The 57,671-nt window shown below is 37.4% G+C and carries 44 protein-coding genes (2 of these 44 cut by a window edge); 38 read left to right on the top strand and 6 right to left on the bottom strand.

Translation table 11 applies throughout. From position 1 onward, the window contains the following. From H4J41_RS10245 to thrC, 5 genes are all read left to right on the top strand, one after another. On the top strand, window positions 1-31 hold the 3' portion of the coding sequence (locus tag H4J41_RS10245) for a YebG family protein (RefSeq protein WP_182138240.1). 374 nt of this gene lie to the left of the window's left edge; 31 of the gene's 405 nt are visible here — the last part of the coding sequence; the start codon falls outside the window, past its left edge; the stop codon is at window positions 29-31. Between the two features lie 204 nt (window positions 32-235). Next, window positions 236-964 (top strand): M48 family metallopeptidase, encoded by a 729-nt coding sequence (locus H4J41_RS10240; RefSeq protein WP_182138241.1) that lies wholly within the window; start codon window positions 236-238, stop codon window positions 962-964. 621 nt (window positions 965-1,585) lie between these two features. Then, a complete protein-coding gene (gene thrA / locus H4J41_RS10235) occupies window positions 1,586-4,042 on the top strand; it encodes a bifunctional aspartate kinase/homoserine dehydrogenase I (protein ID WP_182138242.1) in 2,457 nt (818 codons plus the stop codon). After that, window positions 4,042-5,016, top strand: a complete 975-nt coding sequence (thrB, locus tag H4J41_RS10230) for a homoserine kinase (RefSeq protein WP_182138243.1) — start codon at window positions 4,042-4,044, stop codon at window positions 5,014-5,016. The genes thrA and thrB overlap by 1 nt, the downstream gene beginning before the upstream one ends. Before the next feature lie 58 nt (window positions 5,017-5,074). After that, window positions 5,075-6,361, top strand: coding sequence for a threonine synthase (gene thrC, locus H4J41_RS10225; RefSeq protein WP_182138244.1), 1,287 nt, complete (start codon window positions 5,075-5,077; stop codon window positions 6,359-6,361). 272 nt (window positions 6,362-6,633) lie between these two features. Here the strand turns inward: thrC and serA are convergent, their stop codons facing one another. The 4 genes from serA to H4J41_RS10205 all read right to left on the bottom strand — a co-directional run bounded on the left by serA (window position 6,634) and on the right by H4J41_RS10205 (window position 11,947). Further along, the gene (serA, locus tag H4J41_RS10220; protein WP_182138245.1) at window positions 6,634-7,863 is read right to left on the bottom strand and encodes a phosphoglycerate dehydrogenase; all 1,230 of its coding nucleotides are present in this window, start codon (window positions 7,861-7,863) and stop codon (window positions 6,634-6,636) included. 109 nt (window positions 7,864-7,972) lie between these two features. After that, on the bottom strand, window positions 7,973-8,629 hold the full coding sequence (gene rpiA, locus H4J41_RS10215; protein ID WP_182138246.1) for a ribose-5-phosphate isomerase RpiA: 657 nt from the start codon (window positions 8,627-8,629) through the stop codon (window positions 7,973-7,975). A gap of 260 nt (window positions 8,630-8,889) precedes the next feature. Further along, window positions 8,890-9,528, bottom strand: coding sequence for a 5-formyltetrahydrofolate cyclo-ligase (locus tag H4J41_RS10210; RefSeq protein ID WP_259364523.1), 639 nt, complete (start codon window positions 9,526-9,528; stop codon window positions 8,890-8,892). An 886-nt stretch (window positions 9,529-10,414) separates the two neighbouring features. After that, window positions 10,415-11,947, bottom strand: coding sequence for a peptide MFS transporter (locus H4J41_RS10205; RefSeq protein WP_182138247.1), 1,533 nt, complete (start codon window positions 11,945-11,947; stop codon window positions 10,415-10,417). A gap of 937 nt (window positions 11,948-12,884) precedes the next feature. Between H4J41_RS10205 and H4J41_RS10200 the strand changes: the two genes are divergently transcribed. From H4J41_RS10200 to rfbB, 32 genes are all read left to right on the top strand, one after another. Further along, window positions 12,885-15,605: an SLBB domain-containing protein gene (locus H4J41_RS10200; protein WP_182138248.1), complete on the top strand. Its 2,721-nt coding sequence runs from the start codon at window positions 12,885-12,887 to the stop codon at window positions 15,603-15,605. Between the two features lie 324 nt (window positions 15,606-15,929). After that, window positions 15,930-17,210: a Vi polysaccharide biosynthesis UDP-N-acetylglucosamine C-6 dehydrogenase TviB gene (gene tviB, locus H4J41_RS10195; protein WP_182138249.1), complete on the top strand. Its 1,281-nt coding sequence runs from the start codon at window positions 15,930-15,932 to the stop codon at window positions 17,208-17,210. Between the two features lie 161 nt (window positions 17,211-17,371). After that, entirely contained in the window at window positions 17,372-18,409 is a 1,038-nt protein-coding gene (locus H4J41_RS10190) for an NAD-dependent epimerase/dehydratase family protein (RefSeq protein WP_182138250.1), read from the top strand. A gap of 317 nt (window positions 18,410-18,726) precedes the next feature. After that, window positions 18,727-19,776, top strand: coding sequence for a Wzz/FepE/Etk N-terminal domain-containing protein (locus H4J41_RS10185; protein ID WP_182138382.1), 1,050 nt, complete (start codon window positions 18,727-18,729; stop codon window positions 19,774-19,776). Between the two features lie 11 nt (window positions 19,777-19,787). Next, window positions 19,788-20,816 carry a UDP-N-acetylglucosamine--undecaprenyl-phosphate N-acetylglucosaminephosphotransferase gene (gene wecA / locus H4J41_RS10180; RefSeq protein ID WP_182138251.1) on the top strand — a complete coding sequence of 343 codons (1,029 nt, stop codon included), beginning with the start codon at window positions 19,788-19,790 and terminating at the stop codon, window positions 20,814-20,816. A gap of 85 nt (window positions 20,817-20,901) precedes the next feature. Further along, window positions 20,902-21,381: a GDP-mannose mannosyl hydrolase gene (locus H4J41_RS10175; protein WP_182138252.1), complete on the top strand. Its 480-nt coding sequence runs from the start codon at window positions 20,902-20,904 to the stop codon at window positions 21,379-21,381. A gap of 31 nt (window positions 21,382-21,412) precedes the next feature. Further along, complete coding sequence (locus tag H4J41_RS10170; RefSeq protein WP_182138253.1) at window positions 21,413-22,813, top strand: mannose-1-phosphate guanylyltransferase/mannose-6-phosphate isomerase; 1,401 nt, start codon at window positions 21,413-21,415, stop codon at window positions 22,811-22,813. Window positions 22,814-22,823: 10 nt separating this feature from the next. After that, window positions 22,824-24,245: a phosphomannomutase CpsG gene (locus H4J41_RS10165; RefSeq protein WP_182138254.1), complete on the top strand. Its 1,422-nt coding sequence runs from the start codon at window positions 22,824-22,826 to the stop codon at window positions 24,243-24,245. A gap of 30 nt (window positions 24,246-24,275) precedes the next feature. Next, window positions 24,276-25,400: a GDP-mannose 4,6-dehydratase gene (gene gmd, locus H4J41_RS10160; RefSeq protein ID WP_182138255.1), complete on the top strand. Its 1,125-nt coding sequence runs from the start codon at window positions 24,276-24,278 to the stop codon at window positions 25,398-25,400. An 11-nt stretch (window positions 25,401-25,411) separates the two neighbouring features. Then, on the top strand, window positions 25,412-26,338 hold the full coding sequence (locus H4J41_RS10155; RefSeq protein ID WP_182138256.1) for a GDP-L-fucose synthase: 927 nt from the start codon (window positions 25,412-25,414) through the stop codon (window positions 26,336-26,338). Beyond that, window positions 26,331-27,506: a DegT/DnrJ/EryC1/StrS aminotransferase family protein gene (locus H4J41_RS10150; RefSeq protein WP_182138257.1), complete on the top strand. Its 1,176-nt coding sequence runs from the start codon at window positions 26,331-26,333 to the stop codon at window positions 27,504-27,506. Before H4J41_RS10155 ends, H4J41_RS10150 begins: the two co-directional genes overlap by 8 nt. 1 nt (window position 27,507) lies before the next feature. Continuing rightward, window positions 27,508-28,833, top strand: coding sequence for an oligosaccharide flippase family protein (locus tag H4J41_RS10145; protein ID WP_182138258.1), 1,326 nt, complete (start codon window positions 27,508-27,510; stop codon window positions 28,831-28,833). Continuing rightward, window positions 28,820-29,692: an alpha-1,2-fucosyltransferase gene (locus H4J41_RS10140; protein WP_182138259.1), complete on the top strand. Its 873-nt coding sequence runs from the start codon at window positions 28,820-28,822 to the stop codon at window positions 29,690-29,692. The genes H4J41_RS10145 and H4J41_RS10140 overlap by 14 nt, the downstream gene beginning before the upstream one ends. Before the next feature lie 5 nt (window positions 29,693-29,697). Then, complete coding sequence (locus H4J41_RS10135) at window positions 29,698-30,699, top strand: glycosyltransferase family 2 protein (RefSeq protein ID WP_182138260.1); 1,002 nt, start codon at window positions 29,698-29,700, stop codon at window positions 30,697-30,699. 167 nt (window positions 30,700-30,866) lie between these two features. Beyond that, window positions 30,867-31,886 carry a glycosyltransferase family 4 protein gene (locus tag H4J41_RS10130; protein ID WP_182138261.1) on the top strand — a complete coding sequence of 340 codons (1,020 nt, stop codon included), beginning with the start codon at window positions 30,867-30,869 and terminating at the stop codon, window positions 31,884-31,886. A gap of 115 nt (window positions 31,887-32,001) precedes the next feature. Then, window positions 32,002-33,222: a hypothetical protein gene (locus H4J41_RS10125; RefSeq protein WP_182150453.1), complete on the top strand. Its 1,221-nt coding sequence runs from the start codon at window positions 32,002-32,004 to the stop codon at window positions 33,220-33,222. Window positions 33,223-33,287: 65 nt separating this feature from the next. After that, window positions 33,288-34,466 (top strand): glycosyltransferase, encoded by a 1,179-nt coding sequence (locus tag H4J41_RS10120; protein ID WP_182138263.1) that lies wholly within the window; start codon window positions 33,288-33,290, stop codon window positions 34,464-34,466. Further along, window positions 34,436-35,155, top strand: coding sequence for a WecB/TagA/CpsF family glycosyltransferase (locus H4J41_RS10115; RefSeq protein ID WP_182138264.1), 720 nt, complete (start codon window positions 34,436-34,438; stop codon window positions 35,153-35,155). Before H4J41_RS10120 ends, H4J41_RS10115 begins: the two co-directional genes overlap by 31 nt. Window positions 35,156-35,185: 30 nt before the next feature. Then, window positions 35,186-36,352, top strand: a complete 1,167-nt coding sequence (locus tag H4J41_RS10110) for a nucleotide sugar dehydrogenase (RefSeq protein ID WP_182138265.1) — start codon at window positions 35,186-35,188, stop codon at window positions 36,350-36,352. An 86-nt stretch (window positions 36,353-36,438) separates the two neighbouring features. Then, window positions 36,439-37,473 (top strand): NAD-dependent epimerase/dehydratase family protein, encoded by a 1,035-nt coding sequence (locus H4J41_RS10105; RefSeq protein ID WP_182138266.1) that lies wholly within the window; start codon window positions 36,439-36,441, stop codon window positions 37,471-37,473. Window positions 37,474-37,612: 139 nt separating this feature from the next. Then, on the top strand, window positions 37,613-38,518 hold the full coding sequence (gene galU / locus H4J41_RS10100; protein ID WP_182138267.1) for a UTP--glucose-1-phosphate uridylyltransferase GalU: 906 nt from the start codon (window positions 37,613-37,615) through the stop codon (window positions 38,516-38,518). Between the two features lie 429 nt (window positions 38,519-38,947). Continuing rightward, window positions 38,948-40,597 (top strand): glucose-6-phosphate isomerase, encoded by a 1,650-nt coding sequence (gene pgi, locus H4J41_RS10095; protein WP_182138268.1) that lies wholly within the window; start codon window positions 38,948-38,950, stop codon window positions 40,595-40,597. A 472-nt stretch (window positions 40,598-41,069) separates the two neighbouring features. Then, window positions 41,070-41,969 (top strand): sulfate adenylyltransferase subunit CysD, encoded by a 900-nt coding sequence (gene cysD, locus H4J41_RS10090; protein ID WP_182138269.1) that lies wholly within the window; start codon window positions 41,070-41,072, stop codon window positions 41,967-41,969. A gap of 90 nt (window positions 41,970-42,059) precedes the next feature. After that, window positions 42,060-43,463 carry a sulfate adenylyltransferase subunit CysN gene (cysN, locus tag H4J41_RS10085; RefSeq protein WP_182138270.1) on the top strand — a complete coding sequence of 468 codons (1,404 nt, stop codon included), beginning with the start codon at window positions 42,060-42,062 and terminating at the stop codon, window positions 43,461-43,463. Window positions 43,464-44,088: 625 nt separating this feature from the next. Then, a complete protein-coding gene (locus H4J41_RS10080; protein WP_182138271.1) occupies window positions 44,089-45,816 on the top strand; it encodes an SLC13 family permease in 1,728 nt (575 codons plus the stop codon). 166 nt (window positions 45,817-45,982) lie between these two features. Then, window positions 45,983-46,585: an adenylyl-sulfate kinase gene (cysC, locus tag H4J41_RS10075; protein ID WP_182138272.1), complete on the top strand. Its 603-nt coding sequence runs from the start codon at window positions 45,983-45,985 to the stop codon at window positions 46,583-46,585. Window positions 46,586-47,166: 581 nt separating this feature from the next. Next, window positions 47,167-48,123: a DHHA1 domain-containing protein gene (locus H4J41_RS10070; RefSeq protein WP_182138273.1), complete on the top strand. Its 957-nt coding sequence runs from the start codon at window positions 47,167-47,169 to the stop codon at window positions 48,121-48,123. A gap of 53 nt (window positions 48,124-48,176) precedes the next feature. Further along, window positions 48,177-49,187 carry a UDP-glucose 4-epimerase GalE gene (galE, locus tag H4J41_RS10065; protein WP_182138274.1) on the top strand — a complete coding sequence of 337 codons (1,011 nt, stop codon included), beginning with the start codon at window positions 48,177-48,179 and terminating at the stop codon, window positions 49,185-49,187. Between the two features lie 323 nt (window positions 49,188-49,510). Then, on the top strand, window positions 49,511-50,389 hold the full coding sequence (gene rfbA, locus H4J41_RS10060; RefSeq protein ID WP_182138275.1) for a glucose-1-phosphate thymidylyltransferase RfbA: 879 nt from the start codon (window positions 49,511-49,513) through the stop codon (window positions 50,387-50,389). A 232-nt stretch (window positions 50,390-50,621) separates the two neighbouring features. Beyond that, window positions 50,622-51,194, top strand: coding sequence for a dTDP-4-dehydrorhamnose 3,5-epimerase (gene rfbC / locus H4J41_RS10055; protein WP_182138276.1), 573 nt, complete (start codon window positions 50,622-50,624; stop codon window positions 51,192-51,194). 14 nt (window positions 51,195-51,208) lie between these two features. Next, a complete protein-coding gene (gene rfbD, locus H4J41_RS10050; RefSeq protein ID WP_182138277.1) occupies window positions 51,209-52,084 on the top strand; it encodes a dTDP-4-dehydrorhamnose reductase in 876 nt (291 codons plus the stop codon). Window positions 52,085-52,153: 69 nt separating this feature from the next. After that, window positions 52,154-53,260, top strand: coding sequence for a dTDP-glucose 4,6-dehydratase (gene rfbB / locus H4J41_RS10045; protein WP_182138278.1), 1,107 nt, complete (start codon window positions 52,154-52,156; stop codon window positions 53,258-53,260). 428 nt (window positions 53,261-53,688) lie between these two features. On the opposite strand, the gene H4J41_RS10040 is transcribed toward rfbB, so the two are convergent. Next, window positions 53,689-54,909, bottom strand: a complete 1,221-nt coding sequence (locus H4J41_RS10040; protein WP_182138279.1) for an EAL and HDOD domain-containing protein — start codon at window positions 54,907-54,909, stop codon at window positions 53,689-53,691. Between the two features lie 290 nt (window positions 54,910-55,199). Here H4J41_RS10040 and putP point away from each other — a divergent pair, with 290 nt between their 5' ends. Beyond that, window positions 55,200-56,687, top strand: a complete 1,488-nt coding sequence (gene putP, locus H4J41_RS10035) for a sodium/proline symporter PutP (protein ID WP_182138280.1) — start codon at window positions 55,200-55,202, stop codon at window positions 56,685-56,687. Window positions 56,688-57,368: 681 nt separating this feature from the next. Here putP and H4J41_RS10030 read toward each other — a convergent pair. Continuing rightward, window positions 57,369-57,671, bottom strand: partial view of a DUF3379 family protein gene (locus H4J41_RS10030; RefSeq protein WP_182138281.1) — the 3' end only. 411 nt of this gene lie beyond the right edge of the window; only the last 303 of its 714 coding nucleotides appear in the window; the start codon falls outside the window, past its right edge; it ends in the stop codon at window positions 57,369-57,371.

The following is a 57,671-nucleotide window of genomic DNA, read 5'->3' as shown; positions in this document are numbered from 1 at the left end:
GAGTAGTAAAGCTAAATCTGACTCCGCTTAGCAACGCTTTCAATACCGGTAGGCGTGAAGTAACTTATGAATAACTTTACTCTTCTGAGCTAAAGTTTACTGAGTTATCATATGGGCATCATATGACTGTAATATGACCATAATATGACCATAATATGACAGTGTTGTTTATCGCAAGTTGACTAATAAAGACATCCACTTAACTTGATATAAGTTGATGTCTTAGGGTAGCGTTTTGGAATATCAGCTGATACGTAGTTCGCGCCGAAAGACTATTGCGTTACAAGTCAGTAACGCAAAAGTTATTGTTAGGGCGCCAAGGTTTGTTAAAACAACTTATGTTGAGCAGCTTATACAAGCTAAATTGCCGTGGTTGCAGCAAAAGGTGGCCGAGCAAAAAGAAAGTATAGTGCTGAGCCCTCATTTTACGCTGCAATTTTCTGATGAAACGCTAGGTAAGCATCCAAGCCTATATATTGATGGTTTGCCTCATAGCGTACTGATTGATTTTGGTCAGAAAAATGTTATGCACAATAAGTTAGCACAAAGTTTAACCGTAGTGCTTAACCCTCGCTATAAATCCCAGGCTCTAAACTCAGCTATTGTTAGCACAAAAATAAAATCGCAAATCGAATCTTGGTTTAAAGCCAGTGTTGAAGATTACATTGAGCATAATCTTGTGATTTTTTCACAACAAATGTCGTTGCATGCCTCGTCATTTAAAGTGAGAAAATACAAAGCACGTTGGGGAAGTTGTAATAGCCGCGGCGAATTGAGTTTTAATTATTTATTGAAAATGCTGCCTACTTGGGTGATTGACTACGTTATTATTCATGAATTGTCTCATTTGGAGCACATGAATCACTCGACAAAATTTTGGCAATTAGTGGCCGAGCATTATCCAGAATATCAAAGTGCCAAGCGTTGGGTGCAACAACACCAAGCCTATCTACAGTGGTCGTAGTCGTCGTTTAAATACCGCACTGTAGTGACCATACTGCTTCTCGACTGAGACAAATTTTCATTTTAAAGGCAAGCGGGACAATAGCATGATGTTAATTTTTTACTGTAGGATCCTGCTTTAGTTAGGTTGGCAAAAAATCAAATTATTGTTGAGGGCGTTTTACTGTTTTGCTGAGTAGGGAGAAAATACTTTAAGTGTAAATTACCGCGTGTTGTGCCATTTAAAAGTCAGTTTTTATGTCGCCCGCAAAAACAGTATTGGCACCTTGAAGACTTGATGAGTTGTCTAAGATGACCTTTATTAAGCCCAAAAATGTCAGTGTTAATCACAGCTGCTTAATTAAAAACAGAGCTGTTAGATGAATATTTTATAAAAATATTCAATCCACCTCACTTTTATACATATATTAGTTTTTTTTATTCATAAAAATCAGTTGACAGAAAAACCCATATCAGGCATTTTATAGCCTATGAATATTCTACTTAGCCGAATTATTATTATTATTACTACCACCCTCACCGGAATGGTGGTCATCGGCTGACGTGTAGAATTTGTCAATTTTATAAAGCCCGTGACCTATAAGGTTACGGGCTTTTTTTGTTTTAGGATTTAGGAGTAAAAATGCGTGTATTAAAATTTGGTGGTTCCTCTTTGGCTTCAGCTCAGCGCTTTATTGAAGTGGCAAATATCATCAAAAATAAAAGTAAGTCTTCTAGTCTTGCTATTGTTGTCTCTGCGCCTCAGGGCGTTACTAATCATCTGGTAGCGATGGCAGAGAATATTTCCAATGAAGAAAAGTTGCAAAGTGACTTACTGCATTTTAAACACGCAATTGAAAATATTATTAACGACTTATCGGCAACATTGCCCAGTTTTTGCCCGCTACATAGCGAGCAAGTACTAGCCACTTGGGAACACCAGTTAAGTCGATATTTGCATGGCGCCACATTACTGTCATTTTGTCCTGAACACATACGTGCGCGTATTATCAGTATTGGTGAGCGCTTAAGTGTAGCCTTGTTGCAATCGGTACTGTCAGTTGACGCCATTGAAGTGAGTATTATTGAACCCGAAAAGTTTTTACGCACTAATGATGTGGCTATGAATGCCGTGGCTGACTTGGTGTTATGTAAAGAAAAGTTTCAACATGTATATAACGAACTCAATACCATTGCGCTTATGCCTGGTTTTATTGGTGTTGACAGCCTGGGCAATATAACCACCTTAGGCCGCAATGGCTCAGACTATTCTGCAGCTGTATTAGCGGTTTGTAGTGACGCCGAGTATTGCGAAATTTGGACGGATGTTGACGGCGTTTATAATGCGGATCCTCGCTTAATCAAAGAAGCGCAATTATTAGATTATTTGTCTTACCAAGAAGCGATGGAGCTGTCTTATTTTGGCGCCAGTGTTTTACACCCTAAAACGATTGGACCGATTGCCCAGTATCATATCCCTTGTTTAATTAAAAATACCGGTAATCCTGACGCGCCAGGCACCTTAATTGCTAATGAAAATGATCAGCAAAAGCGGGTTAAAGCGATTTCAAACCTAGATGACTTAACCATGGTGAATGTTTCTGGCCCAGGTATGAAAGGCATGGTAGGTATGGCAAGTCGAGTTTTTGCTACTATGAGTCGTGAAAATGTTTCTTTAATTTTAATTAGTCAATCTTCAAGCGAATATTGTATTAGTTTTTGTATTTACTCGTCTGATGCCGTTAAAGCAGAGCGCAGTCTACAAGAAGAATTTGAATTGGAATTATTAAACGGTTTACTAGAGCCGTTATCATTAACCCCTGAAATGTCGATTGTATCGTTAGTTGGCGATGGTATGAATCATCAGCAAGGTGTGGCGGCAAAATTTTTCGCTTCATTGGCACAAGCCAGAGTCAATGTGGTGGCGATTGCGCAAGACTCGTCAGAGCGTAGTATTTCTGTCGTTATCGAAAGTAGAAAGTGCACTGATGCCATGAAAGTGAGTCATCAAAACTTTTTCTCACACAAAAAATCTATCGATGTATTTCTGGTTGGCTGTGGTGTGGTAGGTAGTGAGTTACTTGCTCAAATAGCGCGCCAACAGGCAAAACTGACCACAGACAATATCTCACTAAGAGTCTATGGTTTGGCTAATAGTAAAGGCATGGTATTTAACAGTGAAGGTATCGATGCGGCAAATTGGCAGGAAAACTTAAGGCAACAACCTGTGGCGGTTAATGTTGAAAACATTAAAGACTTTGTGCGTCAAAATCATTTAATTAACCCTGTATTAGTTGATTGTACATCTAATGAAGCACTCGCGTTGCAATATGTGGATTACTTAGAAGCAGGCTTTAATGTGGTAACGCCCAATAAGAAAGCCAACACAGACTCTTGGCAGTATTATCAAGCACTACGAACAGCAGCACAAAAAACCAACCGTCGATTTTTATATGAAACGACCGTTGGCGCAGGTTTACCTGTAATTGATACCTTACAAAATTTACTGAAAGCCGGTGATGAACTGGTGCGCTTTGAAGGGATATTATCAGGCTCTTTATCCTATATATTTGGTAAACTTGATGAGGGCATGACCTTATCTCAAGCAACTAATTTAGCCAAAGAACAAGGCTTTACTGAACCTGATCCACGCGATGACCTGAGCGGTATGGACGTAGCGCGTAAATTGCTTATTATGGCCAGAGAAGCCGGTATGGCGTTAGAACTAGACGACATTGAAATAGAGCCAGTGTTGGCTAACTCATTTGACGCTAGTGGCGACGTAGCCACCTTTATGAGTAATTTACCTACCTTAGATCAGGCCTTTGCTGAGCGAATTAAGCTCGCAAAAGCGGATGGCAAAGTGCTTAGGTACATGGGTAACATTGTTGAAGGGAAATGTCAGGTGACTATCGAGGCTGTCGGTAAAGAACATCCTTTATATAGTGTTAAAGATGGCGAAAACGCTTTAGCGATTCATAGCCGCTATTATCAGCCATTACCTTTCGTTTTACGGGGTTATGGTGCTGGCGCTGCGGTAACTGCTGCCGGTGTTTTTGGTGATTTATTAAGAACATTAGCATGGGAGCAACAACACTAATGAGCGTTTCAGTATTTGCACCTGCTTCAATTGGCAACGTTAATGTCGGTTTTGATGTTTTAGGTTTAGCGGTTAAACCCATTGATGGCACATTATTGGGTGATGTAGTGACGGTTAGCCCTAGTAATGACGGCGATCAATTAACGGTTACCGGTGATTTTGCACATAAGTTACCCAGTGATGTTAAGCTAAATATTGTTTGGCAGTGTTTACTCTTGTTTAATAAAGAATTATTTGCCAGTAAACAGGCGAGTGTTGAAGTAAAAATAAGCTTAGATAAACGTATGCCAGTGGGCAGCGGATTAGGCTCTAGCGCCTGTTCAGTGGTGGCAGCCATTGCCGGTTTAAATGCTTTTTATGAAAAGTACCATCAGTTTAGCTTTTCAAAGCAAGCGCTGTTAAAAATGATGGGAAAGATGGAAGCACAAATTAGTGGTAGTCTTCACTACGACAATGTTGCACCATGTTTTTTAGGGGGTATGCAGCTAATGGTGCCCGACCACGATATCATTGCCCGTAATTTACCGCCATTTCAAGATTGTTATTTTGTCATGGCATACCCAGGCATTGAAATATCAACCAAAGCAGCAAGAGAGATATTACCAAACACTTATTCTCGTGCTGACTTGATCAGTTTTGGGCAGAATTTCGCCACATTTGTTGATGCTTGTCATCGCGGTGATAAAGCGCAAGCCTTTGCGGTATTAACTGATGTGGTTGCTGAGCCTTATCGAAAATCAATTTTACCTGGCTACAGCGAAGCGGCAAGTTATTTAACACAACAGGGCTGTTTGGCGGTTGGCATTTCTGGCTCAGGCCCAACACTTTTTTGTGTCACAGACGATCTAGCAAAAGCAACAGAATTTGCTGCTTGGTTAAACGACAATTATTTACAAACATCAGCTAACGGCAGCAGTGAAGGATTTGTTCATGTTTGCCAAGCTGATACTCAAGGTGCAGTGAGTTTACCTTAAAGCGCAATGCTATCTGTTGCTTTAAACCTCGAGATTAAACCCTATATAGGAATTGAGTGTGAAATTTTATAATTTAAAAGAAAACGATGAAAGAGTCAGTTTCGCTGGCGCGGTAAAGCAAGGCTTAGGGCGTAATCAGGGCTTGTTTTTTCCAGAAGAAATTCCCCGCTTTGATGATATTGAAGCCTTACTTGCGCTGCCGATGGTTGAGCGTAGCGTTAAAGTACTTTACCCTTTTGTTAGTGAAGATTTAACCGAAGAGCAGTTAACTGAAATTGTTACTGACGCCTTTAATTTTCCAGCGCAAATACAGCCTATTAGTGAACGTAGAGCCATACTAGAATTATTTCATGGACCGACACTGGCGTTTAAAGATTTTGGTGCTCGCTTTATGGCCAAATGTTTACAAGCGTTTGGTGAGGGTAAAAAAGTCACTATTTTAACCGCAACCTCCGGTGATACTGGCGCTGCCGTGGCACATGCTTTTCACGGTATTGACAACATTGATGTCGTGATCTTATATCCGAAAGGAAAAATAAGTTTATTACAGGAAAAAATGTTTACGACCCTAGGCGGTAATATTCGCACTATTGCGGTAGAAGGCACGTTTGACGACTGTCAGACGCTTGTTAAACAGTCTTTTGATGATCAAGAGCTTAAAGAGGCTATTGGCTTAAATTCAGCTAACTCGATTAATATTAGTCGTTTGTTGGCACAAATTTGTTATTACTTTGAAGCGGTTGCACAACTTTATCGTCAAAAAGGCACTGATGCACTTAGCGATATTGTTTTTGCTATTCCCAGTGGTAATTTTGGTAACCTTACCGCCGGACTTTTTGCTAAAGCCTTAGGTTTACCTATTAAGCGTTTTATTGCCGCCACAAATGCCAATGATACCGTGCCTCGCTATTTAAAAACCGGCGAATGGACACCTAATGAAACAGTTGCAACCATTTCTAATGCCATGGATGTGAGTAACCCCAATAATTGGCCACGTATAGAACATATGTTAAAAGCGGGATTAGTTGAGCAAGATTGTGTCACTTCAGTATCAATTGATGAAGAGCAAACACAAATGGCGATGATCCAACTGGCTAAACTTGGCTACATCAGTGAACCTCATGCGGCGGTTGCTTATAGAGCGCTGCAATATAATGCCCTTGATACTGAATTTGGTGTATTTTTGGGGACCGCGCATCCAGCTAAATTTAAAGATATTGTTGAAAGTACCTTAGGACAACCGATAGGCTTGCCAAAAGAGCTTGCCGATTGTGCGAGTGAAACCATTCTATCAACCACAAGTTCAACTGACTTTGCTGAACTTAGAGCTTACTTACTCAATTAGTTACTGCGCTGGTTAGCGTAAGATCAGGCTAGTGTTAAATGGCAGTTTTTACTGCCTTTTATCTGCAGAAAGTATAGCAAGGCTGGGGTTAAGTAGTTGTGAGGCAAGTCGCTGTGAGGTAAGTAAATTTTTACGGTGAGTCATGGTAAATCGGTATTTAGCTTGCCAAGTTAGGCACTTAACATAGTGTGATATAGCGTAAACTGTAGCAGAAATAAAAAAGCCAAAGAAAATATTCTTTGGCTTTTTAGTTCTTCAAATCAGCAGTGATATTAGTTTAATAATCTTACTCTGATTGTTGCATCAATCTGTTTTAATTCTTTTAAGGCTAACTTGCCATTTTCAGCTTCAATATCAATAACTACATAGCCAATTTGGTCAGCGGTTTGTAAATACTGAGCGGCAATATTGATATTAAGTTTGGCAAACATTTGGTTGATTTGCGTTAACACCCCAGGTCTATTGTGGTGAATGTGTAATAAACGACTGGTGCCAAGATGGCCAGGTAAGGATACTTCAGGAAAATTAACGGCAGATAATGTTGAACCATTGTCTGAATATTTAGCCAGTTTACTGGCTACTTCAAGGCCAATATTTTCTTGCGCTTCTTTCGTACTGCCACCAATATGTGGCGTTAAAATCACGTTATCAAAGGCACGTAACGGGCTAAAAAACTCATCGTCATTACTTTTAGGTTCAACTGGGAATACGTCAATTGCTGCACCAGCCACTTTTTTACTGGTTAAGGCCTCGGCTAAGGCGTCAATATCAACAACAGTGCCGCGCGAAGCATTAATAAAGATAACACCCTGTTTCATGACCTCAAATTCTGCCGCACCCATCATATTTTTGGTTTGTGGCGTTTCAGGTACATGCAAACTAATAACATCCGCTTCTTTCAATAATGAAGTCATAGTCGGCGCTTGGCTGGCATTGCCTAAAGGCAGCTTAGTTTCAATATCGAAAAAGCGAACTTTCATCCCTAAAGTTTCGGCTAGTATGCCAAGTTGCATACCAATATGACCATAACCGATAATGCCTAAGGTTTTGCCTCTGGCTTCAACTGAACCCGTAGCTGATTTATTCCAAACACCACGATGTGCTTGGGCACTTTTTTCTGGAATACCACGTAATAATAATAATGTTTCGCCCAATACTAACTCAGCGACAGAGCGGGTATTTGAAAATGGCGCGTTAAATACTGGGATACCAAATGATTGTGCTGCGGCTTTGTCTACTTGATTGGTACCAATACAGAAGCAACCAATAGCAACCAGCTTTTTAGCGTGGCTTAAAACATTTTTATTTAAGTCAGTGCGAGAACGTATACCAACAAAATGCACGTCGGCAATTTTCTTAATTAGCTCTGCTTCTGAAAGTGAGGCTTTAATATATTCAATATTTGAATAGCCTTTATTTTTCAGCTCTTCAAGGGCGCTCTGGTGAACACCTTCTAGAAGTAGTATCTTAATCTTGTCTTTTGCTAATGAATTGTTGCTCATGATAGTTTATCTTCTCTCGATCAAACATTGATGTACTTAAATATATTTCAAATAAGCTTTTAGATGGCTAGATACCTAAAATACCATATAGGGTATAAACTCTAAAGTGTTATTTTATTATTTTTGTACCCTCTGCACTGCCGATAATTAAGACATTTGCTGGACGATTAGCAAACAAGCCATTAGTCACAACACCAGCAATAGCGTTAATGCTATTTTCTAATGCTTTAGGGTCCATTATTTTTAAGTTATGCACATCAAGAATAACATTGCCGTTGTCGGTAATAACCCCTTGGCGATAAACCGGATCACCACCTAATTTCACTAGCTCTCTGGCAACATAACTGCGCGCCATTGGGATCACTTCTACCGGCAATGGAAAACGACCTAGCATAGGTACTTGCTTAGTGTCATCGGCGATACAAATAAAGGTTTTTGCCACCGCAGCAACAATTTTTTCGCGGGTAAGGGCAGCCCCACCACCTTTGATCATATGCAGGTGAGGGCTAATTTCATCAGCGCCATCAACATAAACATCAATGCCGTCAACGTTGTTAAGATCAAACACTTCAATACCATATGATTTTAAACGCTCAGTTGAGCCTTCAGAGCTTGACACTACGCCAATAATTTTATCTTTAATGGTAGCAAGGGCGTCGATAAAATAATTTACCGTTGAGCCAGTACCGACACCAACAATGGTATCTGCTTTGATATAGTCTAGGGCTTTTATTGCTGCCGCTTTTTTCATGTCATCTTGAGTCATAATAGGCCTGTTTTAAATAAATAAATAAATAAATAAAAAAATTAGCGATCAGTTTTAAGCTGTCAGCTGTCAGTAAAATATAGTGATCAGTTAAAAGTAATAAGTATTCAGCAAGAGGTAGTTATAAAGCAAAAGAAGTTTTCGAGCTATATTTTAACTATGTCTTTGTAACTGACTGATAGCTGAGAGCTTAAAACTAACAGCTAGCTCTTAACTATCTATGGTCAGTATTATAACAAGCGTATTGAATTAATCAGATTTTATTTATGGCTATCAAACTTATATTGTCTTGTTGGCGTAATAATTTCAGGTAACGGAATATCCCACAATTGTGCGGGAATAGCGTCTATTAATTGGATGTCATGCGCTAAGCCTATTGGATAAGGCTTTGTTAACTTGCTTGGTGCAACGTTAAGCTCTTGATTCTGATGACGGTATTGTTGATACCATGATGCTAAGGTTCTATCGTAGAATCCCCCGCCCATGCCTAAACGATTACCTAATGGGTCAAACGCAACCAAGGGGGTAAAAATAATATCTATTTCGCCGATAGTTTTAATCAAACGCACGTCAAGTTTAGGTTCTAAAATGCCATAGTTATTTTTTTTCATGACACTGTTTTCATCATAATGGAGAAACAATAACTGCCCATGACTAAAAGGATGAATAACAGGTAAGTAGGTCTTTTTGTTGTTTTTCCAACACCATTTTATAAAGGGCATAGCATCAAGCTCACTGTCATTGGCTAAATAAAGCGCAATGTTTTTTGCCGCTAGCACATCGCTACGAGCGCTGAGTTGAATGAGTAAATCACCGGAGAACTCTTGCTGCTCTACCTCACTAAGGCTTTGGCGCTTAGTCCTAAGTGATTTTCTTATTTCATTTCGTGTAGACATCATCAATAGCGTTTTCTCCTTAGGTTTTAAAAGACAGCGCTGAGTTTGAAGTTTTGAGCTGTCAGATTTAAAAAATAGCTTTCAGTTTATTTGTCTGTTTGGCTTTATGCCACTAGGTTTTGTATTCACTTTAATGTTGTCGGACTAAAGTCCGACCTACAAAACAATCGCTTAAATCTATATTATCACCTTTAGGCTTTATTCAGGCCCGTTGTAGGTTGGACTTTAGTCCATCAGGTTTTAAGAGACAGCGCTCAGTTTTAAGTTTTTAGCTGTCAGGTTTAAAGAAAAATAGTTTTCAGTTTATTTGTCTGCTTGGTTTTATGCCACTAGGTTTTGTATTCGCTGTAAGGTTGACGGACTAAAGTCCGACCTACAAAGCAATCGCTTAAATCTATATTATCACCCGTATGTTCTATGTAGGCTTGATGTAGGTTGGACTTTAGTCCATCAGGTTTTAAAAGACAGCGCTCAGCTTTAAGTTTTGAGCTGTCAGATTTAAAGAAAATAGCTTTCAGTTTATTTGTCTGGTTGGTTTTATGCCACTAGGTTTTGTATTCTCTGTAAGCTTGACGGACTAAAGTCCGACCTACAAAACAATCACCTAAATTTACATTATCACCTGTAGGCTCGATGTAGTTTGGACTTTAGTTCATCAGGTTTTAAGCATTAACTATCTTAATCAGTCCCTTTGACAGACTGAAGTTCGGCCGACAGAACGTTTGCTCAACCATCAACCAAGAACTCTAATATTTTACTGAAAGCTGACAGTTATTTTCTTTTACTGATAGCTTAAACATTTCTTTTATTGACAGCTTAATAAATTTTCATAGACAAAAAAATAGCCAACATCTAGTTGGCTATTTTTACTGTTAATTATTCAAAATAATTATGCAGTAGATGTTGTGCTTTTACCTTTTACTGGCGATGAAGTGTCATCTTCTTCTGTTTCTAGCGCTTCCCAGAATCTAGATTTCAAGCCAATGAGTAAAATAATAATACCAATACCAATACTAAATAGACTGATTTGAATATATAAGGCTGGAATTTGTTCAACGTTGTTTGGATCGTAATTACCTGCAAGCAAACCAGAAATAATATTACCAATTGAATAGGTTAAAACAAATACACCCATCATTTGACCAGCAAATCTTCTCGGTGATAATTTACTTACCGCACTTAAGGCGATAGGACTTAAGCATAACTCACCCACTGTATGTAAAAAGTAAGTGGTAATTAGCCAACCGGGCGCAACTTGTAAGCCACTCGCTGCATATTGTGCGGCAAAAAACATCACGATAAAGCCACTTGCCATAATAATTAAGCCAACAGCACATTTAATGCCGTAGGCAGGTGTGACCATTCTTTGACCTAATTTAATCCAAAATGCGGCGAAAAAAGGTGATAGCAAAACAATAAACATAGCATTAGAGAACTGAAACCATGCTGTTGGAATTTCAAACGAACCTATCATACGGTCAGTGTAATCACGAGCGAATAAGTTTAATGATGAGCCGGCTTGTTCAAAGCCAGACCAGAAAAAAGCTGAGGCAATACAAATTAATAATAGTGCCCAAAGTTTTTTCTTTTCATTGCCAGTTAAGTCACTAAAAAAGTAAATAATGGCATAATAAATAACAAAAATTAAGGTAAATGCTATTGCGACATATTGTGCTGTGGCGATGGGGTCTATCACCACAATGCCTTCAAAGGTTAAAACAGTGACCACTGCAATGGCAACTAGCGAAGCCGCTATAATTATCCAGCTAGTGCGTTGACCTTTTGCTGATAAAGGTGCAACCGGTTTTGCGCCAACACCTTCTAATTTTGGAGTGGTAATTTTATATTGAATAAGGCCTGCTGCCATACCTATTGCGGCGGCACCAAAAGCATAATGCCAACCAAAATCTGAAGCTAAATAACCACAAACTAAATAGCCAATGAAAGAACCTAAGTTAATGCCCATGTAATAAATAGCATAACCACTATCACGGCGCTTATCATTTTCACTATATAATTGGCCAACCATAGCGCCAATATTAGGCTTTAATAAACCCGTACCTAAAATAACTAAGATTAAACCAATAAAGAAAGTTTTGTCATTTGGGATAGCTAAAACTATGTGGCCAAACATGATGATAATGCCGCCATACCAAACCGCTCTTTGCCCACCCAGTAATCTGTCTGCTATCCAACCGCCGGGCAAGCCCATAAAATAGACGGTACCCGTATATAAACCATAAATAGCGGTTGCCGATGCAATAGTTAATGCTAAGCCGCCTTCTTGTAAGGTTGCTGTCATAAAAAGAACAAGCAATGCGCGCATGCCGTAATAACTCATGCGTTCCCACATTTCTGTGACGAAAAGTGTTTTTAATCCGCCTGGATGGCCATAAAAAGCCTCTGAATTTGGGGTACTCATATAAAATCCTCGATAGGTAATACCAAACACGGTTTAAAATTATTATTGTTTCAACATGAATATATATCGGGTTGAACGTGCTCAGATAAATTAAAAGTTTTATTAATCAACCCGCTTTATACCTTTGGTAGCATCGAAAGGCAAGTAAGCGCGGTTAATCTTTATGTTAATGAATGTAAAGTTATATCAAACCAATTGATTTTGCTGCCGACACACTTTAATTAGGAGGTTAATTTCAAGGCACAATAGCATGTTTTTGTAGGTCAGACTTTAGTCCGTCAACTGTATAGCCGGCTATTAACGAAATGGGGTAACAAGCATTTGCAGTTGGCATTTTTTTCGTTCGCATTTATGCGAAAACAGTTAAATTTCATTTAACTTGATGGACTAAAGTCCAACCTACATCGAGCCCACGGGTGATAATGTAGGTTTAGGCGATTGTTTTGTAGGTCGGACTTTAGTCCATCAACTGTATAGGCAGCTATTAACGAAATGGGCCAACAAACATTTGCAGTTGGCATTTTTTGTCGTTCGCATTTATGCGAAAACAGTTAAATTTTATTTAACTTGATGGAATAAAGTCCAACCTACATCGAGTTTACGGGTGATAATCTAGGTTTAAGCGATGGTTTTGTAGGTCGGACTTTAGTCCGTCAGCCGTTTAGTAACACATAGCGTAATGATTAAGAACCAGACAAGTATAATGAAAGCTGTTTCACTTCAAACGGAGAGCTAATAACTTAAGGAGTTGTTTACTCAAAGCTGTTTTTATTTAACTGACAGTTATCGCTTTTGATTATTGTTATTTTAATCATTAATGCAAAATATAAACGGCTAAAAAAGTTACTGTAATCAAAGTACACTTACTGATAAACTCGATGCTGTTTAACTTTATATCTAAGTTATGTCCCCCGTATATAGGAAGAAATACGCGCCAATGATGCATTTTATTCGTCAACTGACAAGCCTTCTCGTCGTTTTTACATTCTCTTTTAGTGCTATCGCGGCGCAAATTAGCCAGCAGCAAATAGAGCAATTTAAAAACTTACCTAAATCTCAGCAGCAGGCATTAGCGCAAAACATGGGTGTTGATCTCGATGCGGTTATGGGGCAAATATCGGGTAGCAACCAACAAACACAATTATCATCTACACCCGTTGTGCCAAGATCTACAGTTGAAAATAATGTGGTAGGGCAAGCAGAGGTTATTGAGTTTGAAAGTGACACTGAATTATTTAAGCCACTAACAAGATTTGGTATCGACGTTTTTTCGAATGCGCCCAGCACCTTTACCCCTACTATGGACATTGCTATTCCTAATCACTATATATTGGGCGTTGGCGACCAATTGTCGATACAAATATATGGTAAAGAAAATGCCGAATACATACTGCCGATAACACGCGAGGGCAATATACTTATTCCGGATGTTGGACCGATAAAAGTGGTTGGCTTAGCGTTTGCTGAAATGAAAAAATTTCTAGCTGAAAGAATTCAACAACGCATCATAGGTGTAAACGTGGTGGTCAGTTTAGCTGAATTACGTTCTATGCGTATTTTTGTTTTAGGTGACGCCTACAAACCAGGCCCATACACCTTAAGTTCACTTTCAAGTGTTACGCACGCTATTTTTGCTGCCGGTGGGGTTAGCGATATTGGCTCATTACGTAATATTGAAGTAAAACGCGCGGGCAAAATAGTACAAACTGTTGATTTATATGACCTGCTCATAAACGGTGATTCTTCAAGCGACATTTTGTTGCAATCTGGCGATGTGGTTTTCATTCCAACTCAAAGTAAAAATGTGTCAATACGGGGTGAAGTTAGGCGTCCGGCTATATACGAGCTAAAGGCTGGTGATAACTTCAATCAAATTATTGAAATGGCAGGTGGTTTATTACCGTCTGCTTATCCGCAATCAACCATGGTAGAACGCTATAATCAACATAGCTTACTTAGCATCATGAATATTGACCTAACGGATAGCAAAGCGCGTAAACAATTACTAAAAAGCGGTGACTATATTCGGGTGTTAAAAAGCTCGGGTATGTATGACCAGTCAATTACCATTATTGGTGCCGTAACACGCCCAGGCAAATATCAATGGCAACAAGGTCTTAAAGTAGCTGATTTATTACCTAATTTAGACTCTCATATCTTGCCTTCTGCCGATTTAAGTTACGGCTTAATTGTGCGTCAAAAGGACCAAGCGAGAAATATTGAAGTATTACAATTTAATTTAGCCAAGGCGCTTAATAAATCAACACCTAACCCAGTTGATAACCTTGTCTTATTACCTAACGACAAACTATTGATATTTGCTAATGTTACTAAGCAGCTGGATGAAAAAATATCATTAGACCAATTGGCTTTTACCCAAGAGCAACTTTTTGCCAAAGAGCGGCAACAGGCTAAAACGTCACATAAAGAAAAATTGTTTTGGGAAAAATATGGCGACAGTTCATCACAATATGCAACAGACACTGATGTAACTGAAGAAGCAGGGCGTTTAGCCAATCAATCTTTAGTACAGATGACCAATAGTAGTTTAGACGACGAAGTCGATATTCGTGAAATGGGCTTGTTTTCTCGTAATCGTTTGTTAGCGCCAGTGCTAAGAAAGTTACGTCAACAAGGTGCTTCTGGCCAGCCTATTCAACTGATTGAAGTAGATGGCCAAGTTAAATTTCCTGGTGTTTATCCGCTAGCGAAAAATGCAAAAGTGAGTGATTTATTAGCCGCCGCTGGTGGCGTGAAAGAGTCGGCTTACTTAGCACGAGCAGAAGTTACTCGCAATAAACTTACTTTGAAAGGTGCGACAAAAATTTCTTTAGAGGTCGACCTAGGCTTAGCCTTAAAAAAAGATGAAGTTTTCGATATTGCTTTGCAAAGTAAAGATCGACTGAATGTACATAAAATTCCGGCCTGGAGTGAAAATCATGTGGTTGAATTACGAGGTGAGTTTGTCTTTCCTGGAAAATATACTATTAGTCGTGGTGAAACCTTAGCTGACTTAGTCAGTAAAGCCGGCGGTTTAACCCAATATGCTCACCCTGATGCGTCAGTATTTACTCGCATAAAGTTAAAAGAACTAGAAAAGAAAAATTTAATTAAGCTTGCTGGCGACTTACGTATTGAAATGGCCTCTAAGTCTTTGACCGAGCAAGGTGGCTCAGCATCTTACGACGATGGTCAAAAAATATTAGCCGATATTACCAAATTAGAGCCAGTAGGGCGTTTAGTGATTAATCTACCCAGTTTAATGGCTTCAAATAATAATGATGTGTTACTAGAAGGCGGAGACGTACTTTATGTACCGACTAAGACAAATTCAGTTAATGTTATTGGCCAAGTTCAGGTGGGATCATCACATTTATATAATAATACAATGTCGACTGAAGATTATATCGTGCAAAGTGGTGGTATTAAAAAACGTGCTGACGCCGAGCGTATTTACGTTATATCGGCCAGTGGTAGTATTAAAATGGTTGAAGAAAGTAACTGGTTTGCTGGCGCAGTAGATGGCGGATTAAAACCAGGCGACACCATTGTAGTGCCGTTAGATTCTGAATATATGAATGACCTAACATTATGGTCAACAGCCACACAAATTATTTATAATGCGGCTGTAGCTGTTGCAGCAATCAGCGGTATTTAACCTGATGGACTAAAGTCTAACCTACATCGAGCCCACGGGTGATCATGTAGGTTTAGGCAATTGTTTTGTAGGTCGGACTTTAGTCCGACAACCGCACAGCGAATACAAAACCTAATAGGATAAAAGCCAAACAAACAAGTAATCTGAAAGCTATTTTTCTTTAAATATGACAGCTCAAAACTTCAAACTGACAGCTGTCTCTTAAAACCTGATGATAAAAACATCAACCGACAAGTAAACTTTAAACAGAAGGTTTTATTCTACGGACAGCTAATAACTTATAACTTTTTTAATAACCGCGATTAAAGGTAAAGGACTCCCAAAATGACACGTGATTTAAATGATGTAAAAATAGCCGTAATAGGCTTAGGCTATGTTGGTTTACCACTGGCAGTAGAGTTTGGAAAGAAATATCAAACCTTAGGTTTCGATATCAATCAAGCACGTATTACTGAATTAAATAATGGCTCAGACAGTACCCTTGAGGTTAGTGATGAAGAATTAGCTGAAACAACCAAGCTAAGTTATTCGTGCCAACCCGATGACTTGAAAAACTCCAACGTTTATATCGTTACCGTACCAACGCCTATCGACCAGCATAAACAGCCCGACCTAACACCATTACTTAAAGCTAGCGAAATGTTAGGTAAAGTGATCAGTAAAAATGACATTATTATTTATGAGTCAACGGTTTATCCAGGTGCAACTGAAGAAGCTTGTATTCCCGTAGTCGAAAAAAAATCGGGTTTAGTGTTCAATAAAGACTTTTATGCGGGTTATTCACCTGAACGTATTAACCCCGGTGACAAAGAGCACAGAGTGACTAGTATTTTAAAAGTTACCTCTGGATCAACGCCTGAAATAGCGACAATTATTGATAACTTATATCGCTCTATTATCATTGCAGGCACCTATAAGGCGAGTTCAATCAAAGTTGCAGAAGCCGCAAAAGTTATTGAAAATACACAACGCGACGTTAACATTGCCTTAATTAACGAGCTGTCTATTATATTTAACAAACTCAATATCGACACCTTAGAAGTACTTGAAGCTGCGGGCACAAAATGGAATTTTCTGCCCTTTCGCCCCGGTTTAGTCGGTGGTCATTGTATTGGTGTTGATCCCTACTACTTAACACATAAAGCGCAATCAGTAGGTTACCACCCTGAAATGATACTCGCTGGTCGGCGTTTAAATGACGGTATGGGCGCTTATGTTGTCTCTCAGTTAGTCAAAAACATGCTACACAAACGTATTCAGGTAGAAGGTGCCAATGTGTTAATTATGGGCCTAACCTTTAAAGAAAACTGTCCTGATTTACGCAATACCAAAATTGTTGATATCGTCAGTGAGCTCAAAGAATACAACATGAATGTTGATATTACTGACCCCTGGTGTTCAAGCGAACAAGCCGAGCACGAATATAATTTAAGCCTGACAGAAAAACCCGAAGCTGGTCATTACGACGCTATTATTTTGGCGGTAGCACATAATCAATTTAAGAGCTTAGGTGTTGACGAAATTCGCAAACTAGGTAAACAACACCATGTACTTTATGACCTAAAATATATACTACCAAAAGAGTCAGTAGACATGCGTTTATAGCGTAGCGGTTAAATCAGCAATGCAGTCCGAAGGCTCAACCTACATCGAACACACGGGTGATAATATAGGTTGAGGTGATTGTTTTGTAGGTCGGACTTTAGTCCGACAACCGTACAGCGAATACAATAAAACTTAATATTTAAAATTAAATGGAAGTAATAATGTCAAAATATGAAGAAGTACAAAAGCAGCTTAAACAAGTGCCAAAAGTTTGGCTTGTTACTGGGGTTGCAGGTTTTATTGGCTCAAACCTTCTAGAAACATTATTACTATTGAATCAAGAAGTTATCGGTTTAGACAACTTTGCTACCGGTCACCAACGTAACTTAGACGAAGTAAAATCTGAGGTATCAGCACAGCAATGGCATAACTTTACTTTCATTAAAGGCGACATTAGAAATTTTGATGACTGTCAGCAAGCCTTAACTATTAACAATCTTAACGTTGACTATGTGTTACACCAAGCGGCGCTTGGCTCGGTGCCTCGCTCTATAGCTGATCCTATTTTAACCAACTCTGCCAACATTACAGGTTTTGTTAATATGTTAACCGCAGCAAAAGACGCTAAAGTAGCCACTTTTGTTTATGCCGCATCAAGTTCTACTTATGGCGATCACCCCGCGTTACCAAAAGTTGAAGCAAATATTGGTAAGCCACTATCACCTTATGCCGTGACTAAATATGTTAATGAACTTTATGCTGATGTATTTAATAAAACCTACGGCTTAAATGCCACAGGCCTGCGTTACTTCAATGTATTTGGTAAACGCCAAGACCCTGATGGAGCTTACGCTGCGGTCATTCCTAAGTGGACAGCAGCGATGATAGAAAACCAAGACTTGTTTGTTAATGGTGATGGTGAAACCAGTCGTGATTTTTGTTTTATAGAAAATGCCGTACAAGCGAATATATTAGCTGCCACAGCGAATGAGGAAGGCAAAAACCAAATATATAATGTTGCGCTAGGCGATAGAACAACACTTAATGAATTATTTTCAAGCTTAGCTTCTGCGTTAGCTGCTAATGATGTGAGTTATACCAAAGCTGCTATATATCAAGATTTTAGAATTGGAGACGTACGCCATTCTCAGGCTGATATATCAAAGGCTAAAGAACTTATCGGTTATCAACCAGAATACCGTATTCAGCAAGGCATAGACAAAGCAATGCCGTGGTATATCAAGTTCTTGACTAAGTAAACTTAAAGCTACTTCAGTCCGACAACCACAAAACGAACATATAACAAAAAAGGGCAAAAGCCCAACCAGCCAGTAAACTTAAAATAGTCAAATATTTTCGTTTAAATAAATAACACAAAAATTGACAAGCAATTTAAATAAAACCAATAAACCACTATTAAAAAATACAAATATCTTGTTATAATACGCTACAATTGGGCATTTAAAGTAAAGTTTCGAGCTAATCGCCCATAGGAATAATAATCAAATGAACGTAAATGTGAGTTATTGTGAAAAGTCATAAATTGCAAGGAAGTACTTCAAATGAAGTCGAAGCAATGAATTCAAACGAATATCATCAGCAACAACACCTTCCCGAAGACGACGAAATTGACCTGGCAGAGCTTTGGTATGCTATATGGTCAGGCAAACTATTAATTATTGCTATTAGTGGCTTGTTCGCCATCTCATCAATTATCTATGCGATTAATCAACCCAATATATACCAAGCCACAACGTTGCTAGCGCCAGCAAGTGAACAAGGTGGTGCAAGCGGGCTAGCGAAAATGGCTGGTCAGTTTGGTGGTTTAGCAAGCCTTGCCGGTATTAATCTTGGCGGTGGCGGCACCGATAAAACAGGCCTTGCGCTTGAAGTGTTAAAATCTCGAGTATTTCTAGAAAAATTCATTAATAAACACCAGTTGTTAGTGCCTTTAATAGCGGCTGAAAATTGGAATGCTCAAACAAATACACTGATATTTAATGACGACGTTTATAACGCAACAACTAAAACATGGTTACGAGAAGTCGAAGCGCCAAAACAGCCAGAACCTTCTTCATGGGAAGCTTATCAAGCGTTTAAAGATATTTTAGTGGTGGCAGTGGATAAAGAAACAGGCATGGTCACCCTAACTATAGAGCATTACTCACCAGAAATTGCCACACAGTGGTTATTATGGCTAGTAAGTGATATTAACGCCGCGATGCGCGATCAGGATAAAGCCGAAGCGCAACGTAGTATTGATTATTTATCGACTAAGCTGCAAGAAACTCAACTAGCAGACATGCAAACGGTGTTCTATCAGTTAATTGAGCAACAAACCAAAACCATCATGTTGGCTGAAGTATCACTAGAATATGTGTTAAAAACCATTGACCCTGCCAATGCACCAGAAGAAAAAGCAAAACCTAAACGAGCTTTAATTGTTGTGCTAGGTACTATGTTAGGTGGCATTTTATCGGTGTTAATAGTGTTAGTGCGTTACTTTTCTAATAAAGGTAATAATAAAGATGACATTAACCATTCAAATAGTGCTAAGCAAGTAGCCGAGCCAATATCAGGTTCGACTACTGCGGCTAAAGTTACAGCCGAAGTTACAAGTAAATAGGAGTATATATAATGATAATTGCTGCCTTAACTGCCTTCTGCTTTGCTTTCATTGCAATAAAAGTGTTCAAACCTATCGCCATTGATGTTGGCTTAGTAGACAAACCCAATGCACGTAAACACCATGACGGACAAGTGCCACTGATTGGCGGCATTTCAATATTTGCTGCAGTATTAGCGGCCAGCCTAATTTGGTTGCCTAATACCTTAGAATTACGTATGTACTTAGTTGCCTCTGCGATGATGGTGTTTATTGGCGCATTGGATGACAAATTCGATCTTAAAGTACGCATTCGAATTGTTGGGCAAGTTATTATTGCCAGTTTAATGATTTATGGCGTAGGTGGTTATATATCAAACTTAGGCAACTTATTTAGTTTTGGTGATATTGATCTGGGCCCTATAGGTATTGTATTTACTTATTTTGCCATTATTGTGGTGATTAATGCTTATAACATGGTTGATGGCATTGACGGTTTAATTGGCAGCTTAAGTTTAAATACCTTTACCGCCATTGCGATATTATTTTTAATAAGCGGCAATAAGAGTTACTTAAGCTATCCATTAATTTTAGCTACTGCAACCTTGCCTTATTTAATTTTCAATTTAGGTTTTTTCAAAAGTTATAGCAAAAAAATATTTATGGGCGATGCCGGTAGCATGTTTATTGGCTTAAGCGTTATATGGCTATTAACCATCGGCACGCAAGGCGAAAGCGCATCGTTTAGGCCAGTAACTGCATTATGGATATGTGCCATACCCTTAATGGATATGCTCGCCATAGTTATACGCAGATACCGTAAAGGTAAATCTCCTTTTAAGCCAGACCGAGATCATTTACACCACATATTACAACGCGCAGGTTTGTCTTCACGACAAACACTAGTGGTTATTTCAATAGCTTCAGCACTTATGTCAATATTAGGTGTGTTAGGTGAATATTTTCAAGTACCTGAAAGTATTGAGTTGGCGTTATTTGTGTTGATGTTTATTCTTTATAATAAGTATGCTCGGCATTTTAGTTGGAAGTACGATGAGTAATCAGATTCAAACTGATTATAAAATTAGTTTAATGAAATACGCACTAACACTTATTATTTTAAAAAATTAATTTTTGTGTGAATTTATGAAATTATCCCTAACAGATTTTAAAAAAATAGTTGAATCTACACCTTTAATATCGATTGACTTAGTTGTTCGAAACGATCAAGGAAGTGTATTACTAGGTAAACGAACAAATCGGCCAGCCCAAAACTTTTGGTTTGTTCCTGGTGGTAGAGTGTTAAAAGATGAACCCTTTGAATATGCATTTAAACGGCTTCTAAGAGAAGAGTTAGGGATCGGGGCTGCAAACGCAAATTTTATAGGATTGTATCAGCATTTCTATGAGGATAATTTTTCAGAAGACGACTTTTCAACTCATTATATCGTGCTTGCTTATGAAATAACGTTTAAAGGTGAGCTAGCTTCATTACCGCTTAAGCAGCATTCCAAATATACGTGGTTCACTAAAAAAGACCTTCTTGAGAATGAAAATATCCATAAACACAGCAAGTGGTATTTTCAAGAAAATAGAAATGCTGATTTATTTTTAAATAATAAATAGTTAAAAAAATGATTTTAAACGGAAATTTTATATGATCACACCTGTTATTATGGCCGGAGGCTCCGGCTCAAGGCTATGGCCATTAAGTCGTTCCTTATATCCTAAGCAGTTTCTCGCGTTAAATGGTGATGAAACAATGCTACAACAAACCATACAAAGGCTTTCAGGTTTATCTGTTACAAGACCTATTGTAATATGTAATGAAGAACATCGGTTTATCGTTGCTGAACAATTGCGGACTATAGCAAAATCTGGCGCAATTGTTTTAGAACCAGTTGGTCGAAATACCGCACCTGCAATAGCTTTAGCTTCGAAAATTGTCATAGACTCAGAAGATGATTTAATTCTGGTTTTAGCAGCAGACCACGTAATTCAAAATCAAGCCGCGTTTGTTGAGGCAGTTAAAAATGCGATCCCTCTAGCTGAAAATAATAAGTTGGTAACTTTTGGTATTGTGCCGACAGAGGCTCATACTGGCTACGGTTACATTAAACGTGGCCAAGTAGTTGATAATATTGGTTATTGTGTCGATTCATTTATTGAAAAGCCCTGTGCAGCTTTAGCAGAACAATACTTTGATGGTAAAGAGCACTATTGGAATAGTGGTATGTTTTTAATGAAAGCAAGCCGATATTTAGATGAGCTAAAGAAATTTAGGCCCGATATTTATCAAGCATGTGAAAAAGCATTGGCAAATACATCAAATGATGCTGACTTTATACGAATTGATGAAGTAGAGTTCGAAAAGTGTCCTGATGAATCAGTTGATTATGCCGTGATGGAAAAAACAGCAGATGCAGTTGTTGTACCATTAGATGCAGGCTGGAGTGATATTGGTTCTTGGTCTGCATTATGGGATGTAAATAACAAAGATGCCAACGGTAATACTGTTTTTGGTGACAGCATAAATCATGAAACAACTAACAGTTTAATTCAGGGTAACGAAAGGTTAATTGCAACGGTTGGCATCGATAACCTAGTTATTGTCGATACAAAAGATGCATTACTTGTGGCAAGTAAAGATAAAGTACAAGATGTAAAGAAAATTGTTGAACAATTAAAAGCAGAAGGTAGAGGCGAGTTTAAAAATCATCGTGAAGTTTATCGTCCTTGGGGTAAATATGACTCTATTGATAATGGCACTCGCTACCAAGTTAAACGGATAACGGTTAAACCTGGTGAAAAGCTATCGATTCAAATGCACCATCACAGAGCTGAACACTGGATAGTGGTAACAGGAACGGCAAAAGTAACAAATGGCGATAACACCTTCCTAGTAACAGAGAATGAATCTACTTACATACCTATTGGTGTGGTTCATGCACTGGAAAATCCCGGCCAATTACCTTTGGAAATAATAGAAGTTCAATCAGGTTCATATCTTGGCGAAGATGATATTGTACGTTTTGATGACCGTTATGGACGAGTGTAAGCGATATAATATGACTGAATTAACTTGTTTTAAAGCGTACGATATTCGTGGGAAATTAGGTGAAGAACTGAACGACGAGGTAGCTTATCGTATAGGTCGAGCTTTTGCACTTTACCTCAAACCTAAAAAAATTGTTGTAGGTGGCGATATTCGTTTAACCTCAGAAGCACTAAAATTAGCATTTTCTAATGGACTGCTTGATGAAGGTGTTAATGTTTTTGATATCGGTATGACGGGTACTGAAGAAATCTATTTTGCCACAAAAAACTTAGGCATGTGTGGTGGTGTTGAAGTAACTGCTAGTCATAACCCGATGAATTATAATGGCATGAAATTGGTTAGAGAAGACTCTAAGCCGATTAGTGGTGATACCGGCTTAAATGCAATTAAAGCCCTTGCTGAAAGTCAGCCATGGAAAGATAACCGCTCAACTAAGCAAGTAAGATCAAGAGGGCATTATCAACAAATTTCTAATTTAGATTCTTATGTTGAGCATTTGCTAACATATGTTTCACCACAAAATATTACCCCACTTAAATTAGTTGTTAATTCAGGCAATGGTGCAGCGGGTCATGTTGTTGATGCGTTAGAATTAGCCTTTAGTAAATTCAGTATTCCTATAGAGTTTATTAAAGTGCAACATGAAGCGGATGGTAATTTCCCTAATGGTATCCCTAACCCTTTACTGATAGAAAATAGAGAAGATACCGCTAAAGCAGTTCGCGAGCACGGCGCGAATATGGGTATAGCGTGGGATGGTGACTTTGATCGATGTTTTTTATTCGATGAAACAGGCGAGTTCATCGAAGGGTATTATATAGTAGGCTTATTAGCAGAAGCGTTTTTGAAAAAAGATTCCAACGAAAATGTAAAACAACAGAAAATAATTTATGATCCCCGTTTAATTTGGAACACAGAGCAAATTATTAAGCAGAATAATGGCGAAGCTATTATGTCAAAAACAGGGCATGCATTTATTAAAGAACGGATGCGCAAGGAAGATGCTGTTTATGGTGGAGAAATGAGTGCTCACCATTACTTTCGTGACTTCGCCTATTGTGATAGTGGCATGATCCCATGGTTGTTAGTTGCAGAGCTATTATCAGTCAAAAAACAAACATTATCAGCGATGGTTAAAAACTGTATTGCAGCTTTTCCGAGTTCAGGTGAGATAAATTTAAAACTAGAAAATCCGAAGTTAGCGATAGAGCGAGTTTTAAATCATTATAAAGAACAAGCTGTTGATATCGATTATACCGACGGTATAGGTCTATCATTTAAAACTGTAAATAAGAGAGGTAGTTTTGAATGGCGCTTTAATTTAAGAACGTCAAATACCGAACCGGTAGTTAGACTTAATGTTGAAGCGAAAGGGAATGTTGCTTTAATGCAAGAAAAAACCAAAGAATTATTAGAGTTGTTAAAAAAATAACATCTTTTACATCAGAATTAGGAATTAGATATGACACAATCAAAAGTAGCATTAATTACCGGTGTAACAGGCCAAGATGGCAGTTACCTCGCAGAGCTTTTATTAGAAAAAGGTTATGAGGTACACGGTATTAAGCGCCGTGCATCTTCACTTAATACTGAGCGTGTTGATCATATTTATCAAGATAATCATGAAAAAAATCAAAAGTTTTTTCTTCACTATGGTGATTTAACAGATTCTTCTAATTTAACGCGTATTATAAATGATGTGCAGCCAGATGAAGTATATAACTTAGGTGCGCAGTCTCATGTTGCGGTTTCGTTTGAATGCCCTGAGTATACGGCAGATGTTGATGCTATGGGTACACTTCGCCTTTTAGAAGCTATCCGCTTTTTAGGTTTAGAGAAAAAAACTAAGTTTTATCAAGCGTCAACTTCCGAGCTTTATGGCGAAGTTCAAGAAACACCACAAAAGGAAACAACGCCGTTTCATCCTCGCTCACCTTATGCTGTTGCTAAAATGTATGCGTATTGGATTGTAGTGAATTACCGTGAATCTTACGGTATGTATGCGTGTAATGGTATTTTGTTTAATCACGAATCGCCTCGCCGTGGTGAAACGTTTGTAACACGCAAAATTACCCGTGCCATTGCTAATATTTCACAAGGGTTAGAGAGTTGTTTATACCTTGGTAATATCGATGCGTTAAGAGATTGGGGTCATGCAAAAGATTACGTTCGTATGCAGTGGATGATGTTGCAACAAGATGTTGCAGATGATTTTGTTATTGCTACAGGTAAACAAATCAGTGTGCGTGAGTTTGTGAATTTATCAGCTAAAGAAGCGGGTATAGAACTAGAATTCAGTGGTAAAGGTATAGACGAAGTAGCTACCGTTAAAGCTATTACCGGTAATAACGCTCCTGCGCTCAAAGTAGGCGATGTAATAGTTAAAGTTGACCCACGTTACTTCCGTCCTGCTGAAGTTGAAACACTACTTGGAGATCCATCAAAAGCTAAGGCCAAACTTGGTTGGGTACCACAAATAACGGTAGAAGAAATGTGTGCTGAAATGGTATCTAGTGATTTAGATAAAGCTAAGCAGCATGCTATTTTAAAAAACCATGGCTACATTACTTCTGTTGCTGTTGAATAGGCTTAAATTTTATGAAAATTTTATTAACTGGTGCTAATGGAATGGTTGGCAGAAATATTCTTGAAATTGCAAAGCTGCATGATCATGATTTTTTATCACCAAGTAGCACAGAACTAAATCTCCTTGATGCAAATTCAGTTAGGCAGTACATAAATACATACAAACCCGATATGATAATTCATGCCGCAGGTATCGTCGGCGGTATTCAGGCTAATATGGCGCAACCCGTTAAATTTTTGGTTGATAATATGCAGATGGGACTTAATATTCTGACTGCGGCTAATGCTAGTGGCATAACTAAATTTTTAAATTTAAGTAGCTCTTGCATGTATCCTCGTGATGCGTTGAATCCATTGGCAGAAGATTTAATTTTAAAAGGTGAATTAGAGCCAACAAATGAAGGTTATGCGCTAGCAAAAGTGACTAGTACACGATTATGCGAGTACATTTGTAAAGAAAATTCTGATTTACTATATAAAACGATTATTCCGTGTAACTTGTATGGTCGTTTTGATAAATTTGATCCTAATCATTCTCATATGATCCCTGCAGTTATCAGAAAAATCGATGAAGCGAAGAAAAATAATCTAAAAGAAATAGATATTTGGGGTGATGGCGAGGCCCGACGTGAGTTTATGTATGCCGAAGATCTTGCCGACTTTATTTTCTATTCAATAAATAACTTTGAAAAAATGCCTCAAAATTTAAATGTTGGCCTAGGTACTGATTTTACTATAAATGAGTATTATCAAACCGTTTCAAATGTGGTTGGCTATAAAGGAAAATTTAAACACGATTTAACCAAACCTGTAGGTATGAAACAAAAGCTAATAGATGATAAAAAACTAAAAGAATTTGGCTGGAGTTATAAAACCGAGTTAGAAACTGGTATCCAAAAAACATATAAATTTTATTTAAGTGAGTATTGTAATGACTAATTATGCACTAGCAAGCAGCACATGGGACGAAAATGAGTACTCGGCGATTCAAAGAGTTATAGACTCAGATATGTTTACTATGGGAAAAGAAGTTGCGCAGTATGAAAAAGATTTTGCAGAATTTTTTGGCTCTAAATATGCGCTAATGGTTAACTCTGGCTCAACAGCAAATTTATTAATGATTGCGGCGTTATTTTTTACTAAAAACGAGTCGTTGAAACTAAAACGTGGGGATGAAGTAATTGTTCCTGCTGTTTCATGGTCGACTACTTATTTTCCGCTTCAGCAGTATGGTTTAAAAGTAAAGTTTGTAGATATTGATCGACAAACATTAAATATGGACTTAGATAAACTAGAAGCAGCAATCACTGATAAGACTAGAGCGATTTTATCGGTTAATTTGCTTGGCAACCCGAACGATTACATTCGTATGAATGAAATTATTGCAGAACGCAATATTTTTATTTTAGAAGATAACTGCGAATCTATGGGGGCAACCATCGATGGCAAGCAAGCAGGTACATTCGGTAAAATGGGAACGTATAGCTCATTCTTTTCTCACCATATTGCAACAATGGAGGGGGGGTGTGTTGTTACTGATGATGAAGAGCTTTACCATATTCTACTTTGCATACGAGCTCATGGCTGGACACGTAATTTACCTAAATTTAATAAAGTTAGCGGTGAAAAAAGTGATGATGCATTTGAGGAATCATTTAAATTTATGCTACCAGGCTATAATGTCCGTCCTTTAGAAATGAGTGGTGCAATAGGTATTGAACAACTTAAGAAACTGCCAAGTTTTATCGAAACACGCCGCCAAAATGCAAAGTTATTTCAAAGTTTGTTTTCAAACCACTCTTTCTTAAATATTCAACAAGAAACCGGCAATAGTAGTTGGTTCGGCTTCTCATTAATTATAAAAGAAAATGCACCATATAATAGAGCTGAACTTGTTAAGTTATTAACTAAAAATGGCATTGAATGTCGCCCAATTGTGACAGGTAACTTCCTTAAAAATACAGAGGTTCTTGAATACTTCGACTACGAAGTCTCAGGAACTTTAGAGGCCGCAGAATACCTTGATAAACATGGTTTATTTGTAGGTAATCATCAGAATGATATTGAAAAAGAAATAATTGCACTCTCCAAATTATTAATTGTATAACGTGAATATCAATATAAATAGAAATTTAGTCCTTAAGAAAAATATATCTTGGGGGCTGCTATTTAAAATATTGGGCATGCTTCTAAGTTACATATCAATCCCGATAGTGCTCAACTATTTAGGAGAGAAACATTATGGTGTTTGGATTACAATATTTTCAGTTATGTCTTGGGTATATACTTTCGATGTGGGTGTTGGTAATGGCTTGAAGATTCGTTTAACTGAGGCTATGTCGAATAATAATCTGATACTTGCAAAAGAATATATATCTGCAGCATACATCCTCATTATTGGTGCAACTATTTTTCTTTTAATAATAGGTGGATTTGGTATTTATACCGTTAATTTGACCCACACTTTAAATATTGTTTTTTTAGAAGAAAGTTATCTACAAAAAGTCATTTTAGTAGTCTTTTTTTTTACATTAAGTAACTTTGTTATTGGTTTGTATAAACAACTACTGTTTGCCGTCCATCAGTCTGCTTTAATTGGATTAACTAACGTATTATATCAAAGTATAGTAATATCCTTAATCATCTTAGCTGACTCTTATGGTAACTCTTCGTTGTTGCTAGTGGCTTTTATTTATGGATTTTCCAATTTACTTGTTGGAATTATTTTTACATTTATATTTTTTTATAGTAGAAAAGAACTAAGACCTCATGTTAAAAATTTTAAAGTTAATAACGTTAAGGCTATCGCGGGCCTTGGAATTGAGTTTTTTATAATACAACTGTGTGTGATTATTATCTTTTCAACAGATAACTTAATAATTACAAACTTATTGGGTCCTGAAGCAGTAACCTCATACAGCATCGTAGCGCAGTTATTTCAAGCTTTTATCGTCATGTGGTATTTAGTGTCAGCCCCTTTAACACCTCTTTATACAGATGCATTTATTAAAAATGATATTGTTTGGATTAAAAAAACCATCAAAAACCTTAACTATCTTTTTATTATCGTGACTTTTATTATTATTTTAGCCATCATTTTAGGAGAGTGGGTTACTCAATTTTGGCTAGCTCGTTCTTTAGAATACCCTCCATATTTATTCTTTTTTTTCGGTGTGTTTGTTTTAATTCGAATATACGGTGATCTATATATGAGCTTTTTAAATGCAATTGGTAAGTTAAAATGGCAGTTATATTTATCAATATTTGGAGCTGTTATCAATATACCCTTATCAATTTATTGTGTTAATAACCTGGGGATGGGTTCAAGTGGTGTTATTTTAGCAACTTGTGCGAGTTTGGCTTTATTATCTGTAATTATGCCTATTCAAGCACATATAGAATTAAATAAGAGAGTATCAAATGAAAATAGTTAATATAATAGGTGGAGTAGGAAATCAGTTATTTCAGTATGCTTTTTATTATTCTTTAAAAACTAAATTTAACGAAGTCATTAAACTAGATATTTTACGTTTTGATAGCTATGAGTTACATAATGGGTATGAGTTAGAAAAAGTATTCTCTATTAATGAAAATTATTGCACTCTGCAAGAAAAAAATTATATTTCGTCTGGTGATGCAGGGCTATTTAGAAAAATACAACGTAAATTAGGGCTAAGTAATAATCACGAATTGATTGAGCAAAAAAATGAAGAGTATAAATTTATTCCTCGGTTATTGGGTAATGTGCATGAGGCAACGTATTATCGAGGTTATTGGCAAAGCTATAAATATTTTGAACATTTAGAATCAGAAATAAAAAGTAAATTGATTTTCCCTCCTATTACAGAAAAGAAGAACTTATTATTAATAAATACAATGGAGAACCTAAATTCAGTATCCATTCATATAAGGAGGGGGGATTATATCAATCATCCTGAATTTGGTGGCATATGTGGGATTAAATACTACCGCAGTGCTATTGAAAAAATAGAAAATAACATTATAAGTCCATTTTACGTTATTTTTTCAAATGATATTGAATGGTGTAAAGAAAACTTAAAGCTAACTAACGCCGTTTATGTAGATTGGAATGAGAATGAAAAATCATTCCGTGATCTTCAGCTTATGAGTTTATGCAAGCATAATATTATTGCTAATAGTTCATTCAGTTGGTGGGGGGCTTGGTTGAATAATAACTCTAATAAGGTTGTTATTACTCCAGAACAATGGATGAAAAGCAAAGTGTGTAATGACTTAATACCTGACGATTGGCTTAAAGTTTCTATTGGGTAATAACTATGAAAGTAAGTGTTTTAATCCCTGTATATAATGCAGAAAAAACAATCGAATCATGTTTAACAAGTGTTTTAAATCAAACATTAAAAGATATTGAAATTGTTGTAGTAAATGATGGTTCTAGTGATGAAACTAGGTTCATTTTAGATGTAATAGCAAAAGCTAATCATCAAGTCAAAGTAATACACAATATAAATAAAGGTGTTTCTTCATCTCGTAATTGCTTAGTTGAAAATGCTTATGGTGAATATTTATTGTTTTTAGATGCTGATGATTGGATAGATAAAAGTACTTGCGAATTATTGTATCTGCATGCTTCAAACTATAATTTAGATATAGTTGTGAGTGATTATTATCGAGAGCGGTTGAATAAGCCAATTGAGTATTGTTCTGATTTGGAAGGCTACAGTGATGTTTTTTCACAAAATAAATATTTATTAGGTGTTTTTTCAGGTGATGGTATTGTTGCCGTTTGGAACAAGCTATTTAGGCGTTCTTTATTCGAAGAAGTTTTTTTTCCTTGCGAGCTGGATTTTGGTGAAGACTTAGCGACCCTGCCTCGTATTATTACCAAGTCAACAAGAGTTGGAAAATTAGATAAAGCGTTTGTTCATTATGTCGAATGTAATAGCAGCATTACTCATACGAAGCTTAGTTTAAAAGTGCATCAAATATTCGATGCTATAGATATTCTATTAGAATACTTTTCAGATTCTAGTAGAACATCGTTTTACAGAGATAAAATTATAAGATATAGAGCCACACATGTTTGCCATCTGATTTTTTTAACCCCATATTATCAAGATGATAATTATAACAAAGCGTTTTATAAGGTATTAGAATTATTAAAAGAATCTAAGTCTCTAGAATTATTCGGTTATAGTAAAATACAAAAAATATTGGTTTATTGGCTATATGCAATTCCTTTTGAATGGAATCTGAAGTTTACTATCAACTTGATTCAAAAAGTAAAAAAAATAGCTTTATTTAAGATGCAGCTATAGGAAAATAATTTCTAATACATTATCTTTGTCTGTACGTAGGAATCAAACTATATCTTTGAAATTAAAAGTTTAATAAATATTAATTACACAAGTAAACACCTTTAATTATATGCCATCAAATTTATAAAATATAAATCCTATCAATATTTTATTTAATGAGAAGTAAAATGGAAAAAAATATACTTATCCTGAGTCAAGAACAGCCCCCAACCGTTGGTGGTGCAGGTATAATTGCTAAGCAGTTATTTGATACTTTAACTGCTAGAGGATGGGACGTTTCTATCAATAGATCATATGCTAATCTCCCAAAAATGATAATGTTATTCCTTAGCTTTCTCAATGTATTCAAATCTAAAAAATATCATAAAGTGATTATAAATGATCTGTTTTATAAAAAAATATTTTGTTTATTTATTAAACTATACAAGCCAAAAAATACATTAATTTATTTACATGGTTCAGAACCTGAGTTTTTGCTAAGTTCAACATTCTATAAAGAACAGTTTATTAGATTGTGTTTGGCGTCTAAAAACGTCATTGCGGTATCTGATTATATGAAAGAAAAGTTTTTAACTAGTTTATTAGACCACCCTGATTATACTGATATCGAAGCAAGAATTATTGTGATTAAAAACGGAGTCGATACCAAAATATTTTACAATAATGCATTTCCTCCCAATGATTTGATTAATATAGCCACTTGTTGCCGTTTAGAATGGGGTAAAGGTTTCGAAGACATGACTTGTGTTTTTATGAAGCTAATAGAGAGAGATATAAACTGCCACTGGTACATAGCAGGAGAAGGTAAAGACTCTAAAAGCATTAAAGCCTATATATCAGAAAAAAACATTATTGATAATGTAACCTTTTTAGGTGCTTTATCACCAATTGAAGTTGCTAATTTATTTAACGTTTGTCACTTTATGTTATTATTATCAAATTTTAAAGAGTCATTAGGTTTGGCTTATATGGAAGCTAGCTGTTGTGGCTGTTATTCAATAGGTCGTAACTGCTATGGTGTAAAGGAAGCTATTGTTAATGGAGAGACCGGCGCATTGATTGATTCAATTGATGAAGCGTTAGATATTATAGTTTTACATAAACCGGATGTTAAAACTATATCCAGTATAGCCTTAAAAAAATATTCAAGTGACTCAATATACGAAAAATTAGAACTTCTATTTTAATCAATTAGTTTTAATATTATAGAACCACGAAGTAAGGCTCCTATTATTAAATACAAACCTTACTTATATAACAATATATGCCGTTATTATTATCGAATAACTTATGAGTTTAATTTTGAAAAATATAAGCCTAAAAGCTATTAGGATCCCAACAATAGCTTTTATTATTCCTATTCTTTTAATTTATTTTATGCCGATGAAAATTTTGGGTATGAATTTAAAAAATGAATTAGTTCTACCTTTATCATTATTGTTTTTTTTATTATGCTTCTTTTTTTTGAAATTCAGCTTTAAGAGTAATGCTGTAAAATACGTGATTTATGGACTGTTTTTTTCATTTGTTTTTTTATTCAAACTATTAAAAAACCAAGAAAAAATTCTTATTAAAGATATTATTGAATGCTTTAAACCATTGTATTTTTGTTTGTTTTTTATTGTTGGGAAGAAGGCTTCAGAGATTTATAGTTTAGAGAGTGTTGCTCGTTTTATAGTAATACTACTTTTATTTGGGGTTTTATTTTCATCTCTTGTCTACTTTCAATTTAGTTACCCTATTTTAGATCTTTATAAAGGGAGAACATCAGATGAAGGTAATTTATATCATTTTTTAAGGTTTAGTGGTTTTTTTGGGTATCCATCCATGTTTGGAATATACCTCATCTTAGGTATGATACTTACTGTATGTGTCGACTTTACTCAGTATAAAAAAGCTACATTGTTACTGTTATTTATTGGTTTTGCATTTACTATGAGTAAAACTGGTTTTGTGTTATTTGTGTTATTAGTCGGCTATTACTTAATCATGAAAGGTACGGTTAAAGATATAATATTGACTATTTCAATTTTTTTCATTGTTTTTCTGGTAATCACAATCTACTTTTTTGATGACTTTTTAGTCGTATTTAATGCCTTTAGTTCCATTGATGGTTTACTCTCTTCAACATTCTCTCATCGTTTTAGAGAAATTATTCTATCAATTAACATTCTAACATCAGAGAACTTTGACGGCTTTGGCCCATCAAATACCTACTTAAAAATAAATCACGGTCCAGTTGAAAATGTTCTCTTTTTTTATGTGTTTAAATTTGGTTATTTTGGCTTGATTTACTACATTAATTTAATTTCATTCACTACATATAAATTTTTTAAAGAGAGTGAAACGCCTATTAAGCTAGTTATACTATGGTGTTTATTAAGCTTATTAATCGGCTCTTTGGCTGAGTCCATCACTGAAGAATATAAAACGCTCTATTTCTTTCCACTTCTATTGGGATTTTTTTCAAATAAAAAGGGCAGACAGAAACGTCAGCTTACTATGTTACTTGGCAAGGTATGATTATGTTTTATATCTCTTAAGCACCTCCTATTAACTTTATACCTTTTAATTAGATTATTTATATTATGAAAAAAAATTATTTGTTTGTCATTGATCGTATCGAAAACGGGGGGGCTGAAAGGCAAATGTTAAAAGTTGCTAATTATATTTCTTCTGATATTAATATATTTATAACATCATTACATAAACCTTCAAATGAATTACTATCTTTAATCGAAAAGTATGATTTTCTTTATATCTCTATAGCTACATCAGATGGTAGTCTTTTCTATAAGCGAATGTTTGGTATACTAAGTTTAATTAAATCATTGAAAGAGATTTTAAGTTGTCATCAAATTGATAAATGTATTTCTTTCCTAGAATGGAGTAATGTTTTAACAATTATTGCTACAAGGAAGAAAGGGATACCGGTATGTATAAATGTCCGTAACCACCTATCTACTCAATATGGCTCACGTTCTCCTTTAATTCTTAAGTTAGCTAAAATAATAATTGGTAAATATTACCCTCTCGCAGATAAAGTTTTATGTAACTCCTATGGGATTAAAAATGATCTTGTTAAAGCTTTTAAGGTTCCTAATAATTTAGTAGATGTTATCCAAAACACTTACCCAATTGAAATAATAAAAAAAAATATAGGGGCCTACGAATTTAGAGAACGTAATGTAGACTCCAATTTATTCTGTGCTTGTGGACGTTTGTCTGACCAAAAAAGGTTTGAATCTCTTGTTTTAAGTTTTCAATATTATATAAAAAAGAGCCAAAGAAACGATACATTAATAATTATAGGTAGTGGAACTAATGAAAATAATATTAAACAATTAATTCAAGCCGGTGATGCTGATATTAAACTTTATTCCCATCAAGAAAACCCATTTCCAATTATTGCAGCTTGCGATAGTTTTATCTTACACTCAGATTTTGAGGGGTACCCGAATGTACTTGCCGAAGCTTTAATCTTGGGTAAAGATTGCATTAGTGTAGACTGTTTGACAGGGCCGAGAGAGGTTCTATCTGGTAATACATTAACAGATTATGAGAGTGCTATATCTGAGTTAAAGATGCTGAAGTATGGATTGCTATACCCTTACAAAAAAATAAATGAGGAAGTTGATTACGGGCTTGTGGGTGCCCTTATTAAATATTCGAATAACAAATTTATATTTAATAAAATTGATTATGATTTTTTATGTGAAAAAGGCGGAAGAAAAAAATGGCGGGAAATTTTATTAACTCAGCTTTAGAGTCTAAAATTTTTGATTCTAAAGACTTTGATTCTAAAGTTTTATCAAAAGAAAGCGATGTAGCTAGAATCGTTAGTTTTGTTAATCCTTTTTCTTATAGGTTAATTGCGAACAATGAACAATTAATTTACGAAATCGATTATTGGTTTGTTGATGGTACGGCACTTTGCCATTTAACTAATTTACGCAGGAAAAGTAAAATATCTCGAGCGAGTTTTGATTTATCATCAGTTGGAAAAAACTTTCTAAATTGTGCTTCAGAAAACGCGTACAAAGTTGCTTTTATAGGTGGCGCTGAAACTGAAATTGACTCAGCGTGTGAAAACTTAAAAATATTATTTCCAGATTTAAATATTGTTTATAAACATCATGGTTTTATTAAAGATAACTTTGATAGTATTTATACACAGATTAATAAATCTGATGCTTACTACGTTGTAGTTGGTATGGGTACACCTATGCAGGAAGAGTTTGCGATTGGTTGTAAAAAACACTGCCCTAAATTATCATTAATTCTCACCTGTGGCGGGTTTTTAACACAAACGGCTATTAAACCAGATTATTACCATCCTCTAATTAAGAAGCTGGGACTTAGGTGGTTGCAAAGAGCTTATTTACATAAACATGTAAGAAAACGATTAATAAATGATTATCCATCTTTTATAATCCGATATCTATTAAATCGATAACATTCGAGTAAACTTTAAGTTGGAAATGGAATGAAAATAGCAATAGCAGGTACGGGTTACGTAGGTTTATCAAATGCAATGTTGTTAGCTCAGCACAATGAAGTAATTGCTGTTGATATAGTTAAAGAAAAAGTCGATTTATTAAATAAAAAAAAATCGCCGATTGTCGATGTTGAAATTGAAGACTTCTTAGCTAATAAAACTATCGATTTTAAAGCAACGCTTGATAAGAACTTAGCCTATAGCGATGCTGATTTTGTTATCATTGCCACGCCAACTGATTATGACGTAGAAACCAATTACTTTAATACCTCGTCTGTTGAAGCGGTTATAAAAGATGTTTTGGCCGTAAACCCTAATGCTGTAATTATTATTAAGTCAACTGTTCCTGTTGGTTACACTGAAAATATTAAACAAGAACTTGGCTGTGAAAACATTATGTTTTCACCTGAGTTTTTACGTGAAGGTAAAGCATTACATGATAACCTTTATCCCTCTCGTATTATTGTCGGCGAACAAAGTGAACGCGCTAAGGTATTTGCTGATTTACTAGCCCAAGGCGCAATAAAAGAAAATATTGACATATTGTTTACCGATTCTACCGAAGCAGAAGCAGTTAAGTTATTTTCGAACACCTATCTAGCGATGCGCGTAGCTTACTTTAATGAGCTTGATAGTTACGCAGAAGCACATGGTTTAGATGCAAAGCACATAATTGAAGGTGTTGGCTTAGATCCTCGAATTGGCTCTCATTATAACAACCCGTCATTTGGTTACGGCGGTTACTGTTTACCTAAAGATACTAAACAATTACTAGCTAACTATAATGACGTGCCCAATAATATTATTCGCGCCATTGTTGATGCTAATACTACACGAAAAGATTTTATTGCAGACTCAATAATCAGTAAAAAACCCAAAGTTGTAGGTGTGTACCGCCTAATTATGAAAACAGGCTCCGATAACTTTAGAGCGTCTTCAATTCAAGGTATTATGAAGCGTATAAAGGCTAAAGGCATAGAGGTGGTGATTTATGAACCGGTATTAGAAGAAAAAGAATTTTTTAATTCTGCTGTTTATGACGACCTTGATGCTTTTAAAAAAATATCTGATGTGATTGTGTCAAACCGTATGGATATTGAATTGGCGGATGTAAAAGATAAAGTGTACACGCGTGATTTATTTGGCAGCGATTAAGTCGTTCTTCGGATGTTATATTTGTGGGAAATGTCTATTTTAAAATCAAATAGGCAATCAATAAAAGTTAAATTTAAAGGTTTTAAATGAAGTATTTAGTTACCGGCGCAGCCGGATTTATTGGTTTTCACGTAGCACAAAAATTATGTGCTCAAGGCCATGACGTTGTTGGTATTGATAACCTCAATGATTACTATGACGTTAATCTTAAGCTTGCGCGTTTAGCTGAGTTAGATAAGTTTACTGTTAACAACACTGCGAATGAAGAAGGGGTTTTTCGGTTTATAAAGTTAGAACTTACCAATCGAGAGGGTATAGTTGCATTATTTGCCGAAGAAAAATTTGATAGGGTTATTCATTTAGCAGCTCAAGCAGGTGTAAGGTATTCAATTGATAATCCTATGGCCTATGCTGATTCTAATTTAATTGGCCATTTAACTATTCTTGAAGGTTGTCGTAATAACAATATTGAACATTTAATATATGCCTCTTCTAGTTCGGTTTACGGCTTAAATAATAAAACACCTTTTTCTACTAGCGATTCGGTTGACCATCCTGTTTCACTTTATGCTGCTACTAAAAAATCTAATGAATTGATGGCGCATAGCTATTCTCATCTTTATGACATTCCTACAACAGGTTTACGATTTTTTACCGTATATGGCTCATGGGGTCGACCAGATATGGCGCCTTATATTTTTACTAAAAAGATTTTAGATGGCGAGACTATTGATATAAACAACAATGGTGACATGTGGCGTGATTTTACCCATGTAGACGACATTGTTGAAGGTGTTGTTCGCATTGCAGATGTGATACCTGAACGAGATATTACATGGAAAGTTGAAAGTGGCTCGCCAGCCTCTAGTTCAGCCCCTTACTCTATTTATAATATAGGCCATGGCTCTCCCATTAATTTGATGGGCTTTGTTAAAGCTATTGAAGATGAATTAGGTCTTGAGGCAAATAAAAACTTTCGAGAAATGCAAGCCGGTGATGTTTATCAAACTTTCGCTGAAGTAAATGACTTGTTTGATGCTACAGGTTATAAATCGCAAGTTAGCGTCAAAAAAGGTGTTGCTGAATTTGTAAAATGGTATAAAGAGTTTTACAAGAAGTAGCTGTTAAATTTATAACATAGCTAAAAAATGATATCTTTTGGTATCATTTTTATTATTTACCGAAAAACTATTATTTCATAGTGACAACGACGATAACTCGCTTTACAGTGATTTGTCTGTAAAGAAATTAAGGACAAAGATGCCAAATAAAATAAAAAAAGCAGTAATACCTGTAGCCGGTTTAGGCACACGGATGTTACCTGCAACAAAAGCCATTCCAAAAGAAATGCTACCCATTGTTGATAAACCACTTATTCAATACATAGTGAATGAATGTATTGCGGCGGGTATTAAAGAAATTGTGTTAGTAACGCACTCTTCTAAAAACGCCATTGAAAACCATTTTGATAAATCATTTGAGCTTGAAACTACTTTAGAAAAACGGGTTAAGCGCCAGTTACTTGATGAAATTCAAGCGATATGCCCGAAAGATGTCACCATTTTACATGTGCGCCAAGGTGAAGCAAAAGGCCTAGGTCATGCGGTATTAAAAGCTCGCCCTATTATCGGCAACGAGCCATTTGTTGTTGTGCTACCTGATGTTATTTTAGATGACGCTACGGCAGATTTAAAAACTGAAAATTTAGCGGCGATGTTAACGCGTTATAACGAAGTTGGTGGCTACAGCCAGATTATGGTTGAGCCTGTGCCTATGGAGCAAGTAAGTAGCTATGGTGTGGTTGATTGTGGTGGTGTTGAGCTTGCGCCTGGCGAGTCAAAAACTATGACGGCTATTGTTGAAAAACCAGCGATGGAAGACGCGCCGTCAAACTTAGCTGTGGTTGGCCGTTATGTGTTGTCTGAAAAAATTTGGGATTTGTTAAAAATTACGCCTCCAGGTGCGGGTGACGAAATTCAATTAACAGATGCTATTGCGATGTTAATGGAAAAAGAAACCGTTGAAGCCTTTCATATGACGGGTAAGTCTCATGATTGTGGCTCTAAGTTAGGTTATATGAAAGCCAATGTTGAATATGGTTTGCGTCATCCTGAATTGGCTGATGACTTTAGAAGTTATTTAACTGAGTTGATGCAAAAAACATAGATTTAAGTTATTAGCTGTTAGTTGGCAGTAAGCAGCAAGAAAAAACGTATAGCTGTTGGTTTATTTGTTGGCTGGTTTTCCTGTTTATTTATTTTTGTGGTTGTCGGACTAAAGTCCGACCTACAAAAGATAAGCTGCAAAATTTTTGGTGTTATCTGTAGGCTCTATGTAGGTTCTCTGTAGGTTGGACTTTAGTCCATCAGGTTTGATGGCTCTTTAGCCAATGGCTGGCATTAGTGCTTATTTTTTGGATTTTAACTATCACAGTAATTGCTTGCTGAGTGGTTGACGGACTAAAGTCCGAGCTACAAAAGATAAACTTAAAAATTTTATGGTGTTATCTGTAGGCTCTATGTAGGTTGAACTCTAGTCCATCGGGCGTATTAGCATTTTTCTTTATTAACACTCATTTATTAAAAGTATAGGTATATGGACGTAACTAATTTATCGCAGTTTACTGAACTGGCATTAACTCGTAATATTTTTTCATTATTTTCCGATCATGAGCGCAGTGAAAATTATACGATTTCGGCCGCGGGTTTGTTCTTAGATTATGCTAAGCAAAACATTGTTGATAGTGAGTTTACGCCACTATTTACCTTGGCTGAACAGGTTGATCTTGCGGGTAAAATATCAGCGCAGTTTTCGGGTGAAAAGATCAACACTACCGAACAACGCGCTGTTTTGCATACGGTATTACGTGCGCCTGACTCGGTTAAGCTTGATGTGTTAGGCGCGCAAGCCAATGAGGTTATTAGCACCGAAGCCAAAATGGCCGCCATTGTTGATGATGTGCACTCAGGTAAGGTGTGTTCGGTTACTGGTGAAAAGTTTACTGATATTCTTGCTATCGGCATTGGCGGCTCTTATTACGGTGTTAAGGTGGCCTTGTCGGCACTTGTGCCTTACCATCAGTCAGGTTTGAAAGCGCATGTGCTGGCTAATGTTGATGGCGATGCCGCGCAAGAAAAATTTGCTAAACTTAATGCCGCAACCACGCTCGTGGTGGTAATTTCTAAAACCTTTACTACGCAAGAAACCCTGCTTAATGCAGTTGTTGTTAAAGCTTGGATGCTTAATGCTTTGGCTGAACCTCATTATTCACCTGCAGAGGTTATTGCTCAACATTGGTATGCGGTTAGTAGTAATATTGAGGCGGCAACAGCGTTTGGACTTAATGCCGATAATATTTTGCCGATGTGGGATTGGGTTGGTGGCCGGTTTTCTTTATGGTCAGCGGTGGGGTTGCCACTGGCATTGATTATTGGTAATAGTCATTTCAACGCGTTAAAAGCCGGTGCTTATGCCATGGACGAGCATTTTAAAAGCGCACCGTTTGAGCAGAATATGCCGGTAATGATGGCTTTGCTCGGTATTTGGAATCGAAATGCTTTAGGTTACGCTAGTTTAGCTATTTTACCTTATAACCATGCGCTGAGAGCTTTACCGGGTTATTTGCAGCAAACCGATATGGAAAGTAATGGTAAGTCGGTTTCTATTACCGGTAAAACGCTTAATTATTTAACCGCTCCCGTGGTTTTTGGTCAGGAAGGTACGAATGGCCAACATGCCTTTATGCAATTAATGCATCAAAGTGCCGATATTATTCCAACGGATTTTATTCTCTCTCTTGCCCCAACTAGTAAACACTTGGCTAATCATGACGCTTTAGTGGCTAATTGTTTCGCTCAGAGTGAAGCCTTAATGCAAGGTAAAACCTTGGCCCAAGCGAAAGCAGAAATGTTGGATGCTGGCGCTAGTGAGGCTGAAGCGAGTAGGCTCGCTACTCATAAAACCATGAAAGGTAATACCCCAAGTAATACTATTTTAATGCAGCAGTTAGCTCCCCACTCCCTTGGCGCTTTATTAGCGCTGTATGAGCATAAAATATTTGTTCAAGGCGTAATTTGGCAGATAAACTCATACGACCAATGGGGTGTTGAATTAGGTAAGCAACTTGGCAAAGAAGTACTTAATGTGATGGCGCAGCCGATGAGCGATATTGACAGCGAAAAGCTTTCTGCCTCGTCGCTGGCATTAATTCGTCGTTATAAAAGTAACTTAACTACTGCTATTTGAAATAAATAATCGATTATTTTAAGCTGGTTTAAATCTACAATATTTGCGTGGCTAAGCGATGTAGGTACTTATGTTTAGTCTGGAACAATAAACATGTGCCTACAGGGCCGTTCCTAGCCACCTCGGTAATTGCTCCTGCATTACTCTAATGACTTACACTTATGTAAGAACATTGCTCCACGGCATTAGTAAATGCTTTTACGTCGATCTAGCTACTTATGTTTAGTCTGGAGCAATAACCATGTGCGCTGGATTATTGTTCCTCACTTACCATTAGGTAGTCACTTAGCCCTGTTACTTATTTCAGTTACTTAACTGAATTGGCGTAGGTTATATTTTTAGAATAAGAAGCTTAATCTTCCTTTCTCTTTATACTTTTTTGGTATAAACAAGCTTTTAGTTATATGGATAATGATTTGCTGCTGTGGCATGATGATAATCAATAATATCATGCCAACATTAGTGGTCAGCAATGCAATTAACCCATTTACAAAAGTTAGAAGCCGAATCTATTCATATCATGCGCGAAGTTGCCGCAGAATTTGATAATCCTGTGATGCTTTACTCGGTTGGTAAAGACTCCGCCGTGCTACTTCATCTTGCGCGAAAAGCCTTTGCTCCTGGAAAAATACCTTTTCCACTATTACATGTTGATACCAACTGGAAATTCAAAGAAATGATTGCCTTTCGCGATGAAATGGCGAAAGAACATGGCTTTGATTTACTCGTGCATAAAAATGCCGAAGGTATGGCGATGAATATTAGTCCGTTTGAGCATGGTAGTGCTAAGCATACCGATATAATGAAAACTCAAGGCTTAAAACAAGCCCTTGATAAATATGGTTTTGATGCCGCTTTTGGTGGCGCTCGACGTGACGAAGAAAAATCGCGTGCGAAAGAACGTGTGTATTCATTTCGTGATAAAAATCATCGTTGGGATCCTAAAAGCCAACGTCCTGAGTTGTGGAACATTTATAACGGCAAAGTGAATAAAGGCGAAAGCATTCGTGTTTTTCCATTATCAAATTGGACCGAGCTTGATATTTGGCAATACATCTATTTAGAAGGCATTAAAATTGTGCCACTTTATTTAGCCGAAAAACGCCCGGTAGTTGAACGTGATGGTACTCTAATCATGGTTGACGACGACCGTATGCCTATTGGTAAAGACGAAGTGGTGCAAATGAAAAGTGTGCGCTTTAGAACCTTAGGTTGTTATCCGTTAACCGGCGCTGTTGAGTCAACCGCAACCACCTTACCTGAAATTATTCAAGAAATGCTATTAACCAAAACCTCTGAGCGCCAAGGCCGTGTGATTGACCACGATTCGGCAGGCTCAATGGAGAAGAAAAAGATGGAAGGTTATTTTTAAAACTTCGTCATCTTATTTCAGTTTATTTTACGGTGTTAGCATTTTAATTAAATCGACAATTTGTCGAGTAGAGATTTCCAAGGAAAAAACATGAGTCATACAGAAGACTTACTTGAAACCGATATTGAAGCTTATTTGAAGCAGCATGAAAACAAAGAAATGGTGCGCTTTTTTACTTGTGGTAGCGTTGATGATGGCAAAAGCACATTAATTGGCCGGTTATTACACGATTCAAAAATGATCTTTGAAGATCAATTAGCGGCGATTAAAAACGACAGTAAAAAATCAGGCACTACCGGTGAAGCTATTGACCTAGCCTTGCTCGTTGACGGCTTGCAGTCAGAGCGAGAGCAGGGCATTACTATTGATGTTGCTTATCGCTATTTTGCTACTGACAAACGTAAGTTTATTATTGCCGATACTCCAGGCCATGAACAATACACCCGCAATATGGCTACGGGCGCTTCAACCTGTGATCTGGCCATTATTTTGATTGATGCTCGCCACGGCGTGCAAGTGCAAACTCGTCGTCATTCTTATATTTGTTCTTTGTTAGGCATTAAGCATGTTTTAGTGGCGGTTAACAAAATGGACCTGGTTGATTATAGCCAAGACCGATATCAAGAGATTAAAAAAGATTACCGTAAATTTGCCGATGACTTAGCTTTTGAAGATGTGCGTTTTGTGCCAATTTCAGCGCTTAATGGTGACAATGTTGTTGACGAAAGTACTAAGATGCCTTGGTATCCAGGTGCTACGTTAATGAAGTTATTAAATACTATTAAGGTAGATGATCAAAAACACTTTACCCAATTTCGTTTGCAAGTACAGTATGTTAACCGTCCTAATCTTGATTTTAGAGGTTTTGCTGGCACAGTGGGTTCAGGACATATTCGCGTTGGTGATGAAATTGTTGCCTTGCCATCAGGTAAGCAAAGTAAGATTAAATCAATTGTAACTTTTGAAGGCAACATTGATCGCGCCGATCACGGTATGGCGGTTACTTTGACCCTTGAAGATGAAATTGACATCAGTCGCGGCGAAATGATTGTTAAAAAGGGCAGTATTCCTACTTCGGCTAAAGAGCTAAGTGCGACTATTGTTTGGATGCATGAAGACGAACTAGAACCAGGCCGTGAATACTACATTAAGCACGGCAGTAAGCTCACCACAGGGCACGCAATAAAAATTGATCACCGCATTGATGTTAATACCTTGGAGAAATTTCCTGTTGACCAATTAGCGTTAAATGAAATTGGAGTTGCTCAACTTGAAGTAGCTGAAGCGTTACATTTTGATGCTTATGGTGATAATCCAGCGACGGGTGCTTTTATTATTATTGACCGATTGAGTAATGTTACTGTGGGTGCGGGTATGATTAACGGCGCACTTGAAGCGAAGCAAGATCATCAGTACTCAGCGTTTGAGCAAGAACTTAACACTTTAGTTCGCAAGCACTTCCCACATTGGGGCGCACGCGATTTATTGAAATAGAAATAGCAGGTTAGCTGTCAGTTTTAAGCTGTCAGCTTTCAGTTAAAATTTAGTTATAAGTTAAAAAATAAGTTTAAGGCATAGTGATCACTGTAGGTTGGTATTTATTTTTTAACTGAAAGGTCGGGCTTCAGTCCAACCGTTAAGAGCCTACGGGTGATAATGTAGCCTTGGGCGATTTTTTTGTAGGTCGGACTTTAGTCCGTCAACTGTATAGCGGGCTATTAACCTGATGGGCCAAAGTTATCTGCAACGGGCATTTTTTTGTCGTTCGCATGTATGCGAAGACGGTTAAATTTCATTTAACCTGATGGACTAAACTTCAACCTACAAGCGCCTACGGGTGATAATGTAGCGTTGGCGTTTTTTTGTGATTTTTGTAGGTCGGACTTTAGTCCGTCAACTGTATAGCGAGCCATTAACGTAATGGGCCACAAAACATCTGCAACGGGCATTATTTTGTCATTCGCATGTATGCGAAGACGGTTAGATTTCATTTAACCTGATGGACTAAAGTCCAACCTACATAGAGCCTACGGGTGATGATGTAGTGTTGGGCAATTTTTTATAATTTTACGATATTTACTTTTCGAACAGTAGTTAGAACTTGGATTAGGTTTACATTATGTTGTATACGCAGTGGCTACTGGTCGCAATATTTGCATTAACGCTGATTGGGCTGGTTTTTTTCCCAAACAAACCCGAGCGCGTTTTTGGTAGTACAACGTTACTGTGTTTAGCGGCGTCATTTGTTAGCACTGACGACATTCTCAGCAATGCGGTAAATCCTGGTTTAGTGACGTTATTATTATTGGTGTTATGTTCTTTTGCTTACGAACGCACCAGTATTTTAAGGCGTATATCAGCGTTAATGCTCAATGGTAAAGCGTCTACGGCAAGTTTTAGAACGCTTGTATTTACCGCTTTGAGTTCGGCATTGATCAGTAATACGGCGGTGGTCGCTACATTAATTTCGGTAGTGAAAAAAAATACTGTGGTCAATCCTGGTAAATTGCTCTTACCCTTGTCATTCGCCGCTATTCTTGGTGGCACTTTAACCTTAATTGGTACTTCAACTAACTTAATTGTTAATTCGCTATGGCTAGAACAAGGTCAACAAAGTTTAGGTTTTTTTGACTTTACGCTCGTGGGTGGTGCTGCACTGGTTGCTTGTTTATTGATTATATTACTGCGTCAACATACGTTAGCTGACACGCCAAACGAGCAGTTAGGTGATAAGGAATATCTGGTTGAAGCACAAGTAAAATCTAACTCCAAACTTATTGGAAAAAGCATTGAAGATAATGGCTTAAGAAATTTAGACACTTTATTTTTGGTCGAGTTAGTACGCTACGGGCGGCTTATTTCCCCGGTAACGCCAGATGAAGTAATAGAGCCAAATGACAGACTCATTTTTAGTGGTGACATCAGCAAAGTTTTAGTTTTGCAGCAATTTGATGGCTTAACTTTGTTTGCTGAGCAAAAGGGTTTGTTACGGGAAAACTTAACCGAAGTATTGATTAAACCTGATTCTGCTATTGTAGGTAAAACCTTAAAAACAGCAGGGTTTAGGGCAAGATTTGATGCCGCCGTTGTCGCTATTCGCCGAGAGGGCACGTCGCTTTCTGGCAAACTCGGTGATATAAAAGTGCAAGCGGGTGACTTTTTAGTCTTAGCGGTTGGCTCCGATTTTTGCGCGCGCACTAATTTAACGAAAAACTTTTTTATTCTTTCTGGTCATAAACCCGATGATATGCTGTCAGGCTGGCGTGACTCTTTAGCTATTTTTGGCTTTATTATTGCTATTGCGCTGACCATGGTGACTACGATAAGTTTGTTGTCGAGCCTAATGTTTTATCTAGCGTTATTGATTTTAACTGGTTGTTTAACGGTGAATGAAATTAAGCGCCGATTCCCGATTGAAATTTGGCTCATTGTGCTGGGTGCATTAACCTTAGCGCAAGCGTTTGAGCATAGCGGTGTCGCAGGCATTTTTGCTCATGAAATTGAGCAATTACTGGCAGGTGAAAGTGCCATAATCGCTATGGTGGTGATATTTTTCATTACCTTAATATTGACCGAAGTTATTACCAACAGCGCCGCGGCGGCTTTAGTGTTTCCGGTAGCTTATAATATTGCCATTGGCTTAGGTGTTAGCCCTTTACCCTTAGTGATGGCGGTAGCCTTTGGCGCTAGTGGCAGTTTTATTAGCCCTTATGGTTATCAAACCAATATTATGGTGTTTAATGCCGGCAATTATAAAATTACTGACTTTATTAAATTTGGTTGGCCGATAACACTGACTTATAGTGTAGTGGTGTTAATCTTGATACCGGTGGTTTTTCCGTTTTAAGATCAAAATAAAAGAGAAGCGTTTAGTTTAAAGCTGTCAGCTGTCAGTAAAAAAATAAAGATCAGAGATTAGTTGGGCGTTTGGTTGTGTTTTTACTGACAGCTTTGAACTGATAGCTTAAAGCTTTTTTAGCTTACAGCTATGTAAATAATTTAACTGGAATAATATGAAAACTGAAAATACCGTTTGGCACACTCAACAAGTAAGCAAAACACAACGCGCTGATATCAAAAAGCAAAAAGCTTGTTTGTTATGGTACACAGGGCTTAGTGGCTCAGGTAAATCAACCATTGCCAATGCGGTTGATGCTTTACTTTTTCAACGCCATTGTCATAGTTATTTACTTGATGGTGACAATGTTCGCCATGGCTTAAATGGTGACTTGGGCTTTAGTGATGAAGAGAGAGTTGAAAACATTCGCCGTATTAGTGAAGTGGCCAAACTGTTTGTAGATGCTGGTTTAATTGTCTCAACCGCGTTTATATCTCCTTTTGCCGCTGATCGTGCCATGGCAGCCAACAAGCTTGAGAACGGAGAATTTATTGAAGTATTTATTGATACTCCGATCGCTGTCTGCGAACAACGTGACCCAAAAGGCTTATATAAAAAAGCACGAGCAGGTGAGATTAAAGATTTTACCGGTATAGACTCTACTTACGAAGCGCCTGAAAACCCGGCCATTCATATCGACACGGCTAATAACAGTATTGAACAATGTGCGCAGCAAGTGGTTGATTATCTGATCAAGCAAGGCTTAATCACTGATTGATCCTACGGGTGACAATGTAACGTTGGGCAATTGTTGATGTAGGTCGGACTTTAGTCGGACAACCATTAGCAGGCGATTAACGCGATGGGCTAGCAAACACTTGCAGCGGGTATTATTTTTTCAATTGGCATTGATGCCGAATACGGTTAAATTTCATTTAACCGATGGACTAAAGTCCAACCTAAATCAAGCCTACGGGTGACAATGTAGATTTCGATGATTGTTTTGTAGGTCAGACTTCAGTCCGTCAACTATATAGCGAGCCATTAACGTAATGGACCAAAAAAAATCTGAAAAAGGTACTGTTTTGTCGTTCGCATTGATGCCAAAGACGGTTAAATTTCATTTAACTTGATGGACTAAAGTCCATCCTACAATAGCCCACATAAAACCTACGGGTGATAATGTAGCCTTGGGCGATTGTTTATGTAGGTCGGACTTTAGTCCGTCAACTCTCAGCAGGCGATTAACATGATTGATAGCCGGCGATTAACCCGATGGACTAAAATCCAAGCTAGATCAAACTTACAAGTAACTTATGCTAACTTTATCGGTAAACAATTTATATAGGAGATTTTTGCATGCATTATGATGTTTTTAATGGCGATGCTGATGGCATTATTGCCTTGTTACAACTGCGCTTGGCTCAACCGAAAGCCTCAACACTGATCACTGGCGTTAAACGCGACATTCAATTATTACAGCAAGTACCTGTAGACCAGGCAACTTCTGTTACCGTGCTTGATATTTCTATGGAAAAAAACATTGTCGCTTTAGAGGCCTTGCTTGCCAATAATGTTGAGGTGTTTTATGTAGATCATCATCGCACGGGTGAAATACCGACCTCTGCGCATTTAGATAAAATTATAGATATTGACGCCAATACTTGCACCTGTTTATTGGTCAATCAATATTTAACTGGCAAATATGCTTTATGGGCTATTGTTGGGGCTTTTGGCGATAATATGTTAACAGCGGCCGAGCAGTTAGCGCAGCAAGCTGGTTTGTCAGATAACGAAAAAACACAGCTGAAAAATTTAGGGATTTATATTAACTATAACGGCTACGGTCGCACGGTTGATGATTTACATATTGCCCCTGATGTTTTATTTACTACTTTATTGGGTTATCCAGACCCCTTTACCTTGATTAACGAAGCCAACTCTATTTTTGCCATTCTTGAGCAAGCCTACTTAAGCGATATGGCACAAGCTAAACAGGCGAGCGTATTGCATGATGATGCAGCTTTGCAGCTCATTGAGCTTGAAGATGCCGCTTGGTCGCGCAGAGTCAGTGGGGTTTATGGTAATGAATTAGCCAATCAGGAGCCTGATAAAGCGCATGCGGTGATCACCTTAAATATTGATGCGAGTTACACGGTAAGCCTTCGTGCCCCTATTAATAATAAAGTGGGCGCTGGTGAACTTTGTGCACAATTTGACACCGGTGGTGGTCGAGCGGCCGCGGCGGGCATCAATCAACTACCAAAAGAAAAACTTGGTAAATTCATTGCGTTGGTGTCAAAATATTATCAATAGTTTACTTTCGGGTATTCAAAAATAAATAGCATTAACCTTATAAGGATTTAAAGATGAGTTTGTTGATCACAGGCGGAACGGGTTTTATTGGTAGCCATACCGTTATTGAATTACTGGCGCTAGATAAAGACATTGTTATTGTTGATAATTTATCAAACTCTTCAACATTAGTGCTGGACCGTATTAAACAAATAACAGACAAGTCGGTAACCTTTATTCAAGCTGATATTTGTGATCGCCAAGCACTAAAGCAAGTATTTGAGCAACATGACATTGAAGCTGTAGTGCACTTTGCCGGTTTAAAAGCTGTGGGTGAGTCGAGTGTTTTGCCATTAAGTTATTATCATAATAATGTCTCTGGTTCGGTAACACTGTTGCAAGTTATGGCAGAGCATAACGTTAAAAACTTAGTGTTTAGTTCATCAGCAACTGTGTATGGTGAAAATAATCCCTCGCCACTTGATGAAACTATGCCAACGTCTGCGACCAATCCTTATGGTCAAACCAAACTGATGATCGAAAATATCCTCTTTGATCTCGCACGCAGTGATGAGCAATGGTCAATCGCCTGTTTACGTTATTTTAATCCGATTGGCGCACACGAATCGGGTCTTATTGGTGAAAACCCTAATGGTATTCCGAACAATTTATTGCCTTACGTGTCACAAGTGGCTGTTGGCCGATTAGCGCAATTACAAGTTTTTGGTGACGATTATCAGACCCCCGATGGCACAGGCGTTAGAGATTATATTCATGTAGTAGACTTGGCCCAAGGGCATGTTAAAGCGTTAGCGGCATTAAGTGACATTAAAGGCTGTGTACCGATTAATTTAGGCACAGGTAATGGTACCTCGGTGTTAGAGATTGTTAACACCTTTCAAGAGATTTCAGGACAAGATATCCCTTATAACATTGCGCCACGCCGAGCCGGTGATATTGGCACCGTTTACGCTGATGCAAGTGTTGCGAAAACCTTACTCGACTGGCATGCAAAACTTGATTTAGCTACTATGATTACAGATACTTGGCGCTGGCAGTCTAAAAACCCCAATGGTTTTGAATAGTTAATTTTTAATAGCTAAGCTACTGATTTTAATTCGACGTGAAGCTCTTAGCTAGAAGTGAAGCTGTTAGCTAGAAGTGAAGCTGTTAGCTAGAAGTGAAGCTCTTAGCTATCAGCTGTCAGCTTTCAGTAAAACCAAGTAGATATTAGTACGCTTGGCAGATGAATAACTGAGAGCTAATGGCTATTTTATTGACAGCTGTATTTAAGTTTGATGGACTAAAGTCAAGCTAGATATAGCCTATGGGTGATAATGCAACTTTAGGTCATGTTTTTAAAGCACAATAATTACTGTACTGAATTTATTATAAACAAGGACGATTTATGCATAAAGGAATAATTTTAGCCGGCGGCAGTGGCACACGACTTTACCCACTCACGAAAGTTGTTAGTAAGCAGCTGATGCCTGTTTACGATAAACCTATGGTTTATTATCCACTTGCGACACTAATGCAAGCAGGTATCCAAGAAATACTCATCATATCAACACCAGAAGAAACCCATCGTTTTGAAGAACTATTAGGTGATGGCTCAAATTTTGGTATTACCCTCTCTTATAAAATTCAACCTAGCCCAGATGGTTTAGCCCAAGCCTTTATATTAGCTGAAGATTTTCTTAATGGCTCTGCGGCGGCTTTAGTACTTGGTGACAATATGTTTTATGGCCACGATTTGGTCAAGTCACTTAAAAATGCTAATGCACAATTAAGTGGTGGTACTGTATTTGGCTACCATGTGTCGAATCCAAGATCATATGGTGTGGTGGAGTTTGACGCGAACGGAACGGCAATATCTGTTGAAGAAAAACCTCAAGTGGCTAAGTCAAATTATGCGGTACCTGGTTTGTACTTTTTTGATGCTCGCGTAGTGCAATTAGCTAAAAATGTTAAGCCTTCAGCGCGCGGTGAATTAGAGATTACTGATGTGATTGAGCAGTATTTGCAAGCGGGTGAATTGAAGGTCGAAATTATGGGCCGTGGCACGGCTTGGCTTGATACCGGTACGCATGACGACCTACTCGCTGCAGCACAGTTTATTGCTACTATTGATAAGCGCCAGGGTTTAAAGGTTAACTGCCCTGAAGAGGTTGCCTTTCGTAATGGTTGGTTAACTGAAGCAAAGCTGCGTGAAATTGCCCAGCCTTTACTTAAAAGTGGCTATGGCGAATATTTGATCAAGCTGATTGAAGAGCGGGTATTTTAAAGCGTTTTTCTCCTGCTGTTCTCCTTCATTTATCCCTGTGAGATATGCTTTTATTTTTGACAGGAAGGAAACAATGAGAAGGGAATGAGGTTTTTAACAAAAGAGCTTTTGGTTTTTATTTTATCTCCTTGTAGGGGCGACTTTAGTCGCTTTTTGGATTCATAATTAGGTTTTGCCACGGCGAATGAATTCGCCCCTACATAAGTTGATTTTGAAGTTTTGATGGGATTTTATGAATTATATTGATACTAAAATAGCCGACGTTAAAATTATTGAACCGAAAGTATTTGGTGATGAACGTGGTTTTTTTATGGAAACCTTCCGTGTTGATACGTTTAATGAGCATTGCTCTGAACATGCTTTCGTACAAGACAACCACAGTAAATCGAGCCATGGTATTTTGCGCGGCTTGCATTACCAACTGAAAAATACTCAAGGTAAGTTAGTACGTGTTACCTCAGGTGAGGTTTATGATGTTGCGGTTGATATGCGTAAATCGTCGGCTACTTTCGGTCAGCATGTCGCCGTGGTGCTTTCTGGTGAAAATAAGCGTCAACTATGGGTACCTGAAGGTTTTGCCCATGGTTTCTATGTTATGAGTGAGTCAGCAGAGTTTGTTTATAAATGCACAGATTATTATGCGCCAGAGCATGAAGTATCACTATTGTGGAATGATCCAGCGTTAAATATTCAGTGGCCGCTGGTTGATGGTAAAGCGCCTGTGTTAGCCGCAAAAGATGAAGTGGGGTTGTTGTTTAAAGATGCCCCCGCGTTTACTGCTTCGTTTACTTCTTTATATAGGTAACGTCAGATAAAACCATGAAAATAATTGTTATAGGCAAGTCGGGTCAATTAGCTTGGGAGTTAAGTCAGCTTTCATCTCCTGAGCATGAAATACTCTGTTTAGGGCGCAATGATATTGACTTGCAAAATATTGCAGCAATCACTCATAGTTTACAGCTGCATAAAGCTGCAGGTGTTATAAATGCTTCTGCCTATACCGGCGTAGATAAGGCTGAAAGTGATGTTGAAAATGCCTATGCCCTTAATGCCAAAGCGGTAGGTAATTTAGCGCAGGCGTGTAAAATTTTATCTGTGTCTTTTGTGCATATATCGACAGACTTTGTTTTTCATGGTGATAAAGGCGCGCCTTATTTACCTGAGGATGAAATACGGCCTTTAGGGATTTATGGCGCGAGTAAAGCCCAAGGTGAGCAGTTAATTACCCAGGTTTACCCAGAGCGAAGCACCATTATTCGCACGTCTTGGGTGTATTCAACACACGGTAATAACTTTGTAAAAACTATGCTGAACTTAATGAATACCAAGCCTGAACTTGGCATTATTAGTGACCAGATAGGGTCGCCTACTTACGCGAAGGGCTTGGCTGCAGCTTGTATTGCAAGCTTAACGCACAATATCACAGGTATTCATCACTATACCGATACGGGTGTTGCTAGTTGGTTTGATTTTGCTGTCGCTATTCAAAATATGGGCTATGAACTGGGTTTATTAACTAAAAAAATACCCATCAAACCGATAACCACTGCCCAATACCCAACGCCGGCCAAACGGCCACATTATAGTGTGTTAGATAAGAGCAGTTTAATGTTTGCCTTGCCTGAGCTTTCGTTTGTTCACTGGCAAGCACAGTTGGCCACTATGATGCATGCGTTAAAAGCAGAGCAGTCTTAATTTATTGTTTATTTATTATGTATTGCTGAGTGTTAAGCGCTTATATATCAAATTTTTTAGAGAGTTGTTATGAAAAAATTATTAGTTACAGGTGGTGCAGGTTTTATAGGGGCTAACTTCGTACACTACTGGATGGCAAAGTATCCAGCCGATAAAGTTGTTGTACTTGATGCACTAACGTATGCCGGCAATATGGCTAATTTAGATAGTGTAAAGGATGAAGGAAACTTCACTTTTGTGCATGGCAATATTTGCGACCAAGCGTTAGTTGAAGCACTACTGATTGAACAGGGTATTGATACCTTGGTGCATTTTGCGGCAGAATCTCATGTTGACCGCTCAATTACTGGCCCTGATGCTTTTATTGAAACCAATATTATGGGTACGTATAGCTTACTTAAAGCGGCGAAAAAAGTTTGGTTAGACGGCAAAAGTATTCTTGAAGGACATAGGTTTCATCATGTGTCTACAGACGAAGTGTACGGCACGCTTTTAGCGACCGATCCTGCTTTTACAGAAGATACTGCTTACGCCCCCAATTCGCCTTATTCTGCCAGCAAAGCGGCAAGTGATCATTTGGTACGTGCTTATCACCATACTTATGGTTTAAATGTTACCACGAGTAACTGTTCAAACAATTATGGGCCGTTTCATTTTCCTGAAAAGCTTATTCCTTTAGTGGTTACTAACATTTTGCATAATAAAGCTTTGCCAATATATGGTGATGGCCAACAAATTCGTGACTGGCTATACGTTGAAGACCACGCTTATGGCATTGATTTAGTCTTACAAAATGGTCGAGTGGGTGAAAACTATAATATTGGTGGCGATAATGAATGGGCAAATATTGATATTGTTAAAACCATTTCAAAACTGGTAGAACAAGAATTTATTAAAAATAAAGCTTTAGCAACACGTTTTCCGAATGCAAAAGCGGCCATTGAGCAAAATACTGAATCACTTATTACTTATGTCAAAGACCGGCCTGGCCATGACCGTCGTTACGCTATTGACGCGACTAAAACCAATAATGAGTTAGGCTATCAACCTAAAGAATCATTTGAAACCGGTATCGCTAAAACGGTTGCTTGGTATTTAGATAATGAATCCTGGTGGCAGAGTGTGATGGATGGCTCATACCAAAATTGGATAGCAGAGCAATACTCGTCAACTTAAGTCTATAAGCTTTGACGAGGCTATTTTATCTAAATACTATCTTAAATTTAACGCTGAAGAAGACGTGGATATTTATATGTCTTTAAAAATCTGATATTTTTGAATAGCCTTTTTGAATAACCAAACACTGTTTATTCTTGATTAGTATTTATGCCACAGGTAGTTAAATTGCATTTAACTCGATGGACTAAAGTCCAACCTACATAAAAAATACAGGTGATAATGCAACCTTGGGCGGTTGTTTTGTCGATCGGATTTCAGTCCGTCAGCTGTTAAGCAGTTGATTTACGTGATCGGCAATCAACCATTTACAGCTGAGTCTTGTTTTTTCAGTCGTCATTTGTGCCAAAGAGAGTTAACTGAAAGCTGATCGCTATTTTTACTGACAGCTATCTATGCCACGCCTTTAAATTTTTGTTAAGTGATGACTAATAATTGGCAAGTTTTTGTTCATCTGCCCAAGCGATTGCTTGATTATAGCTTTTAAGGACAGTGGCTTTGTTTAAGCCAAGCTTGGCCATGACTATGTTGGTTTTTGACCACTCGGCTCGTTCAATAAACTCTAACAGCATAATTAAGGCCGCCATATCACCTTTACGGGTTAATAACGTGTCTTTGATTTCTTGAGCTAGTGGCAACTTGGTGAGAATATTGGCTAAGTCTTCGTCAACAATGGCATCAATTAACGACAATAAACCGGTTAAAAAGGCAATTGAGCTATCTAGTGGTGATTTAATTTCACTGGCCATTAAATCACAAAATTTTGCTCGGATCATAGCCTCGTTAATAAGTTCAGATGGCTTATCAGGATTAATATTTGCTGCAAACATTAAACCCAGAAAACGTATTAATTCAGCTGAGCCTAATATAACAAGTGCTTGTTTAATCGTTGAAATATCAGTGCGACGTTTGAAAATTGCTGAGTTAGCATAACGCAGTAGTTTGTAGGACAAAGTAACATCGCGTTCAAAAACTGATGTAATACTGGCAAGGTCTAACTCTTTTTTTGAGGTTTCATAGAGGAGTTCTGCCATTGCTATTTGTGATGGCGATAGACTTTTGGTTTTTATCATCTCAGGCTTAGCGAAAAAGAAGCCTTGAAATAATTCAAAATCTAACGCTAATGCTTGGTTATATTCTTCGTAGGTTTCAACTTTTTCTGCCAGCAATTTAATGTGCGGAAAATCTTTAATGGCAGCTTTTACAATTTCTATGGTGTCTAATGTGGTGATTTGCCAGTCAATTTTAATGATGTGTATAAAAGGATAAAAGTGCTGCCATACAGATTGATGAATATAATCATCTAACGCGATAGTATAGCCTTTTTTATGTAAATCTTTGCATATCGATAATAACTTTTTACCTGGCTTTACGGTCTCTAAAATTTCAACAACCACTTCTTCTGGTGTTAATGTTTCTGGATAACCTTTAATGAGGGTTTCTAAAGTAAAATTAATAAAGGCAGGTTTATTGCCAGTAAATTCACTAATGCCAAGATTAAAGTTACTGGCTTCAATAATTTTTGTTGTCGCTTCGTCACCATCAATATCGGGGAAAACATTGATGATGCTATCGCGAAACAACAATTCGTAGGCAAATAGATTTTTATCTATATCTAATATTGGCTGCCTAGCTGCGTAAAAGTACATTCAAATTCCTAATTAATCCTATGTTATAAAAAATAATTTTAGTTTTTTTATTTAGTATTATTGTTTAGTTAACTTAATTTTCACATTAGCTGATTCATTTATAACACAAATAATTGTTAATACTTACGAAAAACATGGAATCAATTATTAACTAAGCCTATTATTGTTGTTCACGTTCAATTGAGTAGCAATGTGCTATATATTTGAACAGTTTTAATACCAAACAAATCAATGACCGTTAAGTGATAAAATAAATTGGTTCGATTGGTATAATGTTTTTCGGAGGTTAAATGGCTGTAGGAACGATGATTTCATTGGCACTATACTTTGTTGTTATGTTGGGAATAGGTATTTATGCCTATAGAAAATCAACTAGCGATGTATCTGGTTTTATGCTTGGGGGACGTAGTTTAGGACCTGGGGTAACAGCGCTTTCTGCCGGGGCCTCTGACATGAGCGGTTGGATGCTAATGGGTGTACCCGGGTTAATGTTCACAGTAGGCTTGAGCAGTGCTTGGATTTCTTTTGGTTTAGTCCTAGGTGCTTATTTAAATTACCTTATCGTAGCACCAAGATTAAGAACTTATACCGAGATGGCAAATGATTCGATTACTTTGCCCGATTTTTTCGAAAATCGCTTTGCTGATAGCTCACACGCACTTCGCATCACTTCTTCGATTGTTATTATTTTATTTTTTACCTTATATACTTCTTCAGGCATTGTTGCCGGTGGTAAATTATTTGAAAGTTCGTTTGGCCTAACCTATGAAGTAGGTTTATACATTACCGCGGGTGTTGTTGTACTTTATACACTTTTTGGTGGTTTTTTAGCCGTGAGTCTGACTGATTTTGTACAAGGCTGTATTATGTTTGTTGCCTTGGTGCTTGTGCCCATTGTCGCGATCTCTGATGTTGGAGGTACTGACGCTATGATGCAAGCTATTGAAAAGGTCGACCCTGCCTTCATAGACTTATTTAGTGGTGTCACTGTTATCACCATAATTTCTGCCATGGCATGGGGATTAGGTTATTTTGGTCAGCCTCATATTATTGTACGCTTTATGGCTATTCGTTCGGTAGAAGATGTACCGGCAGCCAGAAGAATTGGTATGAGTTGGATGATCGTTTCATTGTGTGGTGCTATGGCTACTGGTCTTGCCGGTGTGGCTTACGCGGCTAAAGTAGGCTTGGTAGTTGATGATGCGGAAACAATATTTATCTTATTAGGGCAGGTACTGTTTCACCCTCTTATCGCTGGCTTTATTCTTGCGGCGATTCTAGCGGCGATTATGAGCACCATTTCTTCGCAATTATTGGTGACATCAAGTTCATTAACGGGCGATATTTATCAAGCCTTTTTGAATAAGAACGCTAGTGAAAAGCAACTAGTCTTGGTTGGCCGAATATCAGTTGCCTTGGTAGCTATTGTCGCTATTTTTCTTGCTTACGATAGAGAAAGCTCAATATTAACTTTAGTCAGTAATGCCTGGGCCGGTTTCGGTGCTGCATTTGGACCCTTGGTTATTATGAGTTTGTATTGGAAGAAAATGAATCGACATGGTGCATTAGCCGGTATGTTGACCGGAGCTATTACCGTTTTAGTGTGGATATATGCGCCTATAACGCTAAATGGTCAGCATCTTAGTGACGTGATGTATGAAATTGTACCTGGCTTTATTATGGCAAGTATCGCTATTGTATTGGTTAGTCGCTTAACAACCAAAGAGCAACCAGAAATCGAAAAGTTATTTGATGAGGTTGTTGCTAAGCATAGTTAACTATAGCTAAAAACTAAAATAAGCTGATAGAGAGAGCTTTGAGTTTTAAGTTATTAGCTGTCAGCTGTCAGTAAAAAATTTAAGTAGTTTTAAGTAAGTTATAGAAGCCGTTAATTCATGTTAACGGCTTTTTTTTGTTATTTTTCTTTTTGAGTAATAGTTTTTTAAGCTGACGGCTTTAATCTCTATCTATTGTTAAATCGTGGAATTTAAACCCAAGCCATTAAGTTAGCTCTCACTTAGCGCTTGCCAGAGCTTTTAGAATAAATAGCATTTTGTATAGTGACTACCTATGCAAGAAAACTATGGGCGGTTATCGAAGCGCGAGGGAACGGCATAAGAGCGAGTTTAAAGGCGACTTAATATGCGGTATTTACTATTTGATAAGGAGCTAACAAGCTTGTTATTAGCCACTCATAGCGGCACAACACTAGTACGTTGATGTACAAAGGGTGAAGAACATTGGGGCAACGTATTAGGAGTGAACGAGCATAACTATTATCTTGATGAAGTTTGGGTAACCGCTCTAATTGGCCTCAGATGCAAGCTATCAATGTCTGCAGCAATCAACACATGGATGTAGGTATTCAGGTTCAGTCTGAAACGACGAACCTGTAATCTAAGTTTTTTTAAGTTGGCTAAGTGGTAAAGGATTTATTGGCATGAGTATCAGTTTGACGACTAAATTGACCAAGTAATATGATCACTCACTCGTTCTTGCCATTGCTTTATAGGCTCGTTCTTATCTCCTACTACAATGATATTTGAATGATTAAAGTTTAATGACCGACCTTGTAACTTATCATTAGCAAAATTAGCAACAAACTTAATGTCTTTGTCATCGGGTAAAATAAAAATATTGACCGGACTTGATTGACCTTGAAACACTAAATGCAGGCTGTTACTGCCATTAAAGCGACAATAATCAGCGAAGATTAAGTTACCCAAGGTACTATCAAAACTGCCCTTAAATGTCGCCATTTT

This window comes from Colwellia sp. MB3u-45, assembly GCF_014077005.1.
GTDB lineage: Bacteria > Pseudomonadota > Gammaproteobacteria > Enterobacterales > Alteromonadaceae > Cognaticolwellia.
The sequence above is the reverse complement of the archived record's forward strand: the minus strand, read 5'-3'. Positions and strand labels throughout refer to the sequence as shown.

Excerpts from the sequence above, each read along its gene's own strand:
- thrA (WP_182138242.1), top strand. The coding sequence starts at position 1,586 with ATGCGTGTATTAAAATTTGGTGGTTCCTCTTTGGCTTCAGCTCAGCGC.
- thrB (WP_182138243.1), top strand. The coding sequence starts at position 4,042 with ATGAGCGTTTCAGTATTTGCACCTGCTTCAATTGGCAACGTTAATGTC.
- serA (WP_182138245.1), bottom strand. The coding sequence starts at position 7,863 with ATGAGCAACAATTCATTAGCAAAAGACAAGATTAAGATACTACTTCTA.
- rpiA (WP_182138246.1), bottom strand. The coding sequence starts at position 8,629 with ATGACTCAAGATGACATGAAAAAAGCGGCAGCAATAAAAGCCCTAGAC.
- H4J41_RS10210 (WP_259364523.1), bottom strand. The coding sequence starts at position 9,528 with ATGATGTCTACACGAAATGAAATAAGAAAATCACTTAGGACTAAGCGC.
- H4J41_RS10205 (WP_182138247.1), bottom strand. The coding sequence starts at position 11,947 with ATGAGTACCCCAAATTCAGAGGCTTTTTATGGCCATCCAGGCGGATTA.
- H4J41_RS10200 (WP_182138248.1), top strand. The coding sequence starts at position 12,885 with ATGATGCATTTTATTCGTCAACTGACAAGCCTTCTCGTCGTTTTTACA.
- tviB (WP_182138249.1), top strand. The coding sequence starts at position 15,930 with ATGACACGTGATTTAAATGATGTAAAAATAGCCGTAATAGGCTTAGGC.
- H4J41_RS10190 (WP_182138250.1), top strand. The coding sequence starts at position 17,372 with ATGTCAAAATATGAAGAAGTACAAAAGCAGCTTAAACAAGTGCCAAAA.
- H4J41_RS10185 (WP_182138382.1), top strand. The coding sequence starts at position 18,727 with ATGAATTCAAACGAATATCATCAGCAACAACACCTTCCCGAAGACGAC.
- wecA (WP_182138251.1), top strand. The coding sequence starts at position 19,788 with ATGATAATTGCTGCCTTAACTGCCTTCTGCTTTGCTTTCATTGCAATA.
- H4J41_RS10175 (WP_182138252.1), top strand. The coding sequence starts at position 20,902 with ATGAAATTATCCCTAACAGATTTTAAAAAAATAGTTGAATCTACACCT.
- H4J41_RS10170 (WP_182138253.1), top strand. The coding sequence starts at position 21,413 with ATGATCACACCTGTTATTATGGCCGGAGGCTCCGGCTCAAGGCTATGG.
- H4J41_RS10165 (WP_182138254.1), top strand. The coding sequence starts at position 22,824 with ATGACTGAATTAACTTGTTTTAAAGCGTACGATATTCGTGGGAAATTA.
- gmd (WP_182138255.1), top strand. The coding sequence starts at position 24,276 with ATGACACAATCAAAAGTAGCATTAATTACCGGTGTAACAGGCCAAGAT.
- H4J41_RS10155 (WP_182138256.1), top strand. The coding sequence starts at position 25,412 with ATGAAAATTTTATTAACTGGTGCTAATGGAATGGTTGGCAGAAATATT.
- H4J41_RS10150 (WP_182138257.1), top strand. The coding sequence starts at position 26,331 with ATGACTAATTATGCACTAGCAAGCAGCACATGGGACGAAAATGAGTAC.
- H4J41_RS10140 (WP_182138259.1), top strand. The coding sequence starts at position 28,820 with ATGAAAATAGTTAATATAATAGGTGGAGTAGGAAATCAGTTATTTCAG.
- H4J41_RS10135 (WP_182138260.1), top strand. The coding sequence starts at position 29,698 with ATGAAAGTAAGTGTTTTAATCCCTGTATATAATGCAGAAAAAACAATC.
- H4J41_RS10130 (WP_182138261.1), top strand. The coding sequence starts at position 30,867 with ATGGAAAAAAATATACTTATCCTGAGTCAAGAACAGCCCCCAACCGTT.
- H4J41_RS10120 (WP_182138263.1), top strand. The coding sequence starts at position 33,288 with ATGAAAAAAAATTATTTGTTTGTCATTGATCGTATCGAAAACGGGGGG.
- H4J41_RS10115 (WP_182138264.1), top strand. The coding sequence starts at position 34,436 with ATGGCGGGAAATTTTATTAACTCAGCTTTAGAGTCTAAAATTTTTGAT.
- H4J41_RS10110 (WP_182138265.1), top strand. The coding sequence starts at position 35,186 with ATGAAAATAGCAATAGCAGGTACGGGTTACGTAGGTTTATCAAATGCA.
- H4J41_RS10105 (WP_182138266.1), top strand. The coding sequence starts at position 36,439 with ATGAAGTATTTAGTTACCGGCGCAGCCGGATTTATTGGTTTTCACGTA.
- galU (WP_182138267.1), top strand. The coding sequence starts at position 37,613 with ATGCCAAATAAAATAAAAAAAGCAGTAATACCTGTAGCCGGTTTAGGC.
- pgi (WP_182138268.1), top strand. The coding sequence starts at position 38,948 with ATGGACGTAACTAATTTATCGCAGTTTACTGAACTGGCATTAACTCGT.
- cysD (WP_182138269.1), top strand. The coding sequence starts at position 41,070 with ATGCAATTAACCCATTTACAAAAGTTAGAAGCCGAATCTATTCATATC.
- cysN (WP_182138270.1), top strand. The coding sequence starts at position 42,060 with ATGAGTCATACAGAAGACTTACTTGAAACCGATATTGAAGCTTATTTG.
- H4J41_RS10080 (WP_182138271.1), top strand. The coding sequence starts at position 44,089 with ATGTTGTATACGCAGTGGCTACTGGTCGCAATATTTGCATTAACGCTG.
- cysC (WP_182138272.1), top strand. The coding sequence starts at position 45,983 with ATGAAAACTGAAAATACCGTTTGGCACACTCAACAAGTAAGCAAAACA.
- H4J41_RS10070 (WP_182138273.1), top strand. The coding sequence starts at position 47,167 with ATGCATTATGATGTTTTTAATGGCGATGCTGATGGCATTATTGCCTTG.
- galE (WP_182138274.1), top strand. The coding sequence starts at position 48,177 with ATGAGTTTGTTGATCACAGGCGGAACGGGTTTTATTGGTAGCCATACC.
- rfbA (WP_182138275.1), top strand. The coding sequence starts at position 49,511 with ATGCATAAAGGAATAATTTTAGCCGGCGGCAGTGGCACACGACTTTAC.
- rfbC (WP_182138276.1), top strand. The coding sequence starts at position 50,622 with ATGAATTATATTGATACTAAAATAGCCGACGTTAAAATTATTGAACCG.
- rfbD (WP_182138277.1), top strand. The coding sequence starts at position 51,209 with ATGAAAATAATTGTTATAGGCAAGTCGGGTCAATTAGCTTGGGAGTTA.
- rfbB (WP_182138278.1), top strand. The coding sequence starts at position 52,154 with ATGAAAAAATTATTAGTTACAGGTGGTGCAGGTTTTATAGGGGCTAAC.
- H4J41_RS10040 (WP_182138279.1), bottom strand. The coding sequence starts at position 54,909 with ATGTACTTTTACGCAGCTAGGCAGCCAATATTAGATATAGATAAAAAT.
- putP (WP_182138280.1), top strand. The coding sequence starts at position 55,200 with ATGGCTGTAGGAACGATGATTTCATTGGCACTATACTTTGTTGTTATG.